The sequence below is a fragment of the Bartonella sp. CE47NXGY genome, from assembly GCF_042195415.1.
In the GTDB taxonomy this organism is placed as follows: domain Bacteria; phylum Pseudomonadota; class Alphaproteobacteria; order Rhizobiales; family Rhizobiaceae; genus Bartonella.
Genome location: NZ_JBHIOI010000007.1, coordinates 1927 through 59597, shown reverse-complemented (window position 1 = coordinate 59597; position 57671 = coordinate 1927). Strand labels below are relative to the sequence as shown.

The 57671-nt window shown below is 39.3% G+C and carries 45 protein-coding genes, 2 tRNA genes and 3 pseudogenes (1 of these 50 running past the window's edge); 31 read left to right on the top strand and 19 right to left on the bottom strand.

Annotation, left to right across the window (positions count from 1 at the left end; genetic code table 11):
* Together ACFIL3_RS04110 and pgi are read left to right on the top strand one after the other, a co-directional pair.
* Window positions 1-948, top strand: partial view of an efflux RND transporter permease subunit gene (locus ACFIL3_RS04110; protein ID WP_375612840.1) — the 3' portion only. 2187 nt of this gene lie to the left of the window's left edge; only the last 948 of its 3135 coding nucleotides appear in the window; the start codon falls outside the window, past its left edge; the stop codon is at window positions 946-948.
* Window positions 949-1137: 189 nt separating this feature from the next.
* Window positions 1138-2802 (top strand): glucose-6-phosphate isomerase, encoded by a 1665-nt coding sequence (gene pgi, locus ACFIL3_RS04105; protein WP_375612841.1) that lies wholly within the window; start codon window positions 1138-1140, stop codon window positions 2800-2802.
* Window positions 2803-3119: 317 nt separating this feature from the next.
* Here the strand turns inward: pgi and ACFIL3_RS04100 are convergent.
* Window positions 3120-3209 (bottom strand) — tRNA-Ser (locus tag ACFIL3_RS04100).
* A gap of 285 nt (window positions 3210-3494) precedes the next feature.
* Between ACFIL3_RS04100 and rplU the strand changes: the two genes are divergently transcribed.
* The 4 genes from rplU to ACFIL3_RS04080 all read left to right on the top strand — a co-directional run bounded on the left by rplU (window position 3495) and on the right by ACFIL3_RS04080 (window position 9549).
* Window positions 3495-3974, top strand: coding sequence for a 50S ribosomal protein L21 (gene rplU, locus ACFIL3_RS04095; RefSeq protein WP_375681862.1), 480 nt, complete (start codon window positions 3495-3497; stop codon window positions 3972-3974).
* A gap of 12 nt (window positions 3975-3986) precedes the next feature.
* Window positions 3987-4256: a 50S ribosomal protein L27 gene (rpmA, locus tag ACFIL3_RS04090; RefSeq protein ID WP_100130483.1), complete on the top strand. Its 270-nt coding sequence runs from the start codon at window positions 3987-3989 to the stop codon at window positions 4254-4256.
* Window positions 4257-5672: 1416 nt separating this feature from the next.
* Window positions 5673-8204: a phosphoenolpyruvate--protein phosphotransferase gene (ptsP, locus tag ACFIL3_RS04085; RefSeq protein WP_375681861.1), complete on the top strand. Its 2532-nt coding sequence runs from the start codon at window positions 5673-5675 to the stop codon at window positions 8202-8204.
* Window positions 8205-9459: 1255 nt separating this feature from the next.
* A tRNA-Ser gene (locus ACFIL3_RS04080) sits at window positions 9460-9549 on the top strand.
* A 249-nt stretch (window positions 9550-9798) separates the two neighbouring features.
* On the opposite strand, the gene ACFIL3_RS04075 is transcribed toward ACFIL3_RS04080, so the two are convergent.
* The 3 genes from ACFIL3_RS04075 to lexA are packed head-to-tail and all read right to left on the bottom strand — an operon-like array spanning window position 9799 to window position 13520.
* Window positions 9799-10857, bottom strand: coding sequence for a hypothetical protein (locus ACFIL3_RS04075; protein WP_375681860.1), 1059 nt, complete (start codon window positions 10855-10857; stop codon window positions 9799-9801).
* Window positions 10826-12052, bottom strand: a complete 1227-nt coding sequence (locus tag ACFIL3_RS04070; protein WP_375629530.1) for a hypothetical protein — start codon at window positions 12050-12052, stop codon at window positions 10826-10828. Before ACFIL3_RS04070 ends, ACFIL3_RS04075 begins: the two co-directional genes overlap by 32 nt.
* Window positions 12053-12056: 4 nt before the next feature.
* The gene (gene lexA / locus ACFIL3_RS04065; RefSeq protein WP_375681859.1) at window positions 12057-13520 is read right to left on the bottom strand and encodes a transcriptional repressor LexA; all 1464 of its coding nucleotides are present in this window, start codon (window positions 13518-13520) and stop codon (window positions 12057-12059) included.
* Window positions 13521-13686: 166 nt separating this feature from the next.
* Between lexA and ACFIL3_RS04060 the strand changes: the two genes are divergently transcribed.
* The 12 genes and pseudogenes from ACFIL3_RS04060 to ACFIL3_RS04005 all read left to right on the top strand — a co-directional run bounded on the left by ACFIL3_RS04060 (window position 13687) and on the right by ACFIL3_RS04005 (window position 18609).
* Window positions 13687-13899, top strand: a complete 213-nt coding sequence (locus tag ACFIL3_RS04060) for a hypothetical protein (RefSeq protein ID WP_375681858.1) — start codon at window positions 13687-13689, stop codon at window positions 13897-13899.
* A complete protein-coding gene (locus ACFIL3_RS04055; protein WP_375629536.1) occupies window positions 13889-14059 on the top strand; it encodes a hypothetical protein in 171 nt (56 codons plus the stop codon). The genes ACFIL3_RS04060 and ACFIL3_RS04055 overlap by 11 nt, the downstream gene beginning before the upstream one ends.
* A gap of 10 nt (window positions 14060-14069) precedes the next feature.
* Window positions 14070-14518, top strand: a pseudogene (locus ACFIL3_RS04050) (DUF2924 domain-containing protein).
* Window positions 14515-14727: a hypothetical protein gene (locus ACFIL3_RS04045; RefSeq protein WP_375629539.1), complete on the top strand. Its 213-nt coding sequence runs from the start codon at window positions 14515-14517 to the stop codon at window positions 14725-14727. Before ACFIL3_RS04050 ends, ACFIL3_RS04045 begins: the two are co-directional and overlap by 4 nt.
* Complete coding sequence (locus tag ACFIL3_RS04040) at window positions 14709-15056, top strand: recombinase family protein (protein ID WP_375629542.1); 348 nt, start codon at window positions 14709-14711, stop codon at window positions 15054-15056. Before ACFIL3_RS04045 ends, ACFIL3_RS04040 begins: the two co-directional genes overlap by 19 nt.
* Before the next feature lie 81 nt (window positions 15057-15137).
* Window positions 15138-15746 carry a recombinase zinc beta ribbon domain-containing protein gene (locus ACFIL3_RS04035; protein ID WP_375681857.1) on the top strand — a complete coding sequence of 203 codons (609 nt, stop codon included), beginning with the start codon at window positions 15138-15140 and terminating at the stop codon, window positions 15744-15746.
* On the top strand, window positions 15746-15901 hold the full coding sequence (locus ACFIL3_RS04030; RefSeq protein WP_375612851.1) for a hypothetical protein: 156 nt from the start codon (window positions 15746-15748) through the stop codon (window positions 15899-15901). Before ACFIL3_RS04035 ends, ACFIL3_RS04030 begins: the two co-directional genes overlap by 1 nt.
* Entirely contained in the window at window positions 15886-16296 is a 411-nt protein-coding gene (locus ACFIL3_RS04025; RefSeq protein ID WP_375629547.1) for a hypothetical protein, read from the top strand. The genes ACFIL3_RS04030 and ACFIL3_RS04025 overlap by 16 nt, the downstream gene beginning before the upstream one ends.
* Window positions 16297-16493: 197 nt before the next feature.
* Complete coding sequence (locus tag ACFIL3_RS04020; RefSeq protein ID WP_375612853.1) at window positions 16494-17042, top strand: RNA polymerase sigma factor; 549 nt, start codon at window positions 16494-16496, stop codon at window positions 17040-17042.
* Window positions 17043-17236: 194 nt separating this feature from the next.
* Window positions 17237-17794, top strand: a complete 558-nt coding sequence (locus tag ACFIL3_RS04015) for a hypothetical protein (protein ID WP_375612854.1) — start codon at window positions 17237-17239, stop codon at window positions 17792-17794.
* 87 nt (window positions 17795-17881) lie between these two features.
* Window positions 17882-18019, top strand: a complete 138-nt coding sequence (locus ACFIL3_RS04010; RefSeq protein WP_375612855.1) for a hypothetical protein — start codon at window positions 17882-17884, stop codon at window positions 18017-18019.
* Window positions 18020-18171: 152 nt separating this feature from the next.
* Window positions 18172-18609 (top strand): lysozyme, encoded by a 438-nt coding sequence (locus tag ACFIL3_RS04005; protein ID WP_375612856.1) that lies wholly within the window; start codon window positions 18172-18174, stop codon window positions 18607-18609.
* Here ACFIL3_RS04005 and ACFIL3_RS04000 read toward each other — a convergent pair.
* From ACFIL3_RS04000 to ACFIL3_RS03985, 4 genes are read right to left on the bottom strand one after another with little or no spacing between them, the layout of a single operon-like run.
* Entirely contained in the window at window positions 18606-19979 is a 1374-nt protein-coding gene (locus ACFIL3_RS04000; protein ID WP_375612857.1) for a DNA methyltransferase, read from the bottom strand. The two genes, ACFIL3_RS04005 and ACFIL3_RS04000, sit on opposite strands and share 4 nt — an antisense overlap.
* Window positions 19963-21870, bottom strand: coding sequence for a DNA methyltransferase (locus tag ACFIL3_RS03995; RefSeq protein WP_375612858.1), 1908 nt, complete (start codon window positions 21868-21870; stop codon window positions 19963-19965). The genes ACFIL3_RS04000 and ACFIL3_RS03995 overlap by 17 nt, the downstream gene beginning before the upstream one ends.
* Complete coding sequence (locus ACFIL3_RS03990) at window positions 21858-24641, bottom strand: DEAD/DEAH box helicase family protein (RefSeq protein ID WP_375629556.1); 2784 nt, start codon at window positions 24639-24641, stop codon at window positions 21858-21860. Before ACFIL3_RS03990 ends, ACFIL3_RS03995 begins: the two co-directional genes overlap by 13 nt.
* Window positions 24634-24846 carry a helix-turn-helix domain-containing protein gene (locus tag ACFIL3_RS03985; protein ID WP_375612860.1) on the bottom strand — a complete coding sequence of 71 codons (213 nt, stop codon included), beginning with the start codon at window positions 24844-24846 and terminating at the stop codon, window positions 24634-24636. The genes ACFIL3_RS03990 and ACFIL3_RS03985 overlap by 8 nt, the downstream gene beginning before the upstream one ends.
* 92 nt (window positions 24847-24938) lie before the next feature.
* On the opposite strand from ACFIL3_RS03985, the gene ACFIL3_RS03980 reads away from it, so the two are divergent.
* From ACFIL3_RS03980 to ACFIL3_RS03960, 5 genes are read left to right on the top strand one after another with little or no spacing between them, the layout of a single operon-like run.
* Window positions 24939-26306: a TM0106 family RecB-like putative nuclease gene (locus tag ACFIL3_RS03980; RefSeq protein ID WP_375629559.1), complete on the top strand. Its 1368-nt coding sequence runs from the start codon at window positions 24939-24941 to the stop codon at window positions 26304-26306.
* Window positions 26281-27450, top strand: a complete 1170-nt coding sequence (locus ACFIL3_RS03975; protein ID WP_375629562.1) for a ribonuclease H-like domain-containing protein — start codon at window positions 26281-26283, stop codon at window positions 27448-27450. Before ACFIL3_RS03980 ends, ACFIL3_RS03975 begins: the two co-directional genes overlap by 26 nt.
* A gap of 57 nt (window positions 27451-27507) precedes the next feature.
* Window positions 27508-27963 carry a hypothetical protein gene (locus tag ACFIL3_RS03970; protein ID WP_375612863.1) on the top strand — a complete coding sequence of 152 codons (456 nt, stop codon included), beginning with the start codon at window positions 27508-27510 and terminating at the stop codon, window positions 27961-27963.
* Window positions 27947-28306, top strand: coding sequence for an AAA domain-containing protein (locus ACFIL3_RS03965; protein WP_375612864.1), 360 nt, complete (start codon window positions 27947-27949; stop codon window positions 28304-28306). Before ACFIL3_RS03970 ends, ACFIL3_RS03965 begins: the two co-directional genes overlap by 17 nt.
* Entirely contained in the window at window positions 28299-28622 is a 324-nt protein-coding gene (locus ACFIL3_RS03960) for an HNH endonuclease (RefSeq protein ID WP_375612865.1), read from the top strand. Before ACFIL3_RS03965 ends, ACFIL3_RS03960 begins: the two co-directional genes overlap by 8 nt.
* Before the next feature lie 715 nt (window positions 28623-29337).
* Here the strand turns inward: ACFIL3_RS03960 and ACFIL3_RS03955 are convergent.
* From ACFIL3_RS03955 to ACFIL3_RS03920, 8 genes and pseudogenes are all read right to left on the bottom strand, one after another.
* The gene (locus tag ACFIL3_RS03955) at window positions 29338-30558 is read right to left on the bottom strand and encodes an MFS transporter (RefSeq protein ID WP_375612866.1); all 1221 of its coding nucleotides are present in this window, start codon (window positions 30556-30558) and stop codon (window positions 29338-29340) included.
* 365 nt (window positions 30559-30923) lie between these two features.
* Window positions 30924-31094, bottom strand: a complete 171-nt coding sequence (locus ACFIL3_RS03950; RefSeq protein WP_375612867.1) for a hypothetical protein — start codon at window positions 31092-31094, stop codon at window positions 30924-30926.
* Between the two features lie 1480 nt (window positions 31095-32574).
* On the bottom strand, window positions 32575-32898 hold the full coding sequence (locus ACFIL3_RS03945) for a cupin domain-containing protein (RefSeq protein ID WP_375612868.1): 324 nt from the start codon (window positions 32896-32898) through the stop codon (window positions 32575-32577).
* Window positions 32891-33109 carry a YqcI/YcgG family protein gene (locus tag ACFIL3_RS03940; protein WP_375681856.1) on the bottom strand — a complete coding sequence of 73 codons (219 nt, stop codon included), beginning with the start codon at window positions 33107-33109 and terminating at the stop codon, window positions 32891-32893. Before ACFIL3_RS03940 ends, ACFIL3_RS03945 begins: the two co-directional genes overlap by 8 nt.
* Window positions 33110-33140: 31 nt before the next feature.
* Window positions 33141-33230 (bottom strand): YqcI/YcgG family protein, encoded by a 90-nt coding sequence (locus ACFIL3_RS03935; protein WP_375612870.1) that lies wholly within the window; start codon window positions 33228-33230, stop codon window positions 33141-33143.
* 151 nt (window positions 33231-33381) lie between these two features.
* Window positions 33382-33456 (bottom strand): annotated as a pseudogene (locus ACFIL3_RS03930) (YqcI/YcgG family protein); the annotation flags it as partial.
* Between the two features lie 164 nt (window positions 33457-33620).
* Window positions 33621-34826, bottom strand: coding sequence for an ATP-grasp domain-containing protein (locus ACFIL3_RS03925; protein ID WP_375681855.1), 1206 nt, complete (start codon window positions 34824-34826; stop codon window positions 33621-33623).
* Window positions 34823-36013 carry a hypothetical protein gene (locus tag ACFIL3_RS03920; protein ID WP_375638180.1) on the bottom strand — a complete coding sequence of 397 codons (1191 nt, stop codon included), beginning with the start codon at window positions 36011-36013 and terminating at the stop codon, window positions 34823-34825. Before ACFIL3_RS03920 ends, ACFIL3_RS03925 begins: the two co-directional genes overlap by 4 nt.
* A 1097-nt stretch (window positions 36014-37110) precedes the next feature.
* On the opposite strand from ACFIL3_RS03920, the gene ACFIL3_RS03915 reads away from it, so the two are divergent.
* Together ACFIL3_RS03915 and ACFIL3_RS03910 are read left to right on the top strand one after the other, a co-directional pair.
* Entirely contained in the window at window positions 37111-37578 is a 468-nt protein-coding gene (locus tag ACFIL3_RS03915; RefSeq protein ID WP_375675413.1) for a dTMP kinase, read from the top strand.
* Window positions 37579-38260: 682 nt separating this feature from the next.
* Window positions 38261-39472, top strand: a complete 1212-nt coding sequence (locus ACFIL3_RS03910) for an MFS transporter (RefSeq protein WP_375681854.1) — start codon at window positions 38261-38263, stop codon at window positions 39470-39472.
* Between the two features lie 318 nt (window positions 39473-39790).
* Here ACFIL3_RS03910 and ACFIL3_RS03905 read toward each other — a convergent pair whose 3' ends face one another.
* The 3 genes from ACFIL3_RS03905 to ACFIL3_RS03895 all read right to left on the bottom strand — a co-directional run bounded on the left by ACFIL3_RS03905 (window position 39791) and on the right by ACFIL3_RS03895 (window position 40853).
* The gene (locus ACFIL3_RS03905; RefSeq protein ID WP_012754562.1) at window positions 39791-40060 is read right to left on the bottom strand and encodes a hypothetical protein; all 270 of its coding nucleotides are present in this window, start codon (window positions 40058-40060) and stop codon (window positions 39791-39793) included.
* A 2-nt stretch (window positions 40061-40062) separates the two neighbouring features.
* A complete protein-coding gene (locus tag ACFIL3_RS03900) occupies window positions 40063-40509 on the bottom strand; it encodes a hypothetical protein (protein ID WP_375612874.1) in 447 nt (148 codons plus the stop codon).
* A gap of 104 nt (window positions 40510-40613) precedes the next feature.
* Window positions 40614-40853 carry a hypothetical protein gene (locus ACFIL3_RS03895; RefSeq protein WP_375612875.1) on the bottom strand — a complete coding sequence of 80 codons (240 nt, stop codon included), beginning with the start codon at window positions 40851-40853 and terminating at the stop codon, window positions 40614-40616.
* 149 nt (window positions 40854-41002) lie between these two features.
* Here ACFIL3_RS03895 and ACFIL3_RS03890 point away from each other — a divergent pair, with 149 nt between their 5' ends.
* From ACFIL3_RS03890 to ACFIL3_RS03865, 6 genes and pseudogenes are all read left to right on the top strand, one after another.
* On the top strand, window positions 41003-41509 hold the full coding sequence (locus ACFIL3_RS03890; protein ID WP_375636442.1) for a helix-turn-helix domain-containing protein: 507 nt from the start codon (window positions 41003-41005) through the stop codon (window positions 41507-41509).
* A gap of 1066 nt (window positions 41510-42575) precedes the next feature.
* Window positions 42576-48890 carry a Vomp family autotransporter gene (locus ACFIL3_RS03885; protein WP_375681853.1) on the top strand — a complete coding sequence of 2105 codons (6315 nt, stop codon included), beginning with the start codon at window positions 42576-42578 and terminating at the stop codon, window positions 48888-48890.
* A gap of 632 nt (window positions 48891-49522) precedes the next feature.
* Window positions 49523-54517 carry a YadA-like family protein gene (locus ACFIL3_RS03880; RefSeq protein ID WP_375681852.1) on the top strand — a complete coding sequence of 1665 codons (4995 nt, stop codon included), beginning with the start codon at window positions 49523-49525 and terminating at the stop codon, window positions 54515-54517.
* A gap of 612 nt (window positions 54518-55129) precedes the next feature.
* Window positions 55130-55324, top strand: coding sequence for a hypothetical protein (locus tag ACFIL3_RS03875; RefSeq protein WP_375681851.1), 195 nt, complete (start codon window positions 55130-55132; stop codon window positions 55322-55324).
* A 180-nt stretch (window positions 55325-55504) separates the two neighbouring features.
* On the top strand, window positions 55505-55807 hold the full coding sequence (locus ACFIL3_RS03870; RefSeq protein ID WP_375611461.1) for a hypothetical protein: 303 nt from the start codon (window positions 55505-55507) through the stop codon (window positions 55805-55807).
* Between the two features lie 426 nt (window positions 55808-56233).
* Window positions 56234-57671: pseudogene (locus ACFIL3_RS03865) on the top strand (hypothetical protein); the annotation flags it as partial.

The following is a 57671-nucleotide window of genomic DNA, read 5'->3' as shown; positions in this document are numbered from 1 at the left end:
TCCGATTTAGGGATTGATATCACCAATTTGGGCGATACATTACAAACAATGTTGGATGGTAAAAAGATTGGTTCCATTAACGTGGATGATCATTCTTACGATGTTAAATTGATATCGCGTACAAATTCTATGAAGAGTCCTAGCGATTTAGAAAATATTTTTTTAAAAACCAAAGACAATCGATATGTTCCTTTATCGGTTATTGCGCGTTTACATGAAAAAGCTATTGCTCCTCAATTAAAACGGGAAAAACGCATGAGTGCTGTTATTTTAAGCGCAAATCTTACTCCAGATATCGCTTTAGGGGAAGCTTACCAAACTGTACAGAAAATTGCTTCTCCTTTGTTATCAAAAGGAACCTATTTGGTTCCCTTAGGGGAAGCCGAAACGCTTAATGAAACATCTTCCAATTTTATGATTGTTTTTGGCATTGCCTTTTTGATTATTTTATTGATTTTGGCAGCTCAGTTTGAAAGCTTTATTTCAGGATTCATTATTATGGCCACTGTCCCATTAGGGATTGGTTGTGCTGTAATTGCTATGCTATTAAGTGGTGTAAGTCTTAATATTTACAGCCAAATTGGATTAATTTTGTTAATTGGTGTTATGGCAAAAAATGGTATTCTCATTGTTGAATTTGCAGATCAATTACGCGATCAGGGAAGAAGCGTGCGTGAAGCCGTAGAAGAAGCAGCAAACATTCGCCTTCGTCCAGTTTGTATGACAATGATTTGTGCCATTTTAGGAGGTATTCCTTTGGTTTTGGCCAAAGGTGCTGGCGCAGAAGCTCGTATAGCCTTAGGTTGGGTTATCGTTGGTGGCTTAGGTTTAGCAACTATTTTTACGCTTTATGTCACACCGGTTGTTTATCTTTTTTTAGGGCGTTTTATAAGACCAAAAGCAGAAGAAGATTTACGTTTAACAAAAGAACTCAATCAAGTTAAATGATGTATATGATAGAAAAGATTTGAAAGTTTATTCTTGTAAAAATATCATTTTCGGATCTTATCCTTTTATTTTGTATATTCCTTCATTTTTATGTGAGCAGTGAAAATAGCGAGCAATAAAGGAGGTGTTTTCTGCTTTGTTATTGTTTGGGCATAGATTTCATTATCAATAACCGTATAGGATAAGCTTATGGGAGATAGCTTTTCGATTCGAAATGAAATGGCTTTTGAAGCCACATTAAAAGCTTTAAGAAACCATGCCGCAAAGGATGGGGTCTATGATATTCGTCGGCATTTTGTAGAAGATGAACAGCGTTTTTCCCATTTTTCCCTCAGACTTGATGATCTTCTTTTCGATTTTTCAAAATGTGGTGTGACATTTAAAACATTGCAACTTCTAGATGATTTAGCGGTCGCAGCAGATGTGTTAGGCCGGCGTGATGCAATGTTTTCTGGTAAGGCGATTAATACAACTGAAAAACGCTCAGTTCTTCATATTGCATTACGTTTACCTGCTGATGAAATTTTCATGTTGGATGGTCATAATCTTATTCGCGATATTCAAGACGTCCTTGAAGATATGGAAAGATTTTCTGAAAAGGTGCGTGATGGAAGCTATAAGGGAAGCAGTGGCGAGAGAATAAGTGATATTGTCAATATTGGTATTGGTGGTTCTGATCTTGGTCCTGCAATGGTCACATATGCTTTAAAACCTTATCATGATGGTCCACAGTGTCATTTTGTTTCGAATGCTGACAGTGCCCATATTTCTGATACTCTCTCTATTTTGAATCCAGCAACAACGCTGTTTGTCATTGCTTCTAAAACTTTTACAACGGCTGAAACAATGGTCAATGCTCAAGTTGCACGTCAGTGGATTTGTTCACATTTAGGAGAAGAAGCCGTTTGTACGCATTTTGTTGCTGTTTCAAGTGCGCTTGATAAAGTGGCAGAATTTGGCATAGATTCCACAAGAGTTTTTAAATTTTGGAATTGGGTTGGAGGACGTTATTCAATTTGGTCAGCCATTGGACTTGTTGTTATGTTTGCAATAGGTGGTGGAAATTTTCGCCAATTTCTCAATGGTGCTTTGCAAATGGATCAACATTTTAAAACTATGCCTTTGCATAAAAATATTCCTATTCGTTTTGCTCTTTTAGGATTCTGGCATCGTGTTATTTGTGGTTATTCATCACGTTCGATCATTCCTTATGCACAGCGTTTAATACATTTTCCAGCTTATTTACAACAGCTTGATATGGAATCAAATGGTAAACAAGTCTCGCTGGATGGAAAACCATTAAGTTTTTCAAGTGGTCCAATTGTTTGGGGGGATTCAGGAACAAATAGTCAACATGCTTTTTTTCAGCTTCTGCATCAAGGAACAGATATTATTCCTGTAGAATTTATTTTATTTATAAAAGGGCATGAGAAAAAATTACATTCTATGTATGAGATGTTGCTAGCAAACGGTTTAGCACAATCAAAAGCCTTGATGAAGGGGCGTAGTCTTGAAGATGCTCGGCATATCTTGATAAAAAATGGAGTTGATGAGGGTGAAGCAGACCATTTAGCACGTCATAGAAGTTTTAAAGGAAACCGTCCCAGCATTACGCTGGTTCAAGATTCATTAACACCTTTTGCACTCGGTCGTCTTATTGCGCTTTATGAACATCGCACTTTTGTTGAAGGGATTTTAATGAATATTAATTCATTTGATCAATGGGGTGTTGAACTTGGTAAAGAATTAGCAAACGAGTTACTACCAATTCTTCGTGGAGAAAGTAAAGCGGATAATCGTGATAGTTCAACATTAGGGTTGCTAGCACATATTCAAGCAAGACGTGCAAAATAATATAATTTTACAGTAGGTTTTGTACTAACTAAGCAAAAGTAGAAGGAGGAGAAATATGAGATAATTCTTTAATTTTACTATGCCTTCTCTTATTATCTGGATTAGATTTATGTAACAGAAAATCAAAAAAGTGCAAAAATTGTAAAAATGAGAATTTATTCGCAAAAACGATAAAGACCTTTGAGAGGTCTTTGAAGACCCTTTGAGCCCCCCCTTAAAATCCTTCGAAAAAAATAAATTGGTACAAAACCTGCTGACAAGCTACAACCGGAAAGCTACGATTAAAGACAGTTTTAATAATATCGCTTTATAAACTGTGGCGGAGAGAGAGGGATTTGAACCCCCGATAGAGTTACCCCTATGCCGCATTTCGAGTGCGGTGCTTTCAACCACTCAGCCATCTCTCCATAATAAAGTGAAACAAAAATCGGCACTATTTGAGTGTATAAGTGGTAGATAACCTTCAATTGTTTTTGGTACAACCTTTTTTTCTTTTTTATGGGACTTTATTGACAGAGAATAGAAATTCCTTCATATATACAAAATATAAGCGTGGGGAAATCTGCGCATATTTGTGTTGAAGAAGGTTTTATCCTTCTTTGGGATCTATTACGACTGATAAAAAGCAGCCTATTTTCCCTTATTTCAAGGCAGAAATTAAATAAGAGCTGGAGTGAACGGAAGGATAAAAAATGTTCGCAGTCATTAAAACTGGTGGTAAGCAATACCGCATTGTTGCTAATCAAGTGGTAAAAGTTGAAAAAGTTAGTGGAAATGCGGGTGATGTTGTTGAATTCAATGACATATTAATGATTGGGCAAGAAGGTAATGCGGTTATTGGTACCCCTGTCGTTGCTGATGCATTGGTGACAGCTGAGATTTTAGAACAGGCACGTGGGCGCAAGGTTATCGCATTTAAGAAGCGCCGTCGTCAAAATTCTAAACGCACGCGTGGCCATCGTCAAGAATTTACGAGGCTTCGTGTTTTAGAAATTTTAATGGGTGGTTCAAAACCTAAAAAAGTTGCTGCGAAACCGATAAAAGAAGAAGAAACTACACCACAAGAAACAAAAGCTGCTGCTTCTGTTGAGAAGACGGCTAAAAAAACGGTTGAAAAAAAGACTGCGCCGCAGAAGAAAGCGTCTGTAGCATCAAAGAGTAAGAAAGATTAAAGGAGAGCGTCTATGGCACATAAAAAAGCTGGTGGTTCCTCGCGTAATGGTCGTGATTCAGAATCGAAACGTCTAGGCGTTAAAAAATTTGGTGGTGAAACCGTTATTGCCGGAAATATTATTATTCGCCAGCGTGGTACACGTTGGCATCCTGGTAACAATGTTGGTATTGGAAAAGATCATACGCTTTTTGCATTATCAAATGGAAAGGTTTCTTTTCAACGCAAAGCGGGTAATCGTTCCTATGTTTCAGTCATTCCTATGCTGGAGGCAGCAGAGTAATCTGTAACACTCTCTAGAAATCAACAGGATTTCATTGAATTATAGTTGTGGTTTTATAAGTATTAAAAGGGAAAGATAGAGTCTTATCTTTCCCTTTTTGCGTTGGTACTATAATAAATGTAGAAGATATACGAAAAAGGTAGAATTGAGGAAATGGCTTTTCTCAATGAGGGAAAAAGTTTCTGCGCTGTTATGTTAGTATTTAGTACTGAACATATTGATATTATGATAGAGTTTGTTGATAAGTTTCTGTATAATAATAGTGAGGAGAGACTTTCTTTTTATGTATGAAGAAGCGTCGAGTAATTTCTTATAAGAGAAGCAGTTTGTTTTCAGAAAATTATGAGAAATTTAATGAGAGCATTATTGATGTAATCATTTTGATAAAGATGGATCTTTTTATCGGCATTGTGGTATTGATGAGTTGTCATACTGTTTTTAGGTGGTAGTGTGGATAGGTGGGGCTATTCATTTAAAAAGACATAGGGATAAAAAATCCATAAAAAGGTAGTCAAAACGACTTTGAAAGTGACGTGCATTAAGGAATTTTCGGTAAATCGAGAGTGAAATTATATTTTTAAGGAGGACGGTGTTTAAAGATATAAAAATAACCAACGTGCAATCAGCGCCCTTCAAGAATATTTTTTCTGATTTCACTATTATTGTGTATTGTTGAAAATAAACAAGCATAAGAGCTAGAGTTAAGGCAATAATTGCGTTTCATTTTTTACTTTATTTATCTTATTTGTAGAGTTTTTCTTGATTTTAGTTGTTGGTGATGGTGCTTGGAGGGTGTCGTACTTTGCAAATGTGCGACAGAGGGCATTGTGTATTTGCGATATTGATTGAAGTAAAGGTGTAGCTTAAAATATATAAATATTATATATCGAGGGTTTGATATCATAAGATGGGCAGCACGGAATTTTAAAGATGATAAGTTGCATGGAGCAATTTGTAATTATGTAATGAATTTATAAAGAGGGATAATAGGTTAAATAAACTTTGAGGAATCAATCAAAATATTAGCTGAAGTTACGGATGATTGGGAAGGATGCTTTCTTGTAGGAAAAATAATGAAAAGTTATGTTGGATAACTTAGGATCAACTTAGGATAATAAGAGCATTTTGAAAGCATAGTTTTTCAGGTGATTGGTGCTGTAAAAAACGGGGTTTTGTCTTTGTAAAGTAAAAGAGTAAGAGGCGGACTTGTTTATGATGGTTTTAAGCACTTAGGTGGATAATAATATCTAATTGTTTTATCGGTTATATTGAGGTATTTAAGCACCTCACTTAGCTATATTCTGTAAAATATAAATAAAGCTGTGGTGGTATTTATAGCTTGTATTTTGGGAAATGCAGCTTTGAAAAGGAATGTGTCAGAGATATTGGTGTTCAAATGTGAGGCAATTTGAATTCATGATGAGATATGAGAAAGCAGAAGCAATGAATGTAGATTTTGCTGATGGTGAAATCTTGTCTATAAGATCTGTACAACTTGCAGCTGCTTTTGATCATAAAAATGATGCAATTTATGCTGCTGCTGAATTGCTTGTGCAGGTTGGTGCAGTTGATAAGTGTTATCTGGCAAGCATGCTTGCACGTGAAGAAACAACCAATACTTGGCTTGGAAATGGTATAGCCATTCCTCATGGTATGGCTGAAAATCGTGATTTAATTATCAAGGATGCTGTTGCTGTTATACAGGTTCCTGCTGGTGTTGAGTGGCAGGATGGCAAGAAAGCATATTTGGTTATTGCCATTGCAGCGTGTCCAGATCGCTATAGAGAAATTTGTAAAAAATTGACGTCTCTTTTATTTGATAAAAAACAGCTTGAAGTACTTGCAACAACTATGGACAAACAACAAATTGTTACAACTTTGTTTGACCAAAATATGAAGATAGAAAAAACTTTTATTGGTGACCTTTCTGTATGTCAGGAATGGACTTTAGATTATCCAAGTGGTCTTCATGCACGACCAGCTTCTCTTTGGGTTGATTTTGCGAAAAAGGCTCAAAACTCTATCAGAGTTCGCCATGGTCAATATACCGTTGAAATGAAAAATTTGGTTGGTTTATTGCAATTAGGAGTAAAAAACGGTGATGTTCTGATTTTTTCTACAGATGCTGCAGAAGGAGCACAACTTCTCAATGATGCCATTGCTATTGCAAAAAAAGTGAGTATTAGTGAAAAATGTCTGATGAGAGCAATGGAATCTCAAACAAAGGCTTTTCATGGTTGGTATCCACGCTCTATGCAAAAAGGCATTTCTGGTGTTGGAGCGAGTTCAGGATTAGCATTTGGTAAGATTTTTGTTTTAAGGCAAAATGATATTTCCATAATAGATCAGCCAATTGATTTTGCAGCTGGTGCAGCATGTCTTGAAAATGCTCTTACAAAAACAAAACATAAAATGGCATCTGTGATTTCTGATATTACAGTGCGTATGGGAGCAGATTCTGCTGCGATTTTTTCTGCGCAAATGGTTTTGCTTGAAGATGAAAATTTAATAGCTCAAGCTTGTCGTTTTATAGCGGAAGGTCATGGTGTCGCTTGGTCTTGGGATAGAGCGGTTCGTCAATTTTCAGATATGTTTTTTAAGGTAGATAATCCTTTGTTAGCAGCACGTGCTGTTAATTTAGTTGATGTTGGTCGACGTGTTTTAGGTGAAATCAATCCATCCTATAGATCGTTCTTTTTAAATGATATTCCACATGGTGTAATTCTGGTTACAAATGACCTTTCTCCTTCTGATGTAGCACAACTTGATTGTACAAGGGTAAAAGGATTAGCAACAGCATGGGGAGGTCCATTATCTCATACAGCTATTTTGGCGCGTACTCTTGGTATTCCAATGGTTGTTGCTGCAGGTGATGATATTTTAGCAATTCAGTCTGATATTCAGGCTATTATTGATGGCGATAACGGGTTTATTTACCTTAATCCTACGCTTGAAGACGTTGAAGATGCTCAAAGGCATATTGATACTGTTGCGCAAAAACGTGTCAGTGAAATAAGTGCGTGTAGATTACCAGCGCAAACGATAGATGGTCAAAGAATTCGTATCATGGCTAATGTCAACTACGCAAATCAGGTTCCTGTTGCGCTTGATTTAGGGGCTGAAGGTGTTGGACTCATGCGCACGGAATTTTTGTTTTTAGAGAATCCATATATTCCGGATGAAGAGCTACAATTTAATATATATCGGGCGATGATTACAGCTGTAGGAGATAAGCCATTAATTATTCGTGCACTTGATATTGGTGGAGATAAACAGGTTACGCATTTACATTTATCTAAAGAGGACAATCCTTTTTTAGGTGTTCGAGGAACGCGGCTTTTGTTACGTCGACGTGATCTTTTGGTGCCTCAATTACGTGCTTTATATCGAGCGGCAAAAGAGGGTGGAGATCTATGGATTGTGTTTCCGATGGTCATGTCTGTTTCAGAGATTGTCGCTATAAAAAAGATTGCAGAGGAAATCCGCAACGATGTTGATGCACCAAAATTAAAACTTGGTATTATGATCGAAGTTCCAGCAGCGGCCATTATGGCAGATGTATTAAGCGCCCATGTTGATTTTTTTTCAATTGGAACCAATGACCTAACACAGTATACAATGGCTGTTGATCGGCAAAATCCGTACCTTGTGTCTGAAGCTGATAGCCTTGATCCAGCAGTTTTGCGTATGATTTATCAGACTATTCAGGGAGCTGCACAACATAAGTGTTGGGTTAGTGTATGTGGTGGTATGGCTGGAGATCCTTTTGGTGCAATGATTTTGACTGGATTGGGAATTAATGAGCTTTCTATGATATCTTGCGATATTTCTCCAGTAAAGGCGTGTTTACAGACTCATAGTTTTGAAGATATGAAAATTTTAGCACAAAAAGCATTACAATGTGAAACTGCACGAGCTGTACGTGCTCTAAGCAAGGATATAAGGTAATAAAGAACATTAAGGGGAAAGAACGAGCTCATTTTGCAGAGTAATCAGATCTTTAGTGCTGTAAAACATTAATACAGTATATGAATTTATAATGGTAATTTATCGTTTTACATAATGAGAACCCTGAATATTGTAGGGTTTTTTCGTTTTAAATTTCTCTATATTTAATTAATAAAAATTACCCTTTTATACATTACAAGGAGGAGTAATGTATGGATAAAAACACTCTAAGAAAGAATAAATTCCTTTTATGCATTCTCTCAAATAGCAATAGATATTGTAACATTAGGCGACAAATAGCGTGATAGTACTTGGCTTTTACTTTTTATTTAAGGAAAGATGATGTTATCCAATAGATTTTATACCATTCATAGATACCGTATGAGGTAGATGTAGCAAGCTTTAAGAGATGTTTTTTTACAAACGTGTGGATGGGAAAGAAAATAGTATTTTTAGAGTATTCTGTTTTGTGATGAGACCATATCACGCTTAAAGAATGCGATAATCAAAGTATAAAGTAATACGTAATTTTTTTAAATAATGGAGACTACTTTAGATATTTTGAAAACTGTAAAGCTGAATTTAAAAATATATGGTAAAAATGAAAACAGGTTTGCATTTTTATGATTTTGTATTTGATCAAAATGAGACTATTTTTTCATTTTAGAAAATAAAATATATTCATACATATTAAATTAAAAATGCAAAGTTTTTTTCTGAATTTTATTTTCTTTAGTATCAACTAAATATAGAAGTGTGAAATTGAATAGAGGATTTAGAATAGGGCTTATTATGTAATCCTATGAAAGAGAAAACTGATACCATCACACTATTTTACAGCTCTCAATGTTGCAAAAATTCGTGCTATTTAAGAAAATGCATAAGAGCCGCTTATCCTCTCTTAAAATGTTCTTCCCCCACATACCATCCCTTCCTATGACGTATAAGTAAGTGATTTTAATTATTTGGTTGTGTAAAACTATGGGCTGTATGCTAATTTTAAGAGAAGTATTTTTTTGTGAAGCAGAAAGTGCGTAAATGAGCATGAAAGTTTATAACTGGTGACAATCTTTTTATTCTCATTATTGTATTCTACAAACCTATCCACGAAAAAAGTTTTTTCTTAAAAAGAAGGGATGTGCTTGTTATTCAACAGATAAAAGCTCTTACTTTAATAAATGAATTTGTTTTTTGGGTTTTGAATGTATAGTTTAGACTTGCACGTTATTTCTTTCTGGGTATAGTGCGAACTTCTGGAGAGGTGGCCGAGTGGTTGAAGGCGCACGCCTGGAACGCGTGTATATGGGAAACCATATCGAGGGTTCGAATCCCTCTCTCTCCGCCATTAACCTAAAACGAACTTTCATATGCCTTATATGGCATAGCCTCAAAAGCCCAGCATTTGCGGGCTTTTTCGCTATTTGCAATTGACTTCCTCTCTATAAAAACACCCCGTTTTTCTCTAATTTTTCTCCTATATATGCCCCTTTCCTGAAAAACACCGTACTTGGAAAAACGAAGTACGGAGCTTTTAGTCATGGGAAATCAAGGGTTTGGCAATTGACCAGTTCGCAGCAGTCTATGCCTAGCATTGTCAACCAGTGAGCTGACGCAGGACATTATCATCTGCGCGAATGATGAAGCGGGCTTTATAGCACTTCTCTTTACGCGACCATCGAAGCGGGTTTTCAGAAAGGCCGAAGGTCTGTTTGAGTTTGTTTGCTAATTCCTGCTTCTGCTTTTTTAGCTTATCATCTGCATCGCTATCCTGCCACGAGAGGCTTCCCCCGGTTTTTGCAAGAACCAATAGGAGTGTCCACTGTTTCGTTCTTTTTCCAGATCTCTGATCTTTCATCTTCAGATGCTCAGGTTCCAGACGTTTCTGAGTTTGTCCGCATGTCACTGACAACATCTCTGTTGCGGTAAATTCGAACACAAACTGCTCCCATGTTGCGCCTGCTGGTGTCGGGAATTGGTACTCAGATCCCGGTTTAGCTGATTTCGGCAACACCGTTTCCAACCAATTGGAGATGATGGTTTGAGCGCTGTCTCTCGCCGTGACCTTGCCTGCAGCATCAACGACGAGCACATCATTTATGCCGATGAGCTTGGATTTATGCCTGATGCTTGCGTCAGAGCTGGCAGTGCTGATAAGACTGCTGGTGGAGGCAATTAACAGAAACGTCTGATCAGCCATGCAAAGCTGATTGACAATTTTATCCAACTGCGAGGATGTCTGGCCCAAAAAGCAATAGACAGGAAAGCTATGCTCGGCTTGTGGATTGAGCACACCAAATTTCCAAAGAGCCGTTTGGCCCGTGATCTTTTCATTTTCCTCAGTAAAACCAATGGCCTCAGCAATTTTGGTCGCCAGCTTTTTATGATCTATGCGATACAGCGCCAGTTCTGATTTTTTGAGCGTGCGTCGGTCGCACTGCTTGGTATCTGATGTGCAGATGCCAACAATATCGCTAGACCCATGTTGCACGACATTCATGTAGCACCCAGCTCGGCCATTACAGGGAATGGCAGATGCCTGCTCATTGGTGATGGCAAGCAATTCTTCTGGAAAGTCTAGCCATTCAGCTTTTACACCCTTGCCACCAGAAAGCTCTGTGAGTTTACGCCATGGCGGCGATTGATACGGCGTCATGACTCTCCTGATGTGCTACGGGTTGTTTGCTGTCTTCTTCCTCTTTCTGCTCATTTACAAAGCCACGTTTCCGCAGCCATGTTTCAATCAGGTGAGAATCTTCCTTGCGATCAAAGTTGGCCATATTCGGTGTTCGCACCTTGACCATGCGTGGACGTTTGGCATTTTCAAATTTCACCGAAAAACTGGCTGAGACTAGTCTGCCAAAGTTCGGGAATTCACGATCTCTTGAGGCTAAGGACGCAAACACATCATTTGAGCGTAGCGTCTGCTTGTCATTATACGGTCCAAGAAACTGGTGCTGGATTTCTACCAGCTTTATATCTTCCAGCCCATCAATATCGGCACAAGCCAAAGCATCAACGCCGTTATCGATCAGTGGCTGCAATGTATATTTTTCTGCGCCGGGGAAATATTCAGCCTGACCGAAGAGATGTTGGCTGAACAAATCTAAATACATGGTGCGCTCTTTCTTGGCACCGGACTTATTAAAGACGGCTAGTTCATTATTGGCACGATCATAGACAATCACGTCATGAAACTCTGGGCGGTAAAAAATGGTCTTGGATTGTCCAGATTCAATCTTGCCCTCACGCTTAAACGGCATGCCATGACGGATCAGGAAGTATGTCTTGTCTTCGTCCTCTGCGCTGACAGGCAAAATTCGACAGTCAGTGCCGCGTTTATTTTTCAAAAACCAAGCGTCCATATCAGCTTCCAGCGTTCGCATGGTTTCTGATTTTGGAAGAGTAAACGTATCAGGGGACTTTTGATCAGACTGGAAATACATGAATGATTTTGGCTTGAGGATCATCGCCTCTGCGTGAGGACGCTTTAAAAGCTCGGGATCGTGCAGCCATAATGCTAAGGCCAAATCAGCTGCTGTTGAATCTTCATGCGTGTCAATATTATTGGCTTCAGCCTGTTCACTCAACTCTTCAAAATGTTCACCATCGGACATTTCTTGAATGAAAAACAAGGCTTCAACGAATTCAATGTCCATATCCTCTGATGGATTCATCAGAACTTGGCAGAGCGTTTCAAAATCCAGCTCATTATCTTCATTCAGTTCAAAGCTGAACCCGCGTCCGGTCAGGTAGCTTTCATACCTTTTAAGAAAAGTAATCAGATTATCTTGTTCGATGTGTTTCAAAACATCAGGTTGGGCAAAACGTCGTAAATTATAGGTGCTCATGTAGTTATCCTCCTTGGGGTTCGTCTAGGAGGGCCTCGGTGTCAACACCCGAGCAGACGTGTAAGACCTTCCCAATTATTTTAAGTTCATCCTGTTGTCCTATGATGATGGGTTTTCGTTTCTGATTTTCAGGGCGCAGTTCAATATGCTCCCCTTCAATACTCAGCCGCTTTACAGTGGCCTCTTCGCCAACCATGGCCACCACAATATCGCTGTTTTCAGCAATAGATTGCTGGCGCACAACAACGTAATCTCCCTCGAAAATATCAGCATCGATCATGCTGTCGCCGTGCACTTTGAGCGCAAAGCACTTCCCGCGTAGAACATTATTCGGCACCATGACCTGACCAATCTTGTTTTCAAGAGCAAGAATCGGTTGGCCAGCCGCAACCATCCCCAAAACAGGAACAGCCGTCAGGTTGGTCTTATCCGGTGTTTGTGCATGGAGGATTTCGATGGACCGCGCTTTTCGCGCCTGTCTGCGAATATAGCCTTTATCTTCCAGTCGCTTGAGCCCTTCAAACACACTGGGTGCTTTCACCCCCAATTCCACAGCAAGCTCTTGTACCGTGGGCGACATCTCCATGGCACGTTTCAGGCGCTCAATGGCCTGTAATAAACTCTGTTGTGCTTGTGTTAATCTATCCATCTTACACTCAGTTATGGTTAAGCCCTTGCTCGCCTCTTGTGAGCAAAATGCGTTTCCAGAAGACTTCTCTTTCCAGTATTTTTTCATCGGGGGGGGGGTGCTAAGCCGCTGCTCAAGCAACGCAAAACGGAAATGAGAACGGCAGTAATCAATTCCCGCTTTGTTTATCATATCATGAATGCCTTTGTTTCCCCCATGACCCGTTTCAATGTAACACTTCCATCGTGACCATATGCCTTGATCACCATAAGCAGAGCCGATGTAGCGTTTTCCCGTATGCGTATCGGTAATCGGGTAAATACCCTTAACGCATTCTAGTGCTGTTTTCCAATCTGGCCTGTCATTCTTGATCAAGACTTCGAGCTCTTCAAATGATAAGTCTATTTTATCGTATCCGCAGAATGCTCTACCGGAATATGGCTCACGCAAAATCTCTTGCACTTCAAACTTATGGTAATGTGGCTCCATATTGGTCCTAGTCGTGCGGTTGCGATAAGATGATCGGATTTTCAGACGCCCAATAAACTCTTTGCCCAAATCAGTAAGCTCAACCTCATAGCGGTCTGCATGTTTCTCCAATACTCTGAACACACCACCGAACAGCCAGATGTCGGTTTCGTAGTGAAATTGCATGAGTGAGAAAATAAGCGGCCTGTTAAAATCATTGCGGCCCGGCCAGTATTCCTGCCAGCCTTGCCATTCTTCTTTGCTTCTTCCCCATACCTCTAGCGGCTGCGAGTGCTGGTTGTATCTCGCAAAGTGAATTTTATAGTCGGCCAAATTTTCAATCGGCCATATATCTTTGAGCAAAATTGACATTTTCAAACTTCAACTATATTTTAATTAACAACCTAATATAAATTAGGCTTATGATTTTCACAAGCCTAATTTGATTCAATGCACAGCATTGACTGAACCGACAGTTTTCAAGTCATTTCAGTAAGTAACTCCTTGAACGACGCAATAATTCTCAAGGAGGTTCGCCATGTCTTCACTTTCTCCAAACCTAATAAATGAACGAGATCGCCGCAATGAGGTAGTGCATTTGCTGACACTTGGCATCCTGCGTCGCAAGATACGCCTGAACCGTCAGTTCGAGCCAACACATCCCTCTAATTCATTGGACTTCAGGTTTTTTCCAAGCATTCATGTCCATGACGAAGAACCAAAAAACCAAGGAGTTCCTGATGAGTCATGAAAACAAAGAGCTCACCGAACGGGAGCGATTACAAATCAAGCTGGGCCAACTTCCTGCCGGACTTGTGTCCGATGCAGATCGGCAAAAGGAAGTCGCCCATATTGTCGGCTTGGGCTGGCAACGCCTCCGCTTGAAGCAAAAGAAAAAAGCAGAATCGTAGGAAGTGAAGAATGGATAAAACACTTCTGGCGCGTGTGGCGGCGCTCCCAAATATGCCGTTATCCGACTTAAAGGCTTTATGGCGGGATGTGTATCAGGACGAACCACCCGGTGGCCATAAAAGCCACATTGTCCGCAGACTGGCTTATCGCCTGCAGGAGCTTGCTTACGGCGTTGATCCACAGATTGAGAACCGGATCGAACAGCAGGCCAATGATTTATTCGGCTCTGGCAAAAAAGCCAAGCCGAAACGCAAGACACAATATCAGCGGCCCATCCCCGGTATCAAACTGGTGCGGGAATATAAGGGCATCAGGTCACCATTTTAGAGGAAGGTTATGAATATGCAGGCTGCCTATACAAAAGCCTGTCCAAGGTTGCACTGGCCATTACAGGCAGCAGCTGGTCTGGACCTGCCTTCTTCGGATTAAACAACAAAGCACAAAGAGACAAACATTGAGCACAACCACACCGAAAAAACGCTGCGCGATTTATACGCGCAAATCCACCGAGGAAGGCTTAGACATGGGGTTCAACAGCCTTGATGCTCAGCGAGAAGCTTGTGAATCCTACATCGCCTCACAAAAGCATGAAGGCTCTGGTTCCAGCTTCCCGATAATTACGATGATGGCCGCTTTACAGGCGGCAATATGGATCGCCCAGCTTTAAAACGCCTTATGGACGACATCAAAAGCAGCCTGATTGATACAGTTGTCGTGTACAAGGTTGACCGCTTGTCACGCTCCTTGGCTAATTTTGCCAAACTGATTGATCTGTTTGACGAGCACAAAGTGTCCTTCGTTTCCGTTACTCAGCAATTCAACACCACCACATCAATGGGCCGATTGACGCTGAACATCCTGTTCAGCTTTGCCCAATTTGAACGTGAAGTGATCGGCGAACGTATCCGCGATAAATTGGCAGCCTCCAAACGCAAAGGCATGTGGATGGGGGTGTCACACCTATGGGCTATGTGGTCAAAAACCGTGAGCTTGTGATTGAGCCCGATGAGGCTGAGGGTATCCGCAAAATATTCGATCTATTTTTGATGACCAGAGTCGCCCACGGAAATGGCAAAGATGTTGCCGCGCATGGGGGTATTAAGCAAAAAGCGCACAACCAAAAACGGACGTGTTATCGGTGGTAAAGCACTGGATAAAGACGGCCTTTATAAGATTCTGCAAAACCCCATCTATATCGGAAAAATCAAACATAAAGATAAAATCTACGAAGGCCGCCATCCAGCCATCATCGATATAGACACGTGGAATAAAGTCCGCGCCACCATGAAAGAAAATACCATCAACCGAGGCGCAATCACGCGGAAGAAAACCAAGGCCATTTTGATGGGGCTTTTGAAGTGCGGTGAATGCGAATGTGGATTGGTGGCAAGTCATACCCGTAAAAAAGGTGGCAGGCTTTATCGCTATTACACCTGTGAACATTACCGCAAAGGTATCAACCCGGATTGCAAGGTTCGCAATGTCAGCGCCAATGAAACGGAGGCATTGATATTGAATCAGCTTCAAGCTGTTTTTGCCTCGCCGGAGATGATCATGGAAACGTGGCGCGAAGCACAAAAAGAGGATGAGACCATCACGGAGCATGAGGTTTACAGCAACCTGAATGACATCGTCCCGATCTGGAAAGAACTTTATCCTGCTGAAAACAACGCATCCTTGAGTTGATGATTGAAAAAGTCATCGTCAATTATGAATTTGTCGATATCCGGATCAGGGCTGCAGGCATGGATAGTTTGGCTCGGGAATTGGACGAGCAAGACAAGCGGCTGCAAGGCATTTCAACAAAAAAACTGGAGGAGAAAGCATGGATAAATGCGTAAATATGATGGCGAACAACAGCATTTCAATCCGGGTGCCAATGCGGATCAAGAAATATGGTGGCAAGAAAATGATTATTTTGCCCGAAGGCTACCAAATGACCCCGCCACAAGAAGCACCCAAGCAAGACGAAACATTCGTAACGGCCTTTGCCAAAGCCTATTACTGGCAAAACCTGCTTGATACGGGGCGCTATAAATCCATTGATGACATGTCACGCCAACGCCAGATCAACACCTCTTATATGTCGCGGATACTGCGCCTCAATCAACTTGCTCCCCAGATCAAAAAGGCCATCTTGGATGGCACGCAGCCGCGCCAGTTAAGCCTGCAGGATATACAAACCCCATTTCCCGATATTTGGGATGAGCAATTAAAGCATTTTGGATTTGCCTAATCTCCCTTCGGTGAAATTTCACCGACCACCCTGAAATTTTTTTCAAAAAAATTTACACCCACCAAAGCCCCGGCATGCGGGGCTTTTTTGTTTTTGCGCCTTGAGTAACGCACCGATTTTCAGGGTCTCCAGTGAGTTTTCGCCAGTCCCAGTTGACCCGCCCGCGTGGCGGCTAACCGCAACTGGAGACGAAAACCATGAGCAAAAACAACTATGAAGGCATCTATCCTTATGTCGTAAACCAAGTCCGTTATCACGCACGCAGCCTGATGCGGCACTCCGCCATTCATGGCGTAGAAGTCGAGGACCTCGAGCAAGAGTTGATGCTGGATTATTTATTCCGCAAGCAGGCTTATGTTCCTGAAAAAGCAAAATGGTCGACCTTTGTTGACCGCATCCTCAACCACAAATGTGCCAGCCTCATTGAGGCCGCCCGCGCCCAAAAACGTGGGTTCGGCATCAGTGATTTTTCACTTGATGCGTGGCTTGAGGATAAGGACGGCGACGACAACGCTCTGCCTGACCCTGCAACCGAAGACCTGACCAACCGCGACCTTCAAATTGACCTTGAACAAGCTGTTCAGCAGATGCCGCCGCATCTGGTGTTTCTGCTGGTTGATCTGCGAACGCTCAGCATCAGTGAAATCTCACGCAAAACCAAAACCCCACGCTCAACCCTCTACGGGACGCTGTCCGAACTTCGCGGATCGCTGAAGGAGCGTGGCTTTGCGGAATATCTGCACTGAGCCGCCGACAGTTTTTGAGCCCTCTCGGTAAGTAACTCCTTGAAGGCAAGAAAACATGCCGGGTTCTCGCGGAAATACAAGACCTGAAGCAGGAAATACCGCGACCGCTTTGCTCTTTGGGCGGCGTCAGAACCCGGCAGCCGAAACGACATGACCAAAGAGCAAATTTTAACCTACGAAATCAAGGAGGTTTCATGTTTAAACCATCGTTACAAAAGCTGATTAAAGACAGCCTTTACGCCAAATATGTTTCGGCATTTATTCAAATCCCGGCACTTGGTGTCATAGAAGAAGACACCACCAAACCTATCCATGAGGCCACTCTGGATGATCTGGCCTTTGCCGCACAGGCTTTGGATAAAGAACAAAGCGCCATTTACAAGCACCTGTCTGTCATCCGTGAGCTTTATACGGAAGCGCAACGTCAAGGCCATACGCAGCGTCTTGAAGAAATACAGGTGCAGGCCGATGTGGCAGAAAGCAAAGCGCTCTATGCTCATGCCAGCCAGCCCAGTGGGGTGAAATGGGTTGAGGCTCTGCGTGCATCTGTTCGCCCGATTATCACCTATGCGTTTTTCATTCTGTTCGCCACCGTCAAAACCGCTGCACTGTTCAAGTTATTGGATCAGGGTGTCGGAATTACCGACGGACTGATCGCCCTGTGGGATGCTGAAACACAGGCATTATTTGCCGCTGTCATGTCCTTCTGGTTTGATCAACGTGCCTTAGCCAAGTTCCGCTCAAATCCTTGAAAAACAAGATCTTATTCACTTGATAAGCGCCAGGAATGAAGCGTTACTGTAAGTGTAAAAAGTAATTGAAAATAGGGAGATAACACCATGAGCAAACTATTTTACAAGGCCGTGATTGAAGATGTTCAAAATGAGAAGTGTACCGATGCAGAGCTCGAAGCACTGCTCGATGCTTTTGAATACACGGCCAAGAAAATGGCCACCACACTGGCCCGTAAAGCTTAGTACGCACTGGAAGATTACGCCACGGCCAAGCAATACGGCATTGACCGCTTTACGCTGATGATTGAGCGCAAAGAAGTCCTCGGGCAAGAGCAATGGCATGGCGTTTTTGAATATGGGAGCAAGAACCTTAAAGTTATAGGAACACTGGAAAAATGAGACATATCACACAAAACGAATTGGACCTGATCAAACGGTTCGAGGGCTTCTCTCGAACCGTTTATTTTTGCCCGGCTGGCTATCCCACAATCGGTTATGGCCATGTTGTGAAAAACGACGAGGACTTTTCGGCAGGCATTGATGAAACACAGGCTGAAGAACTCTTGCGCCAAGATGCCCAGATCGCAGAGCGTGCCGTTCTGCGCCTAATCAATGTGCCGCTGACAGATGGCCAATTCGATGCGCTAGTGTCATTCACCTACAATCTTGGCGGCGGAGCACTCCAGCGTTCAACACTGCGCCGTAAAATCAATCGTGAGGAATACGCCGAAGTACCAGAACAGTTCATGCGCTGGGTTTGGGCGGGCAGACGTAAGCTCAAAGGGCTAGTTCGGCGTAGGTATGCCGAATGCTTGCTTTATCAAATACACTAGAGTGGTTTTTCTAGTACAATTATTGTTTCTCTAAGCAGCTCTTTGAGTCTTGGGTTCATTTTCAGCTGCTGGCCAGATGTGCTAGCTCCTCGGCAAACAATCATTTCCCTTACTTTGAAACCTGTATCTTCTGCTATCTTAGCTAGGAGTGTATCTGTGGGTATGGGTATTCCTACATAAGCACTTTGGTCGACAACGATGTGCATAAATCCGCCTTTTAATAAAACATCGTAGCAGTTTTCAATAATTGTTCGCATATCATAAAAATATGATCGAAGCATACCCGGCACGAGACGTGTACGACTGTCACGCTTGCCAGTCATTCTCTCTTTTTCAGGAATCTTTTTTTCGATTTCAACACACAGCGTATCAACTAAATCAATATCAGTTGTTTTTTCAGCAGACTTTTTAATTCTATAGTTTCGTACAAGCCTTTCCCTGTATTTGCCAAGTTTGCTTAGTAGAGAATATTCTCCAAAAACAATTTCCAGCTTATATGATTCAAAATAATCGAATGAATTTGCATAGGGCGGAGAAAATATAATAGAGCCAGCGTGATCGCCAGATATAGCACTTAAACTCAACTTTCTTGCATCAAATTCTACGCCACGTGCTAAACTGTCCTCATTGTGTGGGTTCTCTTCATAATCAATCAGTATTAGTTGCAGCTGGTCCAAGAAACGCTTTTTAACGTCGCCTACAGGTGAAGGTCTTGTTGCCAGCCCATTACCATCACGTTTTCGATTAGAACAGTCCTCCAAAATTGCTAATAAACAAAAATTCAAAATGTTGAATATGCGTTTATTTGATTCTTCGTGAATGCGACGCTTTATTTTAACAAGTTCAGTAAAGTTGCCTTGATCAAAATATTTACTAATTTGAACCTCATACTCGTTGTATTCATATTTTTCATGGTCAGTACATTTATTCCAATTATTTATTATCTTATGAAGTTTCTGCAGTTCACCTGTAGATAAAGCGTAAGATTTGACTTCTGTAGATAATATTGCGAAAGGATTAACGTCTAGGCCGACAGACGAAATGCCTAGCTCTGACGCTGCTACAGAGGTTGAACCTGAGCCGCACATGGGATCAAGAACAATACCGCCAGAAACGTTTGGGTATCTGGATAAAATTTCTTTAACAAGATCTCCTGCATAACCTTCGCGGTATCTAACCCACCTGTGGTATGGCTGTAATTTTGAAACAGAAGTGTTAACTAGTTTTTTAAAGAAAGATTCTTCATTTGAAACATTATATTTTTCTTCTAGATATTCTAAAGATTTACAGAGTTCTGTAGACGAAAATGTATCTTCCAAATCCGACCATATCAAACGTGGTTGATTTTCTGATTTAGCAAGCTGCAACATCCGCTAAGCCCTCCGTTTCTTGATTAGTTCTTAGATCTATCCGCGCATAGGCTTTTTCTAGCGACATCGAACTAAATTCGTTTTCGATATCCTCAATATTTGCTCCATCTTTAATCTGACGTATTAGGCAAAGGGCCGAGTTAGCATAAAGCTCAACTAAAAATTCCCCGAATGACACACTGCAGTCTTTTTCTTGAAGCTTTAACATCGTATCATTGAGACATTCATTGAAACTGCCATTATAGTCTTTCTCATTAGGCAGACTTTTCTTGCTGAATGTATAAATAAAATCACCCTGTGGAGTTCCATCGTGACGGAGGTGCGCCGTATCTCGATAAGCATGAATGGCTTCTTGGTAAAAAATCCCTTCCGGTTCAATATGAAATCCTGCATCCAAGGTTGCTTTGATAACGGCATACCATGCTCTAATATCTTTATTGTTAAAGGTGTAAACCAAGCAACCGTCTGATTTTAATACTCTGTTACATTTTTGAAAAACGCCGAGTAAAAGTTCATAGTAATCGGAAAAATCTTTCTGGTAGGTTTTATCTTTTGTTTTTCTGTGAACAACGGCTTCAGAGGCAAGCTTATGCTCTGGAAATGGAAACTTAGTTCTGCCTTCTAACCAGACCTGCCAAAAAGCACACAATTCACCATATTGGACATTACTTCCATATGGTGGATCAGTTATAATCATGTCGACAGAACCATCTGGGATATCGACCTGTTTTGAATCCACGCATTGCACCATGAAGTCCGCAGAGCCCTTTTCAAGGTCTGAGAAGTTCAGAGTATTTTTCTTTGAATTAAATCTAGAATCTCGATCTTTTAGGCCAGACTTGATCGCCTTTAATCTATTGTCAAAATATTCAAATGGATTGGCTTCAATAAATTGATTTGGTATCCAAAACGCATGCTTTGCCCACGCAACAGGTCTTCCATCCATCCAAGATGAAGTTGAGAAGTTCATGTTGTTGGTGTACCTGATTAATGAACTCAATATAAATATTAAAAAATCATACTCGGGATCACTCATATCTTTTTGAATTTTAAGCTTCTTGGCCATTTCAAAAAAGCTCGCCGAAATCAAAAGGTTTCTTGGGGTGAAAAAATCCGTAAATTTCACAAAGCCTTTTCTATGAAGACAATCTTCCTGTTGTCGGTCCCATTCAGCCGGAATTTCAAAATCAGGAAAATGAAGTCCTAAACTAGTTTTTAATTTCTCTAGGTTTTCGCTATATTGTTTATGTTTCTCAATATCGTCTCTAGACGGTTCCTTTGCATCATGTGCTCCGCATTTCTTGCATCGATATCTTAAGCTAATTATTTCACTGGAAATTCTGGGAGCGTCTGCTGCTTTAATATTTGAGCTGCAATGGTCGCAGACATATATGCCATTCTTTGGTTTTCCAGCATCGTTAAGCGCTTTATTGTCATTACGAAAGGACGTGTTTTTGCTACAATGTGGACACTTTATTAAATATGCATGCTCTATCCAACGAACATGTGCCTTGTCGTTTTTACAGTCTCCGCATTCTGTTGTAAAAGAATCTTCAAAATGACCTTTAACCATTTTCTTAAGGTCAAGTGCATAAGAAAGAATTTTAGCGGCATCAACGTCACAAATTTGGCAATACTGGATGAAAGAGGCTACCGGATTAACATCGGTCGAAACAATTTTTCGATTAAGAGTTAACCCTTCAATTAAGGTGACGCCCCCTCCACCAAATGGATCAAAAATTATTTGACCTTCCTTCGTATAAAAGTCGATGAGTTCACGAAATACATTGTGAGGTCTTCTCGCGAAATATTTATGCATTTTATAAATCGGAGTGTGACCAAGTGACTTTAAATGTTTGCTAAAATATTTTTTTTGATTTATTTCACCCATAGCGTATCTCCATAATCTTTATGTATGTGTTTTTCTGACTCCGCAAGGAGTGACGCTAGGAACACTTCTTTTTCCTTTATTATCAAGAAGATATTTTTATTTGAGGTAAAGCACTCATCAAAGATTTCTAGGTGCCGCATAAGGTACCGATACTGGTTTCCAGCTGTAGTACGATCTGTCCATACATTATTGTACGAAAAAGCCTTTTCATATCTTGAATTTAAGTCTTTAAGTATCTCATTTTTATTTGCTTCGTTTGTAAGCAAAATATTAGGGTATGCAGCTTCTATTTCCTTGGCAACCGATATTGCAAGTTCTAAATCAGGCTTTCCATCATTGAATTGAATTGAAAATAAGCTGTACAAAAACTGGATGTAGTTCAGGCTCTTTATTTCAAGCATGAAGCTAATCGCCTCCCTATATGGAAAGAGAATACCGTCTTTATGTTCTTCCCTGTACAAAAGAAACTGGTTTCTAAGAGCGTCTAAAAAGCTTATATGGCCTTGCTTGTACAAAAGGCCTAGTTTACTTAATTGGTATTTGTTTCTCTCTACTTCATGAAGGAAGCCGACCCTTTTACAGTGAGATACATTGTTATTGTTTATTCTGATCTCTTTTGACGTGTATATTGCATCAGGGTTATCAGTGATAATTTCAAATGTAGGAGTTATTAAGCTTTCTTCTAATTTTATTGGTGTATAGTCACAAAGTGTCTTAAAAATACGTGTGAAGTCGCCTTTTCTTTCATTTTTTCCAAGTTTACTACCGACACCTATGCTACCCGTTGGGTTTTTGTTTACGTTTGCAATTCGTAGCAAAAGCGCATCTTCAAAGTCCGAAGTGTTCAATTCCGTTGGCAGATTTATAACTACTTTTCCCGGAACAGAACTACTACCTTTTATTCGACCTTTTGCAGCAGACAAATTGATTGAATCGATCCATTCTGCAAGAGCTTCATCTTGATCTCGCATAGCTTGAATGAGATTAAATAAAGCTTCAAATCCAGCTCCAGAAAGTACATCTTCACCTTCTTGATCGAGTAACACAGGAACGATTATATACGAAAGCCTGCCTGTTTCTCCAAATTTCTGTCTTACAGCACGACCGACAGCCTGCACAATGTCAATCATTGAACCTTTAGGGTCAGCAAAGAAGACAGCATCAATTAGAGGAATATCTATTCCTTCAGTCAAGCAACGAACATTTGTGATCACGCCCAGTTCTGAGTCTTCAAAATTTTGTATTATCTCAGCACGATCTTGAGCAGTCATGGCTCCGTTGATGTGTGCAATAGCAGTCTTTTTATCACCAAAAGAGCTCTCAGCAGACAAGCGATTTGCAAAATCACGAGATTCAGAAATCTTGGAGTGAAATGATATAACCTTTGTTAATCCAAGATCTTGTATGGATTTCTTTAGCAAAGCTATTTTATAAATATTTTGAACAGTTTCTGTATGACTATCATCATCAGTCACATAAACATTGTTTTTTATAAGTTGATTATATTCAGAACTGCTAATTCCCGTAAATACAATGCGATAATCTGAGATAATATTTTTCTCTATTGCTTCACCAAAAGTAAGCCGGTGAAAAACATCACCATAGATACTTTTATCATTCATAGAAAAAACAGAGAGATTATGTTCTTCGAGTTTTGAGCTTAGTTTTGGTCTAACGAGGCGCTCTGTAGCGGTAAGAAAAAGTTTTTTCTTTGTTTTAATGGCAGCATCGTCAAGAGCAATATTAAACTGAGAGTTTGAAACTCCCGCAGTTCTGTGCGCTTCGTCATAAAAAGCGATATCGAATGAAAAGCTGTTTTCATTCTCGGATAGCGCATTCTTTATTACTTCCGCAGACTGATATGTACTAAAAATAAACTTCTTTTTATTAGAAGGCTGGGCAATAAAATTACGTACAGCTTCTGCTGAGGTAGTCACAGGTATATCAATATCGCCTATATCAATGTTATTGCTATCAACTTCTGCATCAACTGTTTGATCACTGCAAACGCACAAATACTGAAATGGCGATGAAGACTCAGCGGACCACTCCTCGAGTGCTTGCCTAACAAGTTGCAGGCTTGGGGCAAAAAATATTACGTTGTCAGCTTGAAGATGCTCAAGGGTCCACAGTGCGATGAGAGTCTTTCCTATTCCACAAGCCGCAATGAGCTTTCCTCGATCACTTGATGAAAATCCAGAAATAATGTCTTGAAGTATCTCAGATTGATATGGTCGAGGACTCTTCTTATCTCTTTCAATTTGAATATTTTGAGAAATGGCAGACTGATATAAAGAAGAAAAGAAGTCTTCGTCCAAAGAGGTAAATCGGTCAACTAATGCACTTAGATGCCCGGTTTTTTTATGAGCTACATTCGGCAGAATGTGAGTGTTAGAAATAATCAACCTGTAATCAGCGTACTCTGCTTCAGCCCAAAATGTTGAAAGTTCGCGTGATGTAAGTGCTGCTCGCCCAGACCGGAACTTGGCTTGCCAAGCGATATAGTCTCCTGCGTTGTTGATAAAAACTCCATCTACGCCATAGTCTGTTTTCTCCAGACGAAGCTTATCAACAACATGCTTTGGAAACGGACGGTTATCAACAATTGGGCAATATATCTCTTTAATCTGATGTAAGTCAGATAAGAACTTCAAATAAAAATAACAGAAATATTCAAACGCATCGCCTTTAGCTTTGTTGTCACCAATAGCCTCAAGCGTTCTCTCAAGAGAATTCCAATCGCTGTATTTTGTCTTAAAAATATCAATCATCTTTGTTGGTTCTTTTTTCTTTTGATTGTTCGTTAACGCCTTCTTCTATCCACTTTTCGAGCTGCTCTCGTTTGAAACGCCAAGCTCCACCAACTTTGAACGCGGGTATCTTCCTGTCTGACAGGAGTTTATAGACGTGCCGTTCTGTTACTTTTAAGTAACGGGCCACTTCCTCAACTGTCAGAATATCGTGCTCGTCAGACATGCCTTCTCACTTATAATTTGGTCATTAAGATGTAAAATATTCTAAAATGTTCATAAGCACAAGGACAATGATAAAAAATGGCAGGGATGTAAGTGCAGCAATACGGTAACGATCAGATTCTCTACTCACCATCGGACTTGGTCACCTTTTTGGGGTGTCACCATGCGAGCTTCCTTGATGTGAAGGCGCTAAGCGAGAGCATGGATAAGGCCGAAGCCAGCACTACAGCTCAGCTACTGCAGCAAAAAGGCTTGGAACATGAGGCGGTGTATCTCCAGCAGCTTAAAGACGAAGGTAAATCCGTCGTTGAAATCCCTAAAGACTGCAATCTGCAAGATCGTGCCCAGCTAACACTGGAGGCCATGCAGTCCGGTGCGGATGTCATTTATCAGGTCGTTTTCTTTGTGCCGCCTTGGCGGGGTGATGCTGACTTTCTGATTAAGTGCGATACGTCATCAGACTTAGGGGATTTCAGCTATGAGGTGCTGGATACCAAACTGGCGCGAACGGCTGAGTCCAAGCATATCATGCAGCTTTGCGTCTATTCTGAGCTGCTGACTGACCTGCAAGGATTGCGCCCGGCTGATATGCATCTGTTTCTGGGCGACCATGAAAAACACAGCTTCCGCGTGGCTGACTTTTTCTATTACTACACCCGCGCCAAAGGCCGCTTTGAAAGCTATCTGCAAAACCTGCCTGCGGACTCATATCCTGAGCCTTGTGGCCATTGCAATTTCTGCCCGTGGCGTGATGGCTGCAAAGCGCAGTGGGAGCAAGATGACCATTTAAGCCTTGTAGCCAACATTCAGCGCTCACAGATGGACAAGCTACGGAAGGCTGGTATCCGCACCGTTGCAGAGCTTGCCGCCACTGCACCTGACACCAAAATCCCTGATTTGAGCCGTGATGTATTTTTACGCCTGCGCTCCCAAGCTGTCCTGCAACACCACAAAGCCACCACTGGCGAGAATAAATGCGAGATCATTCCGTTTCCTCCGGGCAAGGGCTTTACTCGTATGCCAGTGCCGGATAATGGTGACCTGTTCTTTGATATGAAAGGCGATCCGCTTTACCCGAATGGCTTGGAGTATTTGTTTGGGGTGTATTATTTCAAAGATGGCAAGGAGCTGTTCCTTCCGTTCTGGGCGCATGACCATGAAGAAGAAAAAGAGACCTTTAAGCGCTTCATGGGCTTTCTGGCTGATCATCTTGCTAAACACCCACATGCCCATATCTATCATTACAACCACTATGAAACCACAGCCCTGAAACGATTGGCCTGCCGTTATGCGGTCTGCGAAGAGCCGCTGGATAATCTGCTTCGCAACCAGAAATTCATTGATCTGTATCTGGTGATGCGTGAAAGCATCCGCACCTCTGAACCCGGCTATTCCATCAAAAACATGGAAACCTTCTATATGGACAAGCGTGCCAATGCTGTGGCGACCCGCCGCCGATAGCATCATCGTCTACAACGAATGGCGTGAAACAGGTGCTGATGAATTGCTGCAAGAGATTTCTGATTATAACGAGGTGGATTGCGTTTCCACGCATTTGCTGCGTGATTGGCTGCTGACACTTAAGCCGGAAGATGCGCCGTGGTTTAAGGGCCTTCCGGAATATGCCGAGGAAGAAAAGCTACAGCGCAAGGACTGGGAAATCGAATATGAGGATTACCAAACCCGCCTTGGCGTGATCGAGGATAACCCACCGCCGATCAATGAGCGGCTATCGCATCTACTGGAGTTTCATAATCGGGAAGCCAAGCCGCAATGGTGGAGCAGCTTTGAACGGCAGAACAAATTTGAAGATGAGCTGGTTGACGATACGGAGTGCCTTGGTGGCCTGCGGCAAGTTGGCAGCCCCGAGCCTGAAAAGCGTTCCCTGATATACAGCTATCGCTTTCCTTCACAGGAATACAAGCTGAAGGTCGGCGCTCAGGCCGTTGATATTGCTGTCATGGAAAATGCAGGCATGATTGTTGAAATCGATGAAGATGCCTGCATTGTCAAAATCAAGCGCGGGGTCAGCAAAGAACCATTGCCGGAAAGCCTATCAATTGGCCCACCGGGACCGATTGACAGCAAGATCATCCGCTCCGCTATTTACCGCTATGCCGACCATGTGCTGGAAGCGCCAGAAGGCACTCATGCCGCGACAGAACTACTGGCGCGAAATGTACCACGCATTCAGGGCAAGCAGTCGGGCGAAGCGGTTATCACCTCTGATGATCTGCAAGGCGATGCGCTGGAAGCCATCGCGGCATTAGATAACAGCTATCTCTTTATCCAAGGTCCACCGGGCGCAGGTAAGACTTATACCAGCAGCCATATCATTGTGGACCTGATCAAACGCGGCAAGAAAATCGGCGTTACCTCCAACTCGCACAAGGCCATTCACAACTTGCTGGAAAAAGTGGAAAGCGTTGCCGCTGAAAAAGGCGGGAACTTCCATGGCATCAAAAAAACCAGCAGCGGTAATGATGAAACCGTTTTTGATGGGCAATTCATCCGCTCAGAAACCAAGATCGAGAATATGAGCCTTGGCACTGATCTGTTTGCGGATACCGCATGGACATTTGCCAGCCCGTACTTTGATGGTTAGCTGGATTACCTGTTTATCGATGAGGCCAGACAAGTTGCGACCGCCAATGTGGTGGCGATGGCCACGGCGACCAAGAATATCATTCTGGTAGGAGATCAAATGCAGCTTGGTCAGCCTATCCAAGGCACTCATCCGGGCGAGGCTGGATTGTCAGTGCTGGAATTCTTGTTGGGCAATTATTCCACTATTCCGGCTGAGCGCGGCATCTTCCTTGGCCAGACACGCCATATGCGTCCAAGCATCTGCCAGTTTATTTCTGATGCCTTTTATGATGGTCGCCTGACTGCTCATGAAAGCACTGCTGAGCGCGGCCTGAATCTGCAAGGCGTTGATCTGCCCAATGCAGGGATTGTCATGATCCTGGCAGAGCATGAAGGCTGCTCACAAAAAAGCGTTGAGGAAGGCGAGATCATCAAAACCAAATATGATGCCTTGCTTGGCCAAGAGTTTACCGACCGTAATGGCATCCGCCCGATCCACCGAGGACGATATTCTTGTGGTCACGCCATATAATGTGCAGGTCAATTATCTGCGCTCCATCCTGCTGGACAATGCTAAGATCGGCACCGTTGATAAGTTCCAAGGCCAAGAAGCGCCGATCGTGCTGATTTCTATGGTGACATCCAGCGCCGAAGATCTGCTGCGCAACATTGAGTTTCTCTACAGCAAGAACCGTTTGAATGTTGCCGTGTCACGCGCACAGTGTTTGGCGGTCGTGATCGCTAATCCAAAATTGCTGGAAATCCCATGCGACTCTGTAGAGCAGATGAAACTGGTCAACACATTCTGCTGGCTGGATGAGTATGCAGCCTCTGGAGATACGCAACAAATTCCGAGGAGAAGTAACCTTGGCTAATAACTGGAACATTCCTGATTGGTTGGAAAAAGAAGTGCGGGATCGTGATAAGATTTGCGTCTATTGCAGGTCAGAATTTACGCCAGTAAACGTTTCCAGAAAAACGGCGGCAAGTTGGGAGCATATCATTAATGACGCATCCATAATCACACGGGAAAATATAGCGCTCTGTTGTTGTGGATGTAATTCAAGCAAGGGACAAAAGCCTTTGCTTGAATGGCTTAATTCTAAATATTGCTCTGACAGAAATATATCTAAAGATTCTGTTGCTCCGATTATTAAGACAGCAATAGCTACAGCACGTTGCGGTGAATAACTGGCTTAATCACCGTATATTTTGCGGCGATTATCCGTTTCCAATGAAGGCAAGGCAGGATTCGAACCCTCGGTATAGTACCGTAGTAATCTGCATTAAAGGGTTCATGCTACCCAGTATTTGAAATGCAAACCCTCAGTACCGTAGCAACAAAAACCTTGATTTTGTTATCTTTCAGGACGATTATTGCTGCAACTCAATGGTAGGTGTAGAGGATTCGAACCCAAAGGGGGTCAATACCCCGCCATTAATTTAAAACGAACTTTCATATGCTTGATATGACATAGTTTAAAAAGCTCAGCATTTGCAGGATTTTTTGCTGTTGCAATTGACCAGTTCGCGCCAATCTATACCTGTCATTATGTACAACTAGAAATTGTTGTTGAATTTCCATGAATTTTACACTTTTTAAGCTCCTCTCCTCTCGATCTTGAGATAACCTGATCTAGCATAAACGATCTCTTCAAATATCATTAAAGGATTTTTGCCATTATCACTAACTTCTGGTAGAGCTTTTAGAATTAATGGTGATCATAGTGCTATTTGCAATTTCGTTGCTTAACGGGCTAAATGCGTTTTATCCACATGAGAGGTAACGAACACCTCAGCTTTTCTCACGCAATGTGCTTATTTAAAATTAATGTCATGAATATTTGTACAAAATTTTTATCTATACGATAATCAAAAAAAGGCTGACGTAATAATTGAATATCATTCATGTGGCGCTTTCTTTTATCTTTAAGCTTTGTATGTAAATAGATAGTCCGTGCAAAATAAATAAAGGGGCGCAAAAGCCTATAAATACACATAGGATGTATAATATAGAAAATGAAAAAAAATTTCCTGCATATAAAAGCACAATAGAGAATAAAGCTGTTATGATGCGTACACTGGCATCGCCTGCCAAAATCACCTCGGCTAAATTTTCACTAGGTGTGATAGCTTGTCCAATTGTTATTCCCGATATCCTAAAATAAAATTGCCCAATACCTAATAAAAAACCCATAATATAAAGGGAATATTGAGTAAAATTTAAATATAAAACAAAAGAGATTGCGATCACGGCAAAAGCCGGTGCCCCCCATACAAAAAAACGAATTAAAGATGGAAATTTCCGTAAATAATAAGATGAGATAAGACCATTGATCACAAAACCCAGTGCTGACAAAGCAAAAATAGAATTTTGAATAGCTGTAAATTTTATATTATCTGATGTTATAGAAGCAAGAACAAGTGGCAATAAAACAATAGGCCCCGTATAGAGAGAATTATTCAAAATACGATTAATCGTTAAAAAACGCAACGCAGAAATCCGCCAAAGGCACCTGAACCCAACTCCATAAGCTTTTTGAGATGGCTTTTTTAATAGCTCTTTTGCTCTGTTTAGTTGTTGTATAGACTTTATACGAAACCATAAGCAGGCATTCAAAAGATAGATAAATACAATAAAGGCTATGGCTATTTTGTGCCCCAAATGCGCAATTATAAAATATATAAGCAATGGGGATATAATAACAAAAAACTGACAGCAACTAGTGTAAAATGCAAAAATTCCAGCTTTTTGTTTGGGAGCTGGAATCAGCTGATTCAAGGCACTATTGTTATTTGGGTTATCAGCCCCCATCAAGAGAGCAAGTAAAAAAAATACAAATAAAATAAGTACTGGATTGTTCATAAATAATAAGAAAGACAATAAACAAGCGCAAATAATTTGGCTATAAAACCCAATTATAAAGCCTTGATAGTGCACCAACACGTTTCCCAAACATAAGCCAGCAATTCCAATTGCGATTAAATTAACGACATTTAAAGCAGCAGATGCTTCTCCAGTTGTATCTTGGAATTGTAATAAAGAAAGGCCGATAGATAATACACCACTAGCACAAAAACTCGTCAAACAACCAATCACAATCATAAGAAAAACAGAATTACGCAATAGCCTCCCCCCTCTTAAACAGAGACTCAAGCCATTTTATGATTTTCTCCATTGTCGAATATGGTTCGGTACTAAATTCCAGTTTTTCATAAAAGTTTAGTTCAAATGCGTTATAGGCACTTATTTTTTGAAAGTCATCTGTCAGCATGAATTCTATACTTGGCAGCGTTGTACCCATAGATTGAGACAAATAATAGGAAATTACTTTCCAATACATATAGGTACGCTCTCTTGCCAAATAATTTTCCAAGGCATATTTCAAGTGACAACCACTTAAAATATATTTCGGACAATGGTGCAACGGATAATAAATACAAATAGCACCGGCTTCATGTCCGAGACAAGAAGAGATATTAATATTTTTATCATTTCATAATATTATAAAAACGCTCAGTGAGCAGATCTTCCAAATTTAGTCTAGTCACAACAAGATTGGTTGCTAATTTTTGAGCAACGTGAGACCAAGCCAATCTTACTACTAAAGTTCCAATAACCTTTAAGTCAGATTCTGGATAAGCTTTTTTTAAATTTTCCACCCATATGTCTCTGTGACATATAATAATTGGCTCATCTCGTCTGAATGAACAAGATGTAATTCTAAACCAATATTATCACAAAGTTTTGAGCTCTTGAATTCTCCGTATCCTAATCTGGTATTCTTAAATCATCATAGGAACTAAGAATTTTTAAGTATTCCAACTTTTATTAAACTTTGTAACAATCTATTAGAATCTCCCCTTCACTGACTTCGACAATTATTTTCTCACCACTACAAGAACAAAAAATTATCTTTGAATTTGCTTACTTTTAGAAAGAAAAATGAGCAATACTTTTCCTTAACTAAAAGAAACACGCTCTATACCTTTTTCTTTATGATTATCAAAAAACTATCCCGTTACAATTAACCATCAATTATTAGAATAATATTCTGCGTTTAGCCTAATAAACTGTTATAATCAATGTTTTTCTCTGTTCTAAAAATCAGTGCTTTTCATTCTAGAGATACTCGTAATTGCTGTAAAATCTTTCCCAAATAACACGATCACCCTGAGAAGTTTTATACATACACACTACATTATACGGAATGCTATGTATTTTTTAACTTACTCAACTAACAAACATCTTTTAATGGACAAAATAAATCACGAAATTTCTGTGCTGTCACAATTCGAAAAACAATCATATATCTCCCTCCAATGATAGACGATGTCATTAGAAGAAAGCTTTAATGATATTGGTAGAATAAATTAACCAGAAAAAATTGCAGCGCTGATGGAATAAATTCTATTTTATACCTTGTAATTCTATCTAAATTTTAATCATTTTTGTTAAAGGTTCTTATGCAATTTTTTCTACATTCAGCATCATTTTACCACTTGTTGGCAACAAAAGATTAATAGCTAAATTCACCTATGTCATAATAGTTCTTTTTTGGGTAAAATAGGACATCTTCAATTTCGATATATAAATATTTTAATTCTTTAATATATTCTCTTCACATGCTTTAGATTAACAACACAACAAAACCCAAAATAAAAATATTTATTTTACTTAAGTTATTGAATATTATTTAAAAAGTATGGAAATAAAGTGATGCAAGAGTTAAAAATTATTTAAAAATTCAAATCCATCTACATTTTAGAGCCATCACGCATGGTAATAGCAGTTTTCATTAGGTATACTAAATATGCTTGATAACTTTTCTGCTTCATGCTTGTAGGGAATTTCAGATAGAGATAATACCAGAATCCATTCGTGAATGCTCGACAATAAAGCTGTAAACAAAATTATTTCCTTTTTGTTTAATCCGTTAAGCTTGATCCATTTTTTATTCCTAAAGAATAACGTTCTATTTTGTACTGTAAAATGCGGTTTCTGAAAAGTTTCTATGTTGGTTTGGGTAGAGGACGTAAACTTCATAGCCTTATTTTCCGCAGAATCTATGGGCGCATTATGGGAAGCAGGAGTAAAAGAATAAAATCCTGTATGAGAAAGAATCCATTAAAGAGCGTGCGGTTACCCATTTCTAATATCTCCAATAGTGAGATTTTCTGTAGCAATTGCATATATGCATCCTACATCTGCCGCAATTGATTTGTGCCTTGTATTGGCAGGTAGATGTATAATATCTCCTGGTGTACAGGTTATATGTTTTTCGCTATAGAAAAAATCTAACTCTCCCTCTATAATTAAGAGAGTTTCATCGACCTGGTGAATATGCCAATCGTGTATTTTTTTTGGAAAATCTCTTTGTATCTCTATTGATCCTTGCTCTGGAAGCATCATTTTGAATATATCATAGATATTTTTATTTAATTTAATTTTAGAAAATTTAGTCATTATCGTGCTCCATTATATGATATGGGCAAGGTGGGGATTCAATATTATTATCTTGCAGGAAGTATTGCGTCCATCCTCTATTTTGGGGTTCGCCATATTTTCCTAAAAAAGGAGATTTTGTTATAATATCAAAAGGTTCAAGTCTTTTTGTTACAGCGGAGAATGCATTTTTTGCTTTTTGTTCTGTAGAGAGAAGACTTAGAAAAAACACTTAAGTTGGAAAGTTAACATAAATATAGAACTTACTTAATTCTGTTTATATGAGACGGGATATTGCAAACTATAAACATAGGTTCGCCATGAAAGCAGAACTCCCATAGACGATTGTACATATTTTTTGTATATACTTAGGTCATTCTCGGTTGTCAAAATCTCGCAAATTTTTAAGTGTAGACCAGAATTTTTCTCTATAAACTTCGATACTTTGTATGGGGTCGGTTTCTCGAATGCAACAAAAGATGTGTTCTTTCCAAAACTTTTATAATTATCGCAATAAGTTATCAGATCTTCCATTATATTTTTTGAGGTCAGCTTGTTGTAGAACCCAAATCTAAGCATATTTTTTGAGTATCCATTTACACCGAATAGGCAGAAAAGGCCTAATTGTGTTATTCATGGTTGCATTGAATTCTTTAAAAATGACTTGCTTCCATTTTTAATATTTGTCTATATTTTCAATTGATTGCGCTTCTGAATCCATGTTTTTCTCCCCTTGCTGTATTTTATAGGAAATTGCTACGAATGATCCTCTCCAAAGCTGATAATTCATCATCATTGTGTCCCCAAATTGCTATAATAGCTGGGCAGGTATTTAAATCGATGGTTAGGGGGAGGGGCTCGTTTTCTTTAAAAAAAAGCGTAAAATGAACCATATTTTCCCAAGAATGAAGCTTTTGCCGCCATACGTTAACATCTTTTATAATATGACCGTCGATCTCGTTGATAAGGAAGATAATACGCCCTTTTTTCTTAAAGCGACTTGGGGTTTGCGAAAACACGCCTGCAATAAGGTTAACGGAGCTTTCAAGTAAACCATCTTCATAGCAATGCGCGAACAAGGTGGGTGCAATTCCTCCGTGGAGGCGGGCTCCTACTTCGATCATCACTGGACCACGAGCTGTTTGCATGATTTCCATATGCGCAGGTCCATATTCAATCCCCAGCGCGCGAATGCATTGTTTTGCATAAGAGATAAGAGGGGCATAAGAGGGATCTTGAGAATCAAGTACATCAAGCGTTTCATAAACAAAAGTACTTCCATTATGAATACCTTTTTTATATCGTGACAAACTACATATTTTTATAGCCTCTCCCTTTACAACGGCATCGACGATGTATTCCTCTCCCTCCAATCTTTCTTGAAGCAAATAGGCCTCGTTAGGTGCGCCAAAAATATTTTTTTTCTTCCAGTCGATTTCAGAGGCCCACGTTACTACTTCCTCAAGATTAGAGAAAAACAAAACACCATCACTCCCTGCAGAATCATTTGGCTTTACCACATAGCCGCTGTGGCTTTCAAAACCATCAAGAGTACAATCGTTTTTTGTAAGAATTTTTGATCGGATGTAAGATAAACCATTTTCACAAAGACGTTTTTGCATCGCTGCTTTTTTCCGTCGCCAATCGGTAGTCAAGGGGTTATTCCCAAGACAACCATAATAAGCCGCCAATTGCTCTGCACAATAGATACCTCTTTCGGCACCCGCTATTACAGCCTCTATCGTGCCGATAGGAAAGCGTTTCTTTATCTCATCTACACTATGAAGCTTCGCTTCTGCCATGCCCTTTCCCTGATAAGAAAGCATAAAGTGTGAAAAAGGAGCTGCTTGAGAGACAAGACCATAACAAGCATAGCCTAATTTTTGCAAAGCAGGGCCATAGAGGGCACCCGTGGAGAAAGGGTCGACAATAAGAATAGGTTTTCTCATACTTTGTTCCGCTGTAATAAAAGGAAAAGAACATAAATAAAGATTATCAACCCTATAAGGGGCAGAAGATAAACAGCTGCTTGAGGACCCATAAGGGCAGAGCTTGTAAGAAGACCAAGAATGACATAACCTGCCGACTGGGAGAGAGTATAAAGCATGCCGCTATAGCTTCCCACCAGCTCTGCTTGAGCCTCTGTTTTGGTCGCTTCAATCGTATGTTTGCGGGCATTAATTCGCATGGTATTCATTGAAAAGCCAATAAAAAAGCAAAAGACCACAGCCAAATAGGGCGATTGTGTGGTGCTAAAAATAAGATCAGCTACGCTCAATATAAGGGCTGGGAGAATAAATTCAAAACGAGGGATTTTGATAAAAGCAGCCAAAAAAGCGCCCATGCCCGCAACCGCACTGCAAAGCCCATAGTATTCAGAGCCAAAATTTTTCACACTCTGAAAAAGAATGGTTGCCAGCGTATTATAAGCGCAAATATGAAAGCCAATAAGTCCTATGCAGACGCATAAAAGTTTAAGTTCACGGGAGAGCTCATCCGCTTGCGGTGTAGGTGCTGGCTTCTTACCAGTTGCAAGTGCTGTGGTATCTGTAGCGTTGTATTCATCGCAAAATATAATATATCCGGCTATAAGGCTTATAATGATGTCAAATACACAAAGTGTCACAATCAAACCATTATAACCGATTTCAGCCGCTGCCCCTCGAGGGCTGGTCGCTTCTAAGAGATAACCACTTAGTGCTGCTCCCAAAAATGCGCCAATTTGCACCACTGTTTGCATAATGCGGGAAGCCTTTTGGGCGCTAATATAACCACTAAGTGCTAGTTTAGTATTATAAGTCTCGAGTGTGCTTAAGGTAATCAAAGAGAGATAGCCGATAGAGATAGAGACAGCGATAAAACCAAAGGGGGAATCAGCGTAATGGAAAAGAGCAATCAATAAAAGAAGGCTATAGATAATGATCCGCCTTTTGTATAAATCGACCAACCGCAGTGAGGCTTTAATGCGCACAAGACCGCTTTTTTTCAGAAGATAGGGCATAAGGGTGCCCAAAGCCATGGTTACGCCCAGGAAAACCGATGAGGATGTTATGCGATAAGCATTCCAAAGATTACTTAAAAATAAAACCATATCAGAAAGATACAGCAGGACAACAAGCCCATAAAACCGAAACATCAGTTGTTTGTGCACATTATCCCCCCATGTTAAATACACATGCTATAAATTATACATTTTTACAAAAAGCTAATATATATGTTGTTAGGCATGTCAAGTTTTTTCGATAGAAGCATGATACAGATTTGAACGATAACGTTTCTCATAGCGATAGCTAATTTTGGAGAAACTGAGAGCGGAGGCGGTTGGTATTTTTACTGTATCTCTTGTGAGTTGCTTTTCCAATGAGGAGTTTCTTCGCTAAATGACCAGTATAGCTATGTTCTTGGGAGGGCTGTGTTTGCACTCTTAAGATTTCCTCCATTTATACTCAAGGTTTAGGTTTTTCTATTGACCGTTGTTAGATGTTGTTGTGACAATAAACTTCGTTATCTATCAGAAACATTTATGGCATTAGCGCTAAGGTATTGTATTAAAGCCTTTACATAGTAGTCTTTTTATAGGGAGAAGGTATTATTGGTTCAGTTTTAGGAGGCTTTATTACGGCTGATTTGGGCGTCGTCGTTGTTTGAGGTCTTATTATAATATTCTTAGTTTCAGTTTATGAATATACCGAAAAATATAGTGAAACATTTGATTCAAACGCTTTTGCTAGGCATATTTCAATATCTCAGCGATGTTTTCCAAGAATTGCTCTGCTGCTTTTTGACGGGATCGGATATCAAATGCTTATAGCGAGGGCAGTGGTTTGAGAAAAGATAGAGTTGATTTCATTATCTTCCTATGGAGCGCAATCTAGTAGCAGCTCTTAAGGGACAATAATATACTGAGATCGAACTCATTTCTATACACTTACACGACGCTATAGGAGTAATCCTCAGAAACTCTACTAGAATTCGTCAAAAAATGACAGGTTATGGAGTGTGAACAAAAAAATATATTTTTTACAAATACTTAATCTCATTTTAAGTTGTCTAAAATATAACATTATCTTAAAACTAAGTCTATATACCGCCATTTATCATAAAGTTAATAAGTTATACAAAATGCGGGAGTATTGTGTTTTTCTGTTTAGAGACGAGTTAAAAAACACCTTATTAAACATTAAGAGATTTCAGATATAAAACAATTTAACTTATGGAAAGTATATAGACAAAATGTATCTTGATAAAAAAGTTTATAACTCCATGTGGTCTTCAAAGAAATTTTCTGGTTCTTTTATTGTCTTATGCGGGTTTGATGGGAGTGGTAAGACAACACAAACAAAAGAAATTGCACGCCATTACTCAACAGAAAAACATATAATACAAACTTTTCAACCCAGTTATTGGTATAGAAATAATCCAGAAATTAGAGATTACTTAGATAATGGAAAAGCAATTGATCCGTTGCTTTTAGCACTCTTATCAGCGACAGATAGACGCAAATATACGCTTGAAATTATTGAACCTTCCTTAACGTCATCGCAAAATTTATTAATTAGCGATCGATATGTTTATTCTAGTCTTGCTTATTTTTATGCTCAAGAGCTTTCTGTTGAAAGTGTCGTTAAATTAAATCAATCTATTCCAAGACCTCATATTACATTTTATTTTCATTTACCGCGTTTTATCGGAAATAGATGAGCGGTTTATAACAATTGATGGAACTACTCCTGTTTCTTTAATTCATCATCAAATACGACATCATATAGATAAGTTTTTTTGATTATGAATAAAATCATTTATTAATCAATTTATCCACGATAAATCCTCCTTTATGTATTCTTACTCTAAATCTGAAACTTTAGAGATGTGATTGCAATAATTTAACTGCTCAGGAAAAATATCACGTTATATATTTTAATTAGAAAACTAACTGTAATGGGCTTGTTTTAAAAGATTTAGAGAAGGGGAGTAGAAAAGTTAGCAATATTTATTGTGAGGATAATAGTATGTTTATTCTTTTAGAGACGAAGTGTGGTGATAGAAGAACGACATGGAGGAATATACTCGAGCATATTTTAGTGCACAGAATAATAAGGACAATAATGTGAGTGAAGCTTCCATACCGTAAAATTGTTTCACAGATGTATAAAGGTGTAGCTTCTGAATAAAACGCACATAAAATATTAATTTTGTTTTTGTCCATAAATGTTCCGTTTTCATAGAAGAATTAATCATAAAACAGCACAAAGATTGTAAAAGCCTCAAAAAAGAAATTTTGCTTTCTTAAATTTAATGATCTAAAATAAAAATTGTAAGAATGCCTGTTTTTAAACAGGGTGTATCATGCATATCGACTGGTATTCATTTTAGAGGATAATTTATGTTCACTTCAAATTTGAAGGAACGCATTGCTTTATTTGAAAATAGAACTTTTCTCTATTTTACTTTGAGCGGCTTATTTGCTACATTTGGAAGTGGACTAAATTATATTACATTGTCATGGATCGCTTACAATCAGACGGGCTCAATCCGTGGTGTAGCGTTGATGATGCTTTTTCTTTGGACGCCTGGCATTATTTTTGCGCCTATTTTTGGCATATTGGCAGATAAATATAACCGTAAAACGCAGATTATTATTTCAAATCTTGTGAGAGGTTTGGTAATCGTGGGCTGGGTAATGCTTTGGCATTTTGGTATAGAAATTGAATTGATGGTCTTATCTGCTCTTTTGGGTATTTTTATTCCTTTTTATATGCCATCAGCTATTTCTTTAATTCAAAGTATTGTGCTGAAGGAACAGCTCATCAATGCAAATGCAACCATCGATATGGTTTATGAACTTGGCACTATCGTAGGTATGGGCTTAAGTGGATTTATACTGTCCTATGCAGGAACAAAAGGAACTCTTCTAATAGGTGGTATATCCTTTATCATTGCTGGTTTATTTAATTTTGCAATGAAGGTACCTAAAAACCGAAGATCTAAAAAACAAAACCAGCAAAATTGGTGGGAAAATTATACAGCATCCCTTCATTATTTTAAACAGAATCCAGCTCTTGTTGTACCTTATATAAGCCAGATGATTATTATGACTCTTTTGATGACCGTTCCTGTTATTCTCGTTCCTTATATACAAGAGGTTTTACATGCGGATAACAGGACCTTTGCAATATTTGAGGTGCTTTATTCTATGGGTGTATTGACAGGTGCGTTTTTTTCACCACTTCTTTGTAAAGTTTTATCCATAAGGAAAACATTAGCCATTTTATTAGCTTTTATGGCTATTGGCCTCGCTATTTTATCTGTTAATACACACAATTTTGTTGTTTTTCCTGTTTACTTTATGATTGGATTTGGACTTTCGAGTTGGGCTCTTTCGATTTCTTTATCACAACTCTCTTGTGATCCTGAATACCAAGGAAGATTGCAGGCAAGTTTTAATGGTATCTCTGGATGCTTGATCCTCGGAGTCTATCTCATCATGGCAAGCGATAATAGTAACATATCACCTCAATCGATATATTTTTTTCAAAGCATTGTTGCGTTTGTTGGAATACTCATAGTGCTGTTTTATAAACATGAAAAACAATAAATTACGTTTAAGAGTGGTCAATATACGCTATTTTTAAACATTTACGCTGCAGCACATTTCATATTTTGCTTTTAAAGGAGAGTTGAGAAAATGTAAAAGTTGGTGCTTAATGAACAAAGCATAAATTGATGTATGCTAGAGAATACTCTCTATTTTTTGATAATGATCTAAAAGAATTGATGCGTTTCTTTAATTCATCTCACTGTTGTTAAGAAGACGAAAACGTAACACTTTAAATCTTCTTGAAAGTTTTTTGTCTAAGCGTAGCAGAAAGTAAAGCGATGAGGTAATATCGTATCATATGGGGAGAGTATTGTATTATTTTTGTTTTTCAAAATCCATATGAAAAATTGTATCAATTTCATCTTCATTGGAATGAGTATTTCTACGACGATGCAAGGTTTGCACAATCTCTTTTTTTAAAACAGCATCTGTTTCACTTAAACGGTGAATACTGAGTTCCAATTCAAGAGATAACGCCAAATCCACGCACAGTTTAAGCTCTTCTCCAATGTCGAAACCGCGTTGATAGTCGTCATAAAGACCAACCAGTGTATCAGATAATTCTTTATCGCATAAAGAGGTCATGCTTAATTCCTCAACGTTGCGGGTTTCCATGCAGCTTTTTTAAGTATCACTCCACTATCATCACTTAAAATTGCCATGTATACGAACCTCATGGTTTTGTCAATTTTCTGCAAAATACGCGCTTTTAAATCAAAGCCTATTAAAGATTTTATTACTCCAAGATTTTGAAGCGCCCAATTGTAAATATGGATGGCAATGTGTTTACTATAGAATTTATAGCATTTAAAATACATTGCCAAAAGGCTTTTAATATGCGTAGAGGAAGAGTATTCTGACGATAAACCAAACACCCTGAAATCTCTATTGCCAGTTACAGCTAAATCAGTGCTATTAATATATAAAATAAGCAAACAGGGTTTGTAAACGTCTAACTTTTTAATAACGAGTGATAATCTCATTTTTTGTAGAATACCAATTATTTTGCCTATTTTATATTGATTTTTAGACATTGATAAACTTTTTACCTTATAAAAACCTATGGGAAATGCATTAGCATATTTTTGTAATAAGATTTCAGTGGTATATTACACAGCATGAAATGAAGAGAATCGTATTAGGCTTTTTGCTTTTGAAAGAATATGACTGCAACTTTTGAGAAAGCAGTTGGCAAGAATTGGCTTGGCATGCAAACTGATAGAGTTGGCAGGGGCGCATTTAGTTTTTTCATTGGCCTGTGTCCAAATGTTTTTGACTCTGGAAAATAGCCTCTGATAGGCTTGAGTTTTTCCAAGGTTATATTACAGGGGCGCAGCTCAGAAAAATACCACGGCGATTGCATTTTTGTAATTGTCATAATTTTCGCTCCTGCTTGAATGGATGCTGTAACATCCGTTTTTGTGGGGTTATGTATGTGATAACTGCTCTTCTTAAGGGGCAGTAATGATAGATGTAAATCAATATAATTATTTAGTCAGCAATTATATTGATTTTGGAGTGTTTTTTTTGGCTCGTCCGGAAGCAAAACCTAAAACTGAGTTGGCAAAACGTTTTCGTGAAGTGCGTCAGGCTCTTGGTTTTACAGAGCGTAAGCAGTTTGCTGAACATCTTGGTATCACTGCTGGCTCTATAGGAACTTATGAAACTGGTATAAGTGAGCCTACAGCCTCTGCGCTCTCCAAATATCAAGAAATTTGTGGTGTTTCATTAGATTGGCTAGTAACGGGAAATGGTGATATGTTTTCAGATATGGCAAAGGCGAAAGCAGCTGGTTTTAAACCGCAGGCGATTCCTGTTGGGCTGATGAAAAAGCTTGGACATTTAGCTTATACGACCTATCATGATGCAAAAATAACACTTTCTCCTGAAGATGTTGCGGAATTAGCAGCAGAGCTTTATGGAAGATTGCAAGAGCTTATTCAAAACCTCAATGATATAGAAGAAGTCGAAGCCACTTTGCCACTTTTAAAATTACATTTAAAGCGTAAAATCGAAACTGAAAAGCACATCTAGAAATTTCATAAGATACGAATGAACAGCCTTTAAAAAAAATAAAACTTTTTTGATTTTCTGCTGTATAACCAAGTTTGGAATGTGAAGATCTCACGATCTTCGAGTCTCTTATTCGATCTGAAAAACGAGAAACTATCATTATAAATCAATAGACTGTTCTGATTAAAAATAAAACGGTTCATAAAAAGAACGACGGGTAGCAATACAAACAAAATTGATTCAAAAAGAAGCTAATATAGTGCCATTCCTGAAATATTTGTTGGTTGAAGAAAAGATACGGACAACAGTGAAAATACAGTGGGTTCTGTGAGAGGAAAGAGTTTAGAAAACAGCTTCTTTTCGGTTTGTGATATTAAAAAATTTATACAATAGTGAAAATACAATGACGATGTTTTGTTCCTATAGAAGGGTAACAGATATATAAGAGAGAAGAACGAAAGACTATTTATAGGCGCGCTTTTGTCTTTTTATGAAGATGATAAGATGAGCACGTTAAAACTTTTTACAGAGCGTGCATCATTATATTTAAGACAGATTTCTTTCAAAGAGATGTATAATATATTGAAACAGTTTACCTCGCAACAAAAAGTGAGATTATCATGATAATCGTCATTATTACATTATGCTATAAGTTAAAAAATCATAAATTTGTGCTTATAAGAACAGCTAATTTATTGAGAAGTATTTTTATAAATTTATAAAAAATAATTTTTACACTCTTGCCATTCTTCTGATGCGCTTTATTTGAAAAGTAGAATTGCTCTTTAGTGAAACTATTTTTGTTAAGAGATAAATCGCAGTATTTTTGAATGGAGATAACAGTATATTTTCAAAGTTTTGTGTTTTTATTTATTTTTTAGCTTGAATCCCTCTAGCTAAAAGGGTTGGGGACTTTTCTAGATTCGATGTTGTTGCAGAGATTTTAGGTCGATGCCGGATAAGTATCGGTATCGTAGGGGGGAGTTTTGTCTTGATTTATTGGTTTTTGAAGTGCGCAAACTAAGGGTTTTGCCATGTGTGTTTTCGCGCGTTGTGATGATGTTGAACTCTGTAGGAGGAGATTCTTATGAAAAAAAAATATTCCACACCAAATTTAATTAAAGTTGTCTCTCTTAGTACGGTAATGGCCACACTCTTATCGAGTGTTTCTCCTGTTTTTGCGGCGAATCTTGCGATAGTAGGAGGGGCGAGTCAAAGTACAACTGGTACTGGTGTTGCATATCCACACGGTAGTCATGGGAGTGTTGTGTTGGCTGGTGATGATGATTTCTGTGGTGTAGACAACGTTATTGGTCGTGGCGGCAAACAACAAGAGAGAGTTGGTGAAAGTCAACGAATAACCGCAGAGCAACAATATGAGAGATTTATTGGTGAGAAAGTTTTTGGAGGTCGTAGTCCTTACGGCACGACCACTGAAAAGGTTACTTGGACTGGTGATGGGACATTAAGTGATCCCACTAAAGGTTATATGGGGACACCGACTGGCGGTATCGTTAGTGCTATGCCTGAGGCTTATGGTGTTTATTCTTTTGCAACGGGTTGTGGATCTGCAGCGACGGGTAATTATTCAACCGTATTTGGTGCAGGTGCGACAGCAAAGGCAGGGGGTGCACAAGCTTTTGGTGTTTCCGCACTTGCAAGTGGTATAGCAAGTGTTGCTATGGGTGTAGGCTCAGAAGCATCGGGCAAATCTTCAGTTTCTATTGGAGGGCTTGCAACTGCATTAGGTACAAATAGCATTGCTTTAGGTACAAAGGTAAAGGCAGAAAAGAGTTATACGATTGCTATAGGTACAGATGCTGAAGCTAAAGCTTCAGGTGCTATTGCAATAGGGGGCAGGCGCTCTGACAGAACCGAAGAAAATGATCCTAACAGAAAAGTAATCGCGAATGCTGAAAATGCGATTGCTATAGGTACGCAAGCTTATGCTGAAAAAGAAGATTCGGTTGCCATTGGTGTAAATTCGCAAGTGCTTGTTAGAGATGGTGTTGCTGTAGGTGGTGGGGCTATCTCTGATAGAGACAAGAATGTTGCTGGTTATGATCCTGTAACAGGTAAAGGGACAACAAAAACCAGTATAGCATGGAAGAGCACCACAGGCGCTTTTAGCGTTGGTGAAGTTGGCGGTCGTGGTAATGGTACGCTAACACGACAAATTACAGGGGTTGCAGCTGGAAGTGAAGATACTGATGCGGTAAACGTGGCGCAACTAAAAGCTATGAAAGATATCATAGCAGGGGGAGGGGGGTGGAAACTTTCTGCTAACGATACCGATCCGACAGATGTGAATTCAGGCAATACTGTAGATTTTTCAGTGAAAAGTGAAAAAGAAGCGGGAAAAGACAACTTAAAGATTGCAAAAAACACTGCAGATAATAAGCATAAAATTGAATTTACTTTAAATGATCATCTTAAATTGACGCAAGTCACCACAGGCCAAAGCACGATGAGTGATGATGGCTTTTTTGTTAACGGTGAAAGCGGTTCACGCATGACTGTAGACGGCTTTTTTATTAATGGTAATGATGGTCCAAGCATGACTATTGATGGTATTGATGCAGCCAAGCAAAAGATCACAAACGTAGCAGATGGGGAAAAAGATACTGATGCTGTAAATTATAAACAGCTGAAAGCTGTACAAGATGCAACCAAAACGAGTTGGCAGCTTGCTGTTAACGGTGGAAATGCTACGGCTATTGGTCCAAATGGTACAGTAAATTTTCAGTCAGCTGACAATAACGGTGCAAAAAATATCAAGATCGAAAAAGATAAAGATAACACTGTCACGTTTGATCTAGCTGATGATATTCAGGTAATGACTGTCACAGCAGGAGAAAGCATTATGAGTGCTGTTGGCTTTGGGTTTACTGATGGTAATGGGCCGAGCATAACTGTTAATGGTATTCATGCTGGTGATAAAACGATTAAAGGAGTAGCGGCAGGGGAAGAAGATACTGATGCTGTAAATTATAAACAGTTGAAAGACTTTACAGCAGGGATGGCAACAGGTTGGAAACTTTCTGTTGATGGTAACAATGCTACAGATGTTAAAGCTGGGAGTACAGTAGATCTTGTTGCGGATGCGGGTGAGGACGGAAGCAAAAATATAAAAATTGCAAAAGACAGTAATAAAGTTACATTTTCTTTGAATGATAACCTTAAGCTTACGAGTGTCACGACAGGCAACAGCATTATGAGTGATGAGGGCTTTAAGTTTATTGATGGTAATGGACCAAGCATAACTTTGAATGGTATTAATGCTGGTGATAAAAAAATTACAGGAGTAGCTAAGGCAGAAGGCGATACTGATGCTGTAAATTATGAACAGTTGAAAGAGGTAAGGACACTTGCAGAAAATGGCTGGAAACTTTCTGTTGATGGTAACAATGCTACAGATGTTAAAGCTGGGAGTACAGTAGATCTTGTTGCTGGTGCGAGTAAGGATGGAAGCAAAAATATCAAAATTGTAAAAGACAATAACAAAGTCACATTTTCTTTGAATGATACTCTTAAGCTCACGAGTGTCACGACAGGCAACAGCATTATGAGCAACGATGGCTTTAAGTTTGTTGATGGGGGACCAAGCATAACTGTTGATGGTATTGATGCTTACAATAAAAAAATCACAAAAGTTGCTAACGGAACTGATGATACCGATGCTGTGAATTTTAAGCAGCTGAAAGATGTTACAGCGGGAATTAAAACGGGTTGGAAGCTTGCTGTTGAAGACGGAGAAGCTACAGATGTTAAAGCTGGGAGTACAGTAAAGTTTGTAGCTGCTGCAGATAAGGATGACCACAAAAATCTCAAAATTGTAAGAGGCAATAATAACGAGGTAACATTTGATTTAAACGAACTTATTAAAGTTAATAAAATAAAAGTAGGGGATGAAGTTACTATAACTGATAATGGCTTGGTGATTAAACGTGGTCCAAGTATAACATATGGCGGTATTGATGCGGGCGATAAAGTAATTAGAAGAGTGGCAGACGGTATTTTGGGTACGGATGCAGTTAATCTTAACCAGTTGAAGACAGTAGAAGAGAAAATAAAAGAAGTGGCGGACGATAGTCTTGTTAAATGGAAAGAAGACGAAAAGCTTATCACTATTGGTGCGCAAAAAGAAGGTATTGGAATAAATGTTGCCAACTCTGAAGGCAAGGATCGAATTATTTCTGGCGTTGCAGTTGGAAAAGTTAGTTCCGATTCAACAGAAGCAATAAATGGCCATCAGCTGTTTAGTTATATTACTAATATAGTGGATTTTTTTGGTGGTAAGGAGACAGATATACTTAATGGTATCAAACCAACTTTTATGGTTCAGAATACAAAACACGACAATGTAACGGATGCTTTCGCTGCTGTTGATACTTCTATCACAGATATTTATAGTCAGATTAATAATGTAACAGAAAATAGTCTTGTTAAATGGAAAGAAGATCAGAAGCTTATCACTATTGGTGCTGAAAAAGGCGGTACGAAAATTGATATTACAGGTACTGAGGGAGAGCGAACCATTGCAGGTGTAAAAAATGGTGAAATTTCCAAAGACTCCATGGAAGCTGTAAATGGTAGTCAAATTAATACAATCTCTGGAGATATTGCAAAATTCTTTGGTGGTGGTACTTCATTTGAAAATGGTGTTTTTGTTGGACCACAGTATAATTTATCTACCGTTTCTGCAGATGGTAAGGTAGAACAGAAAACCTTTGAAAATGTTGGTGATGCTTTGACTGGGCTTGATGCGAATGTCAAAAATGTGAATAGTCGTTTAACACATGTAGTCAATAATTTTACTGAGGAAATTCAGGGTCTCTCTAAAGATGCTTTATTGTGGAGCAGTTCTGAGAGTGCATTTGTTGCACTTCATGAAAAAGATGGACAGAAGACAGATAGTAAGATTAAGTTCCTTGCGGATGGCGATATTTCAGGAGATTCAACAGATGCAATAAATGGTTCTCAACTTTATAAGATGGGCAATAAGATTGCGAATTATTTTGGCGGTGGTGCTCGCTATGAGAATGGAGAGTGGAGCGATCCTACTTTCAAAGTTTCTCAGCGTAATGAGGATGGCACTATTGTTGAGAAAAAGCATCATAATGTCGCTGATGCTTTTGAAGGTGTCAATAATTCTATTACGGATATCTATAATCAGATTAACAATGTAACAGAAAATAGCCTTGTAAAGCAGGAGGGAGAAGATGGTCTTATTACTGTGGGTAAAGCAACCGGTGGTACTGAAATCAGCCTTGTAAATAAAGATAAGCAAGAAAGAACACTTTCCGGTGTAAAAGATGGAGAACTTTCTCAAACATCAACGCAAGCGGTAAATGGTTCACAGCTTTTTGCTACGAATAAGAAGGTTACAACTCTTAACAATGATCTCAAAACAGTCGCTCAAAATACATCGAAATATTTTGGTGGTAGTGCAGATGTATTGAACGGTATAGAACCAGCTTTCCTTATTCAGGGGGAGACCTATCATAATGTTACGGAAGCGTTTACAGGTGTTAATACTTCTATCACAAATATTGATAATAAGATTTCCGATGTGGTAAAAAATAGTCTTGTTAAGCAAGATGGAGGTGCATCAGGTATTATTACTATTGGTAAGGATACCGCTGGTACTGAGATCAATATTGCAGGTGTTGGTGGTTCAGGACGTAAAATTTCTGGCGTGCGGGAGGCAGAAAATGGTGATGAAGCTGTTAACAAAGACCAACTTGATAAAAGCATAGATAAGATTTCTAAAGATATTGAGACAGTAACTGCTGCTGCGGTTCTCTATGATAAGAATGACGATAATAGTGTTAATTATGGTAGTGTAACTTTGGGCGGCGATAAGAACAACGGACCAGTTGCTCTTCATAACGTAAAAGATGGTAGCATTTCTGAAAATTCCAACGATGCAATCAATGGTAGTCAGATTAATAAAATATCAGCAGATATTGCAAAGTTTTTTGGTGGTGGTGCAAAGTTCATTAACGGTGCTTTTGAAGGGCTGAAATATACTTTATCCGCTATTGTAGGTGGTGAAGTAGGGAAGGCTAATTTTTACAATGTTGGTGATGCTTTAACAGGTCTTGATAAAAATGTTCAAGATGTGAATCAACGTTTAACGAATGTATCCAATGAGTTTAACCAGAAAATTGAAGATTTCTCTAAAGATGCTTTACTGTGGGATGATGAGGAAGAAGCATTCGTTGCACGTCATGAAAAAGATGGTAAGAAAACAAACAGCAAATTGAAGTATCTTTTAGATGGTGAGATTGCTCAAGGTTCAACAGATGCCATTACAGGTAACCAACTTTATTCCACGAATAACCAACTTGCGAATTATTTCGGTGGCGGTGCCAAATATGAGAATGGCAAATGGACAGATCCTACTTTTAAGATTGTTCAAGTCAATGCTGATGGTACGACTGTTGAGACAGAGCATCATAATGTCGCTGATGCTTTTGGTGACGTCAATAAAAATATGTCAAATATTAATAACCGTATTGATGATGTCATCAACAAGGTCGATTCAGATGCTTTAAAGTGGAATGATAAAGAAAAAGCCTATGATGCTGGTCGCGATGGAAAGCCGAATAAAATTATCAATGTAGCTGATGGTAAAGTTGAAAAAGGCTCGAAAGATGCCGTCAATGGTGGGCAACTTTGGGAAACCAATGAACGTGTCACTGGTGTCGAAAAAGATGTGAAGCATCTTACCAACAGAGTTGATACCATTTCCAATACGATTGCTGATATTGGTGATACAGTTATCAATATTGATGCCAAAGTTGATAACATCAATAATAGAGTTGACGGCATTGAAGAGGATGCTGTTCGTTATGATAGAGATGAAAACGGCAAAAAAACCAATAAAATCACATTAGCGGGGGGGGATGCCAGTGAACCTGTTCTGATTGATAATGTAGCTGATGGTAAAATTGAAAAAGGCTCGAAAGAGGCTGTAAATGGTGGTCAACTTCATGATTATACTAAAGAACAGATGAAGATTATTCTTGATGAATCCAAGCAGTATACAGATCAACGGGTTAATAATATTGTGATTGATGCGATTGATGATGCTGTTGATCGGGCTAAGCAATATACAGATATGAAGTTTGATGTTTTAAACTATAGTATTGAGAGTGTGAAAAAAGAGGCAAGACAAGCAGCGGCTATTGGTCTTGCAGTGTCTAACTTACGCTACAATGATACACCTGGAAAATTAAGCGTTGGATTTGGTACTGGTTTATGGCGTAGTCAGTCTGCATTTGCCTTTGGTGCAGGTTACACCTCAGAAAATGGAAAATACCGCTCTAACATATCCGCAACAACTTCTGGAGGTCACTGGGGTGTAGGTGCGGGATTCAATATGACATTGAATTGATAATAAACAAAATACATAAAAATTCCTTTTCACCCCTGTCTCATGAGGCAGGGGTGAATTGTTGTTACGTATGTAAAAAAATATATATAAATTGATAAGCGCTAACGATAAATACAGGTTTAAAAAACAGAAAAACCGGACGCTTTCAACAAAATGAACCTCTTATTTCAAAATAAGATAATGAGTTTTTTCATAAATTATAAGTTTATTATTTTCTTCTTTAATTTTTAAATCTGAAAAATCTGTAGCACTCTACAGATAAAAAAACCTTTTGCTCTCTACAAATCTATTAAAAAGCTTTCTACTAAGACAAAAATCTCCATTCAAATGTATTTCAACTTTACTGGAAGAAGCTATAAAACAATATGCTAAATTAACTCTACCCCTTGCAAAAAACAACCAATAAGTTTAAAGGTAAAAAAAAACCAATCACCACAAAAAAATTTACTTTCTTAGGAAATGTAAAAGAGCAAAACGCATTAACCATAAAACCTAAAACACAACTTCTCTATCTTTTCAGTCAGGTACTAAATTTTTGAATACGTTTAGAAAAACCAATTTTAGAGGGCATTATAGCGTTTAAATGTGTCTTTTTTGTGTTTATAGTTATTTCTTTCATTGGGGAGTTCACTATGAAAAAATTATATACAAAATTAGCAGGGAGCAATTTAAAATTTTCTCGTTTTCCTTTTATTAAAGTCCTATCCTTGACTTCAATAGCGGCACTTTTAGCCAGTGTTTCCCCTGTTTTTTCGAATGATTTGGATTCTTCTAGTGCATCACAGGAAAATTATTTAACAGCGCTGAATGTTTCTTTGACATCCAAGGTAAGTGCTGCTGATGACTATGCAAATTTTTTAACCAAAACTCTTACTGGTGTGAGCGATTATAGTCCTATAGTGAATGTTTTGGCAGAAGCCAGCGATTCAATACGTTCAATTGATATGAATGCTGGAAGTAAAAAAATAACAAGAGCAGCTTTAACTCCAAGAGTTGTAACGGGAGATCAGATAACTAGGGATGGGAATTTGGGTAATCCTCTTGTCCATGGTGAACGAGCTCAGGGAGAAGCTCATGATGCTATTGTTTACGGGCAGGTAGCGCAGACGAAGGCTGACCAAGGGATTGCAATCGGCTTAACTGCTTTAGCTGGTAGGAGTAGAGATACTAAAAATAGCATTGCAATCGGCTCTTCTCTAACCGATAGTTATGATGAAAAAGAGAGAACAGTTTCATTAGGTGATTTTTCAATAGCCTTCGGTAGTAAAGCACATAGTTATGCAAATGAAGCGATTGCTATGGGGTACAATGCATATGCACAGGAGCAGGCGCTGCAGGGAATTACTATAGGCGCTAGCTCTAATGTGACGGTTGCGGCAGGTGTTGCTCTAGGAAGCGATTCTATATCCGATAGGGCTGCTGGTGAGCTTGGCTACACTTCTTTGTTGCAGGGGCCTGCAACAAACGTTGAGGCGCAATGGAAAAGTACGCGGGGCTCAGTTAGTGTTGGTGATTATAGTAAGGGTATAACCAGACAAATTACAGGCGTAGCAGCTGGTTCTAATGTTACCGATGCAGTGAACCTTAGACAGTTGCAGGACTTAGAACAAGTTGTAAGACAAAACGGTTGGAAATTCTCTGTTGGAGATAAAAATGCTACCACTGTTCTTATGGATAGCGCGGTAGATTTTTCCGCTGGAAGTAGCAACCTAAATATTACAAAGGGCAAAGAGGACAATAAAGTAAAGTTTGATCTGGCTCAAGACATTGCACTGGAGAGCGTAAAGGCAGGTAAAAATACCTTCGATGCTACGGGCTTAGTAATTACTGATGGTCCGAAAATAACCACCGGTGGTATTGATGCTGGAAATAAAAAGGTAACGGGTGTTACATCTGGTGATCTTAGTGCAGATTCACAAGAGGCGGTAAATGGTAGTCAGTTGAATGTTGTAGCTACCCATATAGCTGGATATTTAGGCGGTGGTGTTAAATTTACGAATGGTCAATGGGATAATCCAGAGTTCAAAATTAAAACTTTAAATCCTGAGACGAATGAGATTGAAGAAGAAAGTTTTCCAAATGTAGCCAAAGCCTTTGAAGGTGTGGGTAAGTCTTATGTAAATCTTCACAATGAGATTAAAAAAGCTGCCGATGATAGTGTTTTTAAATGGCATGCCGAAACGGAGAGCATTACAATTGCTGCCAGTGAGGGAAAAGGTGGGCAAGAAAGTATTGCTATAGGTAAGCTTTCAAGTGCAACTGCCGATAATGGTATTGCATTAGGTGGTTCTGCAAATGTATCTGGTGAAAATAGTATTGCATTAGGTGGTTTTGCAAATGCATCTGGTGAAAATAGTATTGCATTAGGTGGACTTTCAGCTGCAACAGCTAAAAATAGTATGGCATTAGGATCAAATGTACAAGTACTTTCTGAGGGTGGTGTTGCTGTGGGTTATAAATCTGTTTCTCGTAACTCAGTGTCCACAGTTGGCTATGATCCTTCCATAGGGAGCCAGTCAACGGATGATGGTGTGATATGGAAGAGCACTCAAGGAGCTTTTAGTATTGGTGATACTCCGAATAAGATAACACGACAGCTTACAGGTGTGGCAGCGGGTTATGCAGACACTGATGCCGTCAACATTGCGCAGCTGAAAAAATTAAGGGAATTTGTAGCACAAGGGTGGACACTTTCTCTTAATGATAAGGCTGTTTCAAACTTTCAGCCGGGTGATATATTAAATTTGGTTTCTGGAAGCAAAAACTTTGAGATTAAAAATAGTGATACAACAGACAGTAAAGACAAAAAAATAACATTTGATTTGGCACAAGATGTCACATTGAACAGTGTAAAATTAAAAGACGTCACTTTAGATAAAACGGGCTTAACGATTGAAAATGGCCCCAAAGTAATAGCGGATGGTATTGATGCTGCAGGTAAAAAAATAACAGGTCTTGCGGGTGGAGATCTTAGCTCAAATTCGACAGATGCCGTTAATGGTGGTCAGCTTCATACAATCACTGGGGATTTATCAAAAATTTTAGGTGGAGATGTATCCTTTGATGGAAAAAACTTTAAAGTACCAGGGTATAAATTATCGAATATTGATGAAAAAGGTGAAGTAACAGATAAATCTCATACCGATGTTGGTTCTGCCTTTAAAGGACTTGATGATAATATCAAGAATGTGAATGCTCGCATTAAGGAAGTCTCAGAAGGAGTTGCACAAGATTCTTTATCTTGGAGCGATGCTGACAAAGCTTTTGTTGCCCAGCATGGGGAAGGTGATGACAGAAAGGCAAGTAAAATCACATCGCTTGCTGTAGGAGATATTACGAAAGAATCGATGGATGCCGTAAATGGTTCTCAACTTTATTCACTGGGCGATAAGGTTGCAAAATATTTTTCTGATGACGCTGAATATAAGGATGGGGAATTGAAAGTTCCTGATTTTAAGCTCAAAATTATCAATGATGATGGCACTGAAGCTGAATCAAGCTATAAGAATGTATCAGATGCATTTTCAGGTGTGGGTAAACTTTTCACAAAGGTTCAAACTGCGATCAGCGATGTAATCAGTAATTTGCTTGTTACGAAAAATGAAGATGTTATCAACATTGGTAAAGGAGTAGAAGGTAGTGAAATCAATATCGCAAACAAGGGTGGTAAGGATCGAACTCTTTCTGGTGTAAAGGCAGCAGAAAAAGCCAATGAAGCTGTGAACAAAGAACAATTTGATAAAGGTTTGAAGGATCTTTCTGATACCCTTCTGTCGGATAGTTCTTCTGTTGTTCTTTACGATAAAACAACAGATAATCAAACTGATTATACAAATGTAACTTTTGGGAAAGGGAAGGATGCTACACCTGTTGCGCTCCATAATGTAGCCGCCGGATCGATTGCGGAAAACTCAACGGATGTTATCAATGGAGGACAAGTTCACATTCTTTCAATGGATATAGCAAAATTGTTGGGTGGAGATGCTGAATTTAAGGATGGTGCTTTTAAAGGGCCAACTTATAATTTATCTAGTATTGATAAAGGTGGTGAAGTAACAGATAAACCGCATACCGATGTTGGTTCTGCCTTTAAAGGGCTTGATGAGAATATCAAGAATGTGAACGCTCGCATTAAGGAGGTCTCAGAGGGAGTTGCACAAGATTCTTTATCTTGGAGCGATGGTGACAAAGCTTTTGTCGCTCTGCATGGGAAAGGTGATGACAGAAAAGCAAGCAAGATCACATCACTTGCGGCTGGCTCTATAGTATCAGGCTCGAGTGATGCGGTTAATGGTGGACAGATTTATGATCTGAATCAGTCGCTAGCAAAGTATTTTGGTGGTGATGCTAAGTATGATGGTGATGGCTGGGTCCTTCCAGGTTTCAAGATAATGACTTTCCAAGAAGATGGAAGCTTTGTAGAGGAGGATTATGATAGCATTGCAGCCGCGTTTGCCGGTGTAAATAAGGTTTTCAAGAATCTTCATAATGAGATTTCAGACAACATTGAGCAAAATGCGTTGTTGTGGAGTGATGATGCAGGTGCGTTTGTAGCACAGCATGAGGAAGAAGGTAAAAAGGAAAACAGCAAGATCACGTTCCTTGCGAAAGGAAAGATATCAGAAGATTCGACGGATGCGATTAATGGTGGTCAGATTTATACACTTCAACAGACATTTGCCTCATATTTTGGTGGAGGAGCTGGTTATGATAAGGAAGGAAACTGGCAAGGACCAAAATTCACTGTTCAGGTCTTTAATAAGGATGGTACGAAAGGTGATAAAGAGGAGCGTAATAATGTCTCTGAAGCATTTGATGTTGTTAATGACAGCATGAGCACTATCAATGATCGTATAAAAGAAGTTGAAAAGGGTACCTCTTCGAATAGTCTGAATTGGAATGAAGAAAAAGGAAGCTATGATGCATCTCATGTTGATGCTCAGGGTGTTAAGAGTCCAAGTAAGATTATCAATGTAGAGGATGGCAAGGTAGACAGAGATTCAAAAGAAGCTGTGAATGGAGGACAGCTTTGGGAAACTCAGCAGATGATTACAGATCAGGTCAAGGATATTGAAAATAAAGTTACGGAGGGATCTGTACAATACGATAAAGATAAAGAAACGGGCAAAAAGACCAATAAAGTTACATTAGTTGGTGGAGATGACAGTTCTCCAGTATTAATAGACAATGTAGCCGATGGAAGGGTTGAAAAAGATTCGAAAGAAGCGGTTAATGGTGGTCAATTAAAAGATAAGATGGATTTTGTGCTTGAAAGTGCCAATAAGTATACGGATGAGCAAATTTCTCATCTTGTAAAAGATGGAGTTAGTGGGGCTAATTCGTATACGGATATGAAGTTTTCGACATTAAGTTATGCTGTTGAGGATGTTCGAAAAGAGGCAAGACAAGCAGCAGCTGTTGGTTTAGCGGTAGCTGGTTTACGCTATAGTGATATTCCTGGAAAATTAACAATCGCATTTGGTAGTGGTTTATGGCGTAGTCAATCTGCTTTTGCTTTTGGTGCAGGTTATACTTCAGAGAACGGTGATATTGGTTCCAACTTGTCAATTACCACTTCTGGAGGTCACTGGGGTATAAGTACAGGGGTTAATGTGATACTCAACTAATAAACGACTAAATCCATAAAATTGATTTGCCTTTTTCTTAATTGAAGAAAAGGGCAAATTTTTTACTTTCTTCCAGAGTTCTCTAAAGCTATTCTAAATGTATAAAACACCCGTAATTATATAAAATCCGAATATAAAAAGCCTATGACAACTTTTTTTGAGAATAAAAGACCTTAATGGTAAAGATTTAAAAAATTGATTGCTATTATTTTGATTTATTAAAATGCTTCAAGAAATGTAAATACGAATATACCCTTTATTAAAAGAAGACAGTTTTAGCTTTTATTTTCGTATAGTTTTAAACGTATGCTTTATAATGCAACGATCTACAGATATGCAACGTACTCCAAACACAAGTATTGCTTTAGGGTAGTGGAGCGCAAACGGAAAAAGAATGAAGCGTTTCTGTAGGCAATATGGCTTACGCTTTAGAGAAAAGCAGTATTGCAATAGGTAGTGAATATAATAAGAAGAGCGAACACGGGGAAAATGATTATACTCTTTCGAAGAGTGATTATTCAACAGTAGTAGCAGCTGTTTCTAAAGCTTTAGAATATGGTTCGATTGCTCTTGGTCATCCGTACATAAGCATTTGCTCAAGAAGCTATTTCTATGGGCTTCTATTCAAAAGCAAAAGGGGTTGGAAGTATCGCTTTAGGTTCCTATTCTAAAGTGATGGTTGATGGGGGGCTATCGGGAACAGCTCTGTGTCTGGTAGGACTGCTGGCGTTTTTGGGGATACGTCTGTTCTGCAAGGACTGGCTAAAAACACCTAATCTCAATGGAAAAGTACGAAAGTTTCAGTAAATATTGGTGTTCCTAGTAAGAACATAACGCGACAAATTATAGGCGTAGCAGCTGATAGCAAATCTGCCGATGCGGTGAACCTGAGACAGTTGCAAGATTTAGAAGAAGTCGTAAGAAAAAAAGAGTGGAAACAGTCTATTTCTGGTGAGGCAGCTAAAGATATGGGTGCTAGATAGTACAATGAATTTTTCATCGGGAGGAAGTAACTTCAGGGTTAAAAGAGATAAGGACGATGAAAATAAGCTCATATTTGGTTTGGCTAATGATATAGCATTGAAAAGCATAACATTAGGAGAGAAAAGAAAAGTCGATGCAACAGGCTTAGTAATTACTGATGTCCCGCAAATAACCACCGGTAATATTAATGCGGCAAGTAAAAAAGTAACAAATGTTGCAGAAGGAACTAGCAATACTGATGCAGTGAATTTTTCACAACTGAAGGGAATAAAAGAACAAGTAGCAGTGAGTATTTTTGTAAAATAGGATACAGCAACGAGACACATTACCATGAGTAAGGATATAGATGGGGCATTTTAGTAAAAAGCTTTCATAAATCCTCTAATGAAATAAAAGAGCTTATTCACGAAAAATAAACTGATGCCTAAGCGGATGATCAATAGGCACAAAAATTATACCTTTTTCAAAGAGATCAAAGCTAAAAACGACACACAACCTTTGATAGAAAAATGAAATCCATTCTAATATTAAGTATTTTTTTACCTTCCTCAAATTGACTTTCACGAACCTACCCCTAATTACCCTCTAAAGGCGTTGCAGAAACAACAGCTTACGTCTTAATTTTATTTATGTCCTAAAACACGCTGTAAAAGCAGGAACACGCAAGGGAAATAAGAAAGCTCTAGAACACACCTTTTTTGTGTTTTTAATCTATTGTTATGAGGGGGTATTATGAAAAAATATTCAACACCAAATTTGATTAAAGCTGTTTCATTGGGAACAGTTATAGCGGCGCTCTTGTCGAGTGTTTCTCCTGTGGTTGCTGCAAATCTTGCGATAACAGGTGATAAAGTTCAAAGTACAAGTGGTCCTAGCGTGTCTTATCAATACGCTAGCCATGGCAGTATTGTATTAGCTGGCGATAAGGATTACTGTGGTGTGTTTAATGTTGTTGATCGTGGTGGAAGCAATCAAGGTACTAATAACCAAATCACTGCAGAGGAACTATATGAAAGAGTTTCTATGAATAAAGAGATTAATGGCAAGCGTCCTTTTAACTGGGCGAAGGTTCAGCTTAATTGGGTTGATGATGGTCTGACCGGTAAGGGGGGATATATGGGAAAAGCAACCGGTGGTCTTTCAAATGTTCTGCCTGAAGCTTATGGTGTGTATTCTTTTGCAACTGGGTGTGGATCTTCCGCAACGGGGCATTATTCAACAGCATTTGGAGCGGCTGCAACTGCAAAGTTTGGGGGATCACAAGCTTTTGGTATTGCTGCACTTGCAGGTGGACAAGCAAGTATTGCTATAGGGGTTGCGTCTGAAGCAGTAGCAAGCAATACGATTGCTATTGGTGGGCGTGCAAAAGCAAAAGGCGTTGATAGTATTGCATTCGGTAACAAATCACTTGCAGGTGGACAAAAAGCAATTGCTATAGGTTATGGTGCTCAAGCTCAAACAGATCTTTCGATAGCGATTGGTTCAGATGCAAGAGCGACTGAGCATAAGGGTGTTGCTCTTGGGAGCGAGTCTGTGGCTGATGTTGCTGCTGGCGCTATCGGGTATAATTCTTTAACTAAAGGCCCTTCAGATTCTGACGACATGATATGGGCGAGTACGCTAGGTGCAGTGAGTGTTGGTGATGCTAAATCAAAAAAAACGCGCCAGATTGTAGGAGTGGCAGCTGGTAGTGGCGACACTGATGCCGTTAATGTTGCACAGTTAAAATCATTACAAAAATACGTAGACCAAGGTTGGACACTATCTGTTGGAGGTAAAAATGCTAAAGCTGTTGGTGTACAAGATACTGTAGATTTGTCGGCTGCAAGTGACAACCTTAAGATTACAAAAGGTGGGGAAAACAATAATGTAACATTTGATCTAGCTAATAATATTACAGTGGAACGAGTTACCGCTGGGAGAAGCTCTATCAGTGATGATGGCATTTTGTTTGCTGATGGGGCTAAAATAACTGTGGATGGTATTGATGCTGGCAATAAGCAGATTACAGGAGTGGCAGCTGGGGAAGAACCTGATGATGCAGTGAATTTTGCGCAGTTGGAGCAGGTTAATCGGGACGTTGCAAGTGTAAGTCAAAATACATCACAATATTTTGGTGGTGGTGCAGATGTATCTAATGGTAAAGCACCAACTTACACAATTCAGGGTA

What these genes read in the sequence shown, in the direction of transcription:
- pgi (WP_375612841.1), top strand. Translation starts at nt 1,138, where the DNA reads ATGGGAGATAGCTTTTCGATTCGAAATGAAATGGCTTTTGAAGCCACA.
- rplU (WP_375681862.1), top strand. Translation starts at nt 3,495, where the DNA reads ATGTTCGCAGTCATTAAAACTGGTGGTAAGCAATACCGCATTGTTGCT.
- rpmA (WP_100130483.1), top strand. Translation starts at nt 3,987, where the DNA reads ATGGCACATAAAAAAGCTGGTGGTTCCTCGCGTAATGGTCGTGATTCA.
- ptsP (WP_375681861.1), top strand. Translation starts at nt 5,673, where the DNA reads ATGATGAGATATGAGAAAGCAGAAGCAATGAATGTAGATTTTGCTGAT.
- ACFIL3_RS04075 (WP_375681860.1), bottom strand. Translation starts at nt 10,857, where the DNA reads ATGACGCCGTATCAATCGCCGCCATGGCGTAAACTCACAGAGCTTTCT.
- ACFIL3_RS04070 (WP_375629530.1), bottom strand. Translation starts at nt 12,052, where the DNA reads ATGAGCACCTATAATTTACGACGTTTTGCCCAACCTGATGTTTTGAAA.
- lexA (WP_375681859.1), bottom strand. Translation starts at nt 13,520, where the DNA reads ATGTCAATTTTGCTCAAAGATATATGGCCGATTGAAAATTTGGCCGAC.
- ACFIL3_RS04060 (WP_375681858.1), top strand. Translation starts at nt 13,687, where the DNA reads ATGTCTTCACTTTCTCCAAACCTAATAAATGAACGAGATCGCCGCAAT.
- ACFIL3_RS04055 (WP_375629536.1), top strand. Translation starts at nt 13,889, where the DNA reads ATGAGTCATGAAAACAAAGAGCTCACCGAACGGGAGCGATTACAAATC.
- ACFIL3_RS04040 (WP_375629542.1), top strand. Translation starts at nt 14,709, where the DNA reads ATGGATCGCCCAGCTTTAAAACGCCTTATGGACGACATCAAAAGCAGC.
- ACFIL3_RS04035 (WP_375681857.1), top strand. Translation starts at nt 15,138, where the DNA reads ATGTTGCCGCGCATGGGGGTATTAAGCAAAAAGCGCACAACCAAAAAC.
- ACFIL3_RS04030 (WP_375612851.1), top strand. Translation starts at nt 15,746, where the DNA reads ATGATTGAAAAAGTCATCGTCAATTATGAATTTGTCGATATCCGGATC.
- ACFIL3_RS04025 (WP_375629547.1), top strand. Translation starts at nt 15,886, where the DNA reads ATGGATAAATGCGTAAATATGATGGCGAACAACAGCATTTCAATCCGG.
- ACFIL3_RS04020 (WP_375612853.1), top strand. Translation starts at nt 16,494, where the DNA reads ATGAGCAAAAACAACTATGAAGGCATCTATCCTTATGTCGTAAACCAA.
- ACFIL3_RS04015 (WP_375612854.1), top strand. Translation starts at nt 17,237, where the DNA reads ATGTTTAAACCATCGTTACAAAAGCTGATTAAAGACAGCCTTTACGCC.
- ACFIL3_RS04010 (WP_375612855.1), top strand. Translation starts at nt 17,882, where the DNA reads ATGAGCAAACTATTTTACAAGGCCGTGATTGAAGATGTTCAAAATGAG.
- ACFIL3_RS04005 (WP_375612856.1), top strand. Translation starts at nt 18,172, where the DNA reads ATGAGACATATCACACAAAACGAATTGGACCTGATCAAACGGTTCGAG.
- ACFIL3_RS04000 (WP_375612857.1), bottom strand. Translation starts at nt 19,979, where the DNA reads ATGTTGCAGCTTGCTAAATCAGAAAATCAACCACGTTTGATATGGTCG.
- ACFIL3_RS03995 (WP_375612858.1), bottom strand. Translation starts at nt 21,870, where the DNA reads ATGGGTGAAATAAATCAAAAAAAATATTTTAGCAAACATTTAAAGTCA.
- ACFIL3_RS03990 (WP_375629556.1), bottom strand. Translation starts at nt 24,641, where the DNA reads ATGATTGATATTTTTAAGACAAAATACAGCGATTGGAATTCTCTTGAG.
- ACFIL3_RS03985 (WP_375612860.1), bottom strand. Translation starts at nt 24,846, where the DNA reads ATGTCTGACGAGCACGATATTCTGACAGTTGAGGAAGTGGCCCGTTAC.
- ACFIL3_RS03975 (WP_375629562.1), top strand. Translation starts at nt 26,281, where the DNA reads ATGCTGTGGCGACCCGCCGCCGATAGCATCATCGTCTACAACGAATGG.
- ACFIL3_RS03970 (WP_375612863.1), top strand. Translation starts at nt 27,508, where the DNA reads ATGGCCACGGCGACCAAGAATATCATTCTGGTAGGAGATCAAATGCAG.
- ACFIL3_RS03945 (WP_375612868.1), bottom strand. Translation starts at nt 32,898, where the DNA reads ATGACTAAATTTTCTAAAATTAAATTAAATAAAAATATCTATGATATA.
- ACFIL3_RS03935 (WP_375612870.1), bottom strand. Translation starts at nt 33,230, where the DNA reads ATGTACAATCGTCTATGGGAGTTCTGCTTTCATGGCGAACCTATGTTT.
- ACFIL3_RS03925 (WP_375681855.1), bottom strand. Translation starts at nt 34,826, where the DNA reads ATGAGAAAACCTATTCTTATTGTCGACCCTTTCTCCACGGGTGCCCTC.
- ACFIL3_RS03920 (WP_375638180.1), bottom strand. Translation starts at nt 36,013, where the DNA reads ATGTTTCGGTTTTATGGGCTTGTTGTCCTGCTGTATCTTTCTGATATG.
- ACFIL3_RS03915 (WP_375675413.1), top strand. Translation starts at nt 37,111, where the DNA reads ATGTATCTTGATAAAAAAGTTTATAACTCCATGTGGTCTTCAAAGAAA.
- ACFIL3_RS03910 (WP_375681854.1), top strand. Translation starts at nt 38,261, where the DNA reads ATGTTCACTTCAAATTTGAAGGAACGCATTGCTTTATTTGAAAATAGA.
- ACFIL3_RS03905 (WP_012754562.1), bottom strand. Translation starts at nt 40,060, where the DNA reads ATGACCTCTTTATGCGATAAAGAATTATCTGATACACTGGTTGGTCTT.
- ACFIL3_RS03900 (WP_375612874.1), bottom strand. Translation starts at nt 40,509, where the DNA reads ATGTCTAAAAATCAATATAAAATAGGCAAAATAATTGGTATTCTACAA.
- ACFIL3_RS03895 (WP_375612875.1), bottom strand. Translation starts at nt 40,853, where the DNA reads ATGACAATTACAAAAATGCAATCGCCGTGGTATTTTTCTGAGCTGCGC.
- ACFIL3_RS03885 (WP_375681853.1), top strand. Translation starts at nt 42,576, where the DNA reads ATGAAAAAAAAATATTCCACACCAAATTTAATTAAAGTTGTCTCTCTT.
- ACFIL3_RS03880 (WP_375681852.1), top strand. Translation starts at nt 49,523, where the DNA reads ATGAAAAAATTATATACAAAATTAGCAGGGAGCAATTTAAAATTTTCT.
- ACFIL3_RS03875 (WP_375681851.1), top strand. Translation starts at nt 55,130, where the DNA reads ATGGGCTTCTATTCAAAAGCAAAAGGGGTTGGAAGTATCGCTTTAGGT.
- ACFIL3_RS03870 (WP_375611461.1), top strand. Translation starts at nt 55,505, where the DNA reads ATGAATTTTTCATCGGGAGGAAGTAACTTCAGGGTTAAAAGAGATAAG.